Below are 40,523 nucleotides of genomic sequence, written 5' to 3' on the forward strand. Positions count from 1 at the left end.
CTCCCCCAGAGGAGGTGCCGTGACGACGACTACGCCGCTGGACGACGTGACCCTCGTCAGCCGCGCCCGGGACGGCGACGTCCGGGCGTACGAGCAGCTCGTGCTGCGCTACCAGGGCCCGATGTTCCGGCTCGCGGTCAAGATGCTCGCCCACCGCGGCGACGCCGAGGACGTCGTGCAGGAGGTGTTCCTCAACGCCTGGCGCAAGCTCGGCCAGCTCACCGAGGACGCCGCGTTCGTCGGCTGGCTCTACCGGGCCACCACGAACCGCTGCCTCAACGTGATCCGGGCGCGCAAGCCGCAGGCCGACGTCGATCTCGACACCGCCGAGTCGCCGCGGGCCGACCTGCAGCCCGAGCGGGCCGCGCAGGTGAGCGGCCAGCTCGCGGCGTTGAACGCGGCGCTGGCGCAGCTGACGCCCGAACAACGAGCGTGCTGGCTGCTGCGGGAAGTGCACGGCCGGTCCTACGAGGAGATCGGCGAAGTCGTCGGTGCGAACGCGACCGCGGTCCGCGGCCGGATCGCGCGCGCCCGGGCCCAGCTGGCGGAGGTGATGAAGCCATGGCGATGACGGACTACGAGCTGCCCTGCGAACGCGATGTCGAGCAGGTGTGGGAGCGGCTCGACGCGGTCGGCGCCGGGCTGGCCGACGAACACGAGCTGACCTGCCCGCACTGCCGGGCCGCGCGGGAAAGCCTGCTGGCCCTGCGCGAGGCCACGTCCGAGCTGGCGGCCGAGGAGGACACGCCGTCGCCGGACCTGTTCGGGCGGATCATGTCGGCGGTGCGCGCCGAGGTGCGGCGCGGCTCGATGGTGCCGCTGCCGACCCCGGAACCCGGGTTCGTCGAGATCAGCGAGCAGGCGGTGGCGGCGGTGCTGCGGTACGCGGCCGACACGGTCGACGGCGTCCGGGCGCGGCGGTGCCGGGTGCGGGCCGTGCCCGGCGGGGTCGAGGTGGAACTCACCCTCGCGGTGAGCCTGCGGAACCGCGCGGGCGGTGCGGCGTTGGCCCAGGTGCGGGAGCGGGTGACCGCGGCGGCCGCGGCCCGGGTGGGCCTGACGCCGGCCAAGGTCGACCTGCTCGTGGAGGATCTCTTCGAAGAAGACGCTGTCGGGGAAGACGCTGCCGGGGAGCCAGGGGAATGAGCGTGGACTACGTCATCGCCGATCCGGTGATCGCCGGGGTGGCGGCGCGGGCGGCGATCACCACACCGGGCGTGGTGCGGCTCGAACCGGGCCTGCGCGGCCTGGTGACGGCGTGGACGCGCGCGGCCCGCGGGCGCTGGCGGGGGCTCGACCCGGCGCCGTCGGACGGCGTCCGGGTCCGGACCACCGACGGCCGGGTGACGGTCCAGATCGACCTCGTCACGTCGGCGGCCGACCAGGCGGCGGCGGTCGGCCGGGCGGTCCAGCGCTCGGTGACGCGGTTCGTGGCCGAGCAGACCGGCCTGGTGGTCGACGAGGTTTCAGTGTCCATTCTGGACATCGAGCCGGAAGCCCGGTGACCGCCGAAGAAGCCGTCGAGCGGATCGTCGGCGCTCTCGCGGACGTGGCCGGCCTTCGCCCGGCGACCCCGTCGTTCCCGATGGCGCGGGACGGCCTGGCCGTGGACCTGGCCCCGGAGGTGGTCCGGATCCGGCTGATCGCGACCCGGCTGCCGATCCCGCCGTTGCTGGAGCGGGCGGCCGAAGCGGTGCGGCCGGTGCTCACGGGCACGGAGTGGGCGAACGCGCGGCTGCGCTTGGAAGTCACCGATCTCGACGGCGCGGCGTTCGCGAGACCCACGTCACAGTGACGGTCTCCAGTCCTTTGTGTCCTTGGCTACGAACCAGGCGAAAGCCTTGTCCCGCAGGACATCCAGGGAGGACACCATGACCGCGACGGCGGAGAAGACCACCGAGACCGCGCTCGTCACCAAGCAGGGCACCACGACCATCGCCGACACGGTGGTGCAGAAGATCGCCGGCCTCGCCGCGCGCGACGTCCACGGCGTGCACGACCTCGGCGGCGGCGCGGCCCGCGCGTTCGGCGCCCTCCGCGACCGCATCCCGGGCGCGTCGGCGAGTGTCGGCCAGGGCGTCTCGGTCGAGGTCGGCGAGAAGCAGGCGGCGGTGGACCTGCAGGTGCTCGTCGAGTACGGCGTCGCCATCGCGGAGCTGGCCCGCTCGGTGCGCCGCAACGTGGTGACCGCGATCGAGCAGATGACCGGGCTGGAGGTCGTCGAGGTGAACATCAACGTCACCGACGTCCACATCCCGAGCGACGACGAACCGGTGACCAGCGATCGCGTTCAGTGAAATCCGGCTGACCGGGACGTGGTCCGGGCGTACCGTCGGGGCATGGAAGAGCCGCCGGAACCGCAGCGGCCGGCCGACCCGAACCGGAAGAAACCGGACGGTGCGCCCGACCAGTACCCGCACGAGCAGCCGACGAAGTACCCCGCGAAACGCCCGCCGGAGTTTCCACCGGGGGTAACCCCTCCGTCACCGCGCAGGTGAATGGGTTGCTCCGCTGGGTTAAAAATCACCGGCCGGGGCACTCTGGAGGGCAGCTGGATCCCAGCAGCGGAGTAAAGTCGCTGGTAGGGGGATCGGTGGAGGGGGTGCGATGGCGAAGTTCCTGGCCGACGTGACCGTCGTGGTGCACATCTTGGCCTTGCTGCTCATCGGTTTGGGGGGCTTCCTCGCCTGGCGGTGGCCGAAGCTGATCTTCGTCCACTTCTTCGCCGCGGTCTGGGGCGTCCTGGTGAACGTCACGCCGGTGCCGTGCCCGCTCACGGCGTTGGAGAACTACTTCCGCCACCAGCAGGGCCTCGGCGACCTGCCCGGCGGGTTCAACGCCTACTACCTCTACGGCACGGTCTTCCCGCAGTCGTGGCTGCCGGCGATCGGGATCATCGCGATCGTGGCGGTCGCGTACTCCTACGCCGGCGTCTACCACCGCTGGCGCCACCGCCACGACGAGGAAACCCACGTGCGCCCCGTCCACCTGGGCTGAGCGACAATCGGCGGGTGAGCACAGTCCCCGGACCCACCGAGTGGGTGAGCCGCGAAGAGGTCGGCGTCGGCCCGTGGCCGGGTGAGTGGCCCGCGGACGAGCGGTACGACCCCGAGCTGCTGCGCGACGGCGACCGCCGCAACGTCGTCGACGCCTACCGCTACTGGCGCCGCGAGGCCATCGTGTCCGATGTGGACAGCCGACGGCACCCGTTCCACGTCGCCATCGAGAACTTCCAGCACGACCACAACATCGGCACCGTGGTCCGCACGGCCAACGCGTTCGCCGCGGCCGAGGTGCACATCGTCGGCCGCCGCCGCTGGAACCGGCGCGGGGCCATGGTGACCGACCGCTACCAGCACCTGCGCCACCACGACGACGTCGCCACCCTGGTCGCCTTCGCGGGCGAGCAGGGGCTCGCCGTCGTCGCGGTGGACAACACGCCGGGTGCCCGGCCGGTCGAGACGGCCGAGATCCCGCGCGAGTGCGTCCTGCTGTTCGGCCAGGAGGGGCCCGGGCTGTCCGCGCAGGCGCAGGAAGCCGCGTCGCTGGTCGTTTCGATCGCCCAGTTCGGCACCACCCGCTCGATCAACGCCGGGGTCGCGGCCGGGATCGTCATGCACGCCTGGATCCGGCAGCACGCCGACCTCGGCCGCGCCTGGTGACGCCTACAGGCCCCAGCCCCAGCGCAGCTGCACCACGCCCGACGCGTTGTTGGTCTCCAGGCCGCTGCCGCTCTGCCGCGTGATCGAGTACGTGTCGCCGGAGCGCAGGCCGGGCCAGTAGACGACACCGATCTGCCTCGACCGCGCCAAGTCCGTGGTGGCGGCGAAGTAGGCGGTGAAGTTGTTGCCGTCCTGGTGCCCGGCGGAGTAGTCCAGGCCGGTGGTCATCGGGGCGCCGGCTTCGTCGATGATCGTGCGGGAGGAGTACGAGCCGAGCCGGTTGCCGAGGTTCGTGGTCCACGCGGCGCGGGTCGTGTCCGAGGCCCAGAAGCCGTAGAAGTGCAGCGAGAGGAGCGTGCCGGTCAACGCGCTCGCCGCGCCGACGCCCGTCACGTTGTCGTTGTAGCCGGTGCCGCTGATCAGCACCCGGCCGCGCGGGATGTTCGAGTGCCGGGACAGCCAGGTCGAGCAGAGTGACACCCAGTCGTTGAGGCCGTAGCCGAACGGCTCGTTCATCGGCTCGAAGTACACGTCGCCGTTGCCGCCGTAGTCGCTGGTCACCTTGTCCCACATGGTGTTCCAGGCGTTGACGTCGTCGACGAACCCGTCCTTGTTCGCTTCCCAGTAGCCGAAGATGACCTTCATGCCGTGGGACAGCGCCGAGTCGGCGGCGCCCTTGTACCGGCCCCACCAGTCCGAGTTGACGCTTTGCGGGTTGATCGGCAGCCGCACGGTGTTCGCGCCGAGTTTCTGCTGGAAGCCGGTGATGATGCCGTCGGCCTTGCCGCGGACGCTCGCGTAGCTGTCCCCGGCGGTGAGGCCGGTCGGGATCACCCAGCCGTCGACGTAGTTGTCGCGGGCGTCCGCCCAGTTGACGCCGCGGAAGCCGTTCGTGGCCGCGGACGCGCTGGGCGGGAGGGTGAAGAGGGGAACGAGCAGGATGGCGAGCAGGCATCGACGGAAGCGGGCCATGCGAACTCCGATGTTCACGTAAACATGCCGCGTCGAGAATCCTCGACGGTCCCCCGGGACGTCAAGGGTCAGACGGGGGTGACCTCGACGGGAATGCCGTTCAACACCGACGTTCCGGACGGAACGTCCAGCAGCGTCTCGTCGGCGACCAGGTTCGAGTTGACGCCGGGGTGCGCGCTCGCGACCCGCGTCCGCGAGCCGTCGGCGTCGTGGCCCCAGCCGTGCGGGATGCTGACCACGCCGGGCCGGACGTCGTCGGTGACCTCGACCGGGACCTGCAGTTTTCCGGCCCGGGACGTCACCGAGGCCAGGCCGCCGTCGGTCAGGCCGAGGCGGGTCGCGTCCGCGGGGTGGACCTGGACCGTGCAGCGGTTGCCGCCGCGGACCAGCGGCGCCAGGTTGTGCATCCACGAGTTGTTCGAGCTCAGGTGCCGCCGCCCGATCAGCACCAGCCCGTCGTCCGCGGTTTTCGCGAGCTCTTCCCGCAAGCGCGGAACGTCGGCGACGACCGGCCCGGGCGCCAGCTCGATCCGCCCGGACGCGGTGCACAGCACCTCGGGGATCCGCGGCTGCAGCGGCCCGAAGTCCATCCCGTGCGGCGCCGCCTCGAGGTCGGCCAGCGTGACGTCGTACGGCCCGGCGCGCAGCAGCAAGTCGACCAGGCGCGCGGGCCCGGTGCGCTCACCGGCCACCGCGACGTCGAGCCCGTTGCGCCGCGCGGTCTCCCCGGCGACGAAGTCGTCGAGCGCCGCGACGTCGGCCTCGGGGCCCTGACCGGCGACGATGCCGGTCAGCCGCAGCATGGTCTCCCACTCCTGCGGCAGCGCCGACGGCAGCGTCGCGGGCGTCCAGTTGGCGATGTTGCGGATGGACAGCTGGTAGAAGGCCAGGTCGAAGTGCGGCCGCTCGAGCGGCGACGGCCCGGGCAGGATGACGTCGGCGTGGCGGGACGTCTCGTTGAGGTAGACGTCCACGGAGATCATGAAGTCGAGGCTTTCGAGCGCGGCGGCCAGCCGCCCGGCGTTCGGCGTGCTCAGGCACGGGTTGCCGCTGACCGTGATCAGCGCACGGACCTGGCCCTCGCCCGGCGTCTCGATCTCGTCGGCGAGCGTCGCGACCGGCAGCTCGCCGACGACCTCGGGGTAGCCGCGCACGCGGCTGCGCCAGCGTCCGACGGCGAACGGCCGCCGGTTCCCGGTGGGCTGGCACGCGGCGAGCGGGAACATCGCGCCGCCCGGGCTGTCGAGGTGGCCGGTGAGCACGTTGAGGACGTCGACCAGCCAGCTCGCGATGGTGCCGAACGCCTGCGTGGTGGTGCCGATCCGGCCGTAGACCACGGCGTTGTCCGAGGTCAGCTCCCGTGCCATCCGGCGGATCGCCTCGGCGTCGATGCCGGTGCGCGGCGCGACGGCTTCCGGGGTGAACGGCTCGGCCAGCGCGCGGACGTCGTCGAGGCCGTTCAGGTGCTCCGCCAGGCGGCCGGGGTCGACGAGGTTCTCCGCGAACAGGACGTTGACCAGCGCGAACAGCAGCAGCGCGTCGGTGCCGGGCCGGATGGCGTGGTGCTCGTCGGCGAACGCGGCGGTGCGCGTGCGGCGCGGGTCGACGACGACGATCTTGCCGCCGCGGTCGCGGATCCCGCGCAGCCGGCCGCGGATGTCCGGGGCGGTCATCAGGCTGCCGTTGGAGACGAGCGGGTTGGCGCCGAGGATCAGCAGGTGCCGCGTCCGGTCGAGGTCGGGCACCGGGATGGCGAGCGGGTCGCCGAACATGGTGCCTGCCGAGTAGTGCTTCGGCAGCTGGTCGACCGAGGTGGCGCTGTAGAAGTTCTTGGTGCCCAAAGCTTTGTAGAGCACACGGCCGTAGAGCGTGAGCGCGATGTTGTGCACGCCGGGGTTGCCCGCGTACACCGCGACGGCGTCCCGGCCGTGCTCCTCGAGGATCGGCGGGAGGCGGCGGGCGATCTCGTCGTAGGCCTCCTGCCAGCTGACCTCGACGAACTCGCCGTCGCGCTTGAGCAGCGGGGCGGTCAGCCGGTCCGGGTCGTGGTGCAGTGCGCCGAGTGACGCGCCCTTGGGGCAGATGTACCCGCGCGAGAAGACGTCCTGCTCGTCACCTTTGACGCGGGTGACCTGCTGGTTCGCGTCGAGCGTCACTTCCAGGCCGCAGGTGGCTTCGCACAGCGGGCAGGTGACGTTGGCAGTCGTCATGACCACCGAACATACCGAGCGGTATGTGGATGGGCAAGGCACGATTGCGCCATGGACGTCTCGGCCGCGGAACACGCGGTGATCTCGCGGCACCTGCGCCGGGTGTGGGCGCTGCCCGGCACGGTGCTGGGCCGCAGCCGCTGGCCGGCCTCGGTCGACCAGCGGCTGCACTGGCACTGGAACTACTGGTGGCAGGCCCACCTGCTGGACACCCTGGTCGACGCCCAGCTGCGCGCGCCTTCTGCCGGCCGGCTCGCCTTGATCCGGTCCTTCGTACGGTCGGTGCGGCTGCGCAATTTCGGTCGCTGGACGAACGACTACTACGACGACATCGCGTGGCTCGGCCTGGCGCTGCAACGGGTTTCCCCGCTGGGCATCGACGTGGGCCCGGCGGTGGCGGCGATCGACACCCAGCTGCTGTCCGGCTGGACCCCGGCGACCGGCGGCGGCATCTGGTGGCGCCGCGGCGACGACTTCAAGAACGCCCCGGCCAACGGCCCGGCGGCGATCTTCCACGCCCGGTCCGGCAATCTCACCCGGGCCCGCGAGATGACGTCGTGGCTGACGTCCACTTTGGTCGACCCGGCGTCCGGTCTGGTCTGGGACGGGATCCGCGCGGACACCGGCGAGCTGGTGAAGCACATTTACACGTACTGCCAAGGGGTGTACCTCGGCGCCTGCCTCGAATTGTCCTCAATGGACAATGCGGCTCGCACGGTCCGCGCGGTGGCGGAGCACTGCACGCCGGGAGGCGTGATCCGCGGCCAAGGAGGCGGCGACGGCGGGCTGTTCGCGGCCATCCTGGCCCGCTACCTGGCCCTGGCGGCGCGCGCCCTTCCCGGCCCGGAGGCTTCGACGGCCCGGTCACTGGTGCTGACGTCGGCGGAGGCGTGCTGGTCGGGTGCCGCGGAAGCACCGGAGGGGCCGCTGTTCAGCGCGTACTGGGACCGCCCGGCACCGTGGCCGTTGCCGGAGGACGCCCCGGAGCGCGACCTGTCGGTGCAGGTTGGCGGCTGGATGCTCCTGGAAGCCGCGGCGACGCTGTCACCAGAGGTCGCCGGCCCGCCAGTCGGCGGTTAGGCCGCCGTCGAGGTCGAGGGGTGTCCGGCCCGGGAACACGTACACCCCGCCGTCCTCGTCTTCGGTGCGGCGGACGCCGTCCGGTGTCAACGCGGACGTCGGGCCGCGCCACTGCTGCCAGCCCCGGCCCATGTACAAGGGGGCCCCGGCCCGGCTCGCACTCAGCGCCCCGACCTCGTACCCGGGCAGCAGTTCCTCGACCGCCGCCATCAACGCGCTCGCCACCCCGCGCCGCCGGTGGTCCGGGCGCACCGCGACGCCCTCGACGTAACCAGTGTTGAGCACAACATCGCCGTGCAGGAGCCGGCGCTGCACGAGGGAGGCGTGGCCGATCAGCTCGGCGCCGTTGAAGGTGAGCGCGTGCATGCCGCCCAGGGTGTTCTCCCAGCCGGGGAGGTCGAAGTCGCGGAACGCGCCTTCGAGCAGAGCCCGCACGGCGAGCAGGTCAGCGGCCGACAGCTGGGCGGTGTGCGCGAGTCGGATCGCCCCGCCATTCTCCGGCCTCATGGCAGGCCGGCGCGCTGCCGGTCGTGCTTCGTGAGGGCCTGGACGACCCCAGCCTTTGCGATGAGTTCCTGTGCGTCCTCGGGCAGCGACCAATCGTAGATCACATTGGTCACCATGCTCGCGGCGCTCAATTGCTTGCCATCTTCGGACCACGTTATCTGTGGTTTACGCCCCGGCCCGTCCAGGGCGACGAGGCACTCGCCGGTCGAGCCGTTCCACAGTCTTATTTCGCCCTCACTGTCCGCGCTTGTCAAGTATCGGCCATCCGGTGACCAGTCGAGTTGCTCGACTTCGCTTCCGTGGCCGATGCAGGTGCACACAGTATCGCCCGATTTCCAGTCGAGAACACGGATCTGAAAGTCTCCTCTCGACGCAGCTATGACATGAGGAGCCGCTGCTGACCAGCACATGGCCGTAGCCTTGCCGGTCCAGTGGATCGTAGACCTCGTCTCGCCGGAGTTGATCGACCAGATGGCGATCGAGTCGGCTTGTTCGATGATTCCGGCCAGTAGTGTCCCATCCGGCGACCACGCCAGGGGCCCGCTCTGCCCGCCTTCGCCCTTCATCGCCTTTGTGGTCTTGTCTCGCCAGTCCCAGACGATTACGCGATTTTCTTCTCGTTGCCAGAAGTCGTGACTGGCGATTGCCAGGTATTTTCCGTCGGGTGACCACGTGGCGTGATCCGCCCAGTCCGGCCTTACCTCCAGAGTGGCTAGTGGCTCCGCGGCGCCTGGTTTCCAGATGCTCACCTTGCCGCTACTTTCGGTGGCAATATGAGAACCGCCAGGCGAGTATGAAAGTACACTTCGAGCCGTCATTTGTGGCCATTTGGTGAGGTCTTTCGTTTCTGGGCCGCAGACATACCAGTGCTTCGGATTGAGAAACCTGACTGTTGATCTACCGGTCCTCGGCTGCCAGGCGGAATTGAACACGGGGCCGCCGACGGTGTAGTGAGCCTGATCGTTTTCAAGATCCCACAGTAAAATCCGGCGCTCGCAGTAAAAGGCCAGGTACCGACCATGACTGGACCATCTCAATGTGGCGTCAACTTCGGTGCTCGTTTCGCGGCTTCTGATTGTGGAGAGCCTGTCGGTGTCCCAGATCTCGACTCTCCTTCCTTTGGGGTGTGCACCTGAAAGTACGGCTAGTTGATGCCCGTCAGGTGACCATTCGATCGATTTGACGCCAGTTGCCTCTCGTCTGACGATCAATTCTCCTTCGGATGTATATATCTCTACTATCTGTTTCTTCGGTTCCAGTGTACTTTGCGACTCGCTTATATTGATTATGACACACAGTCGTTGGCCGTCCGGGGCCCAGTGGGCCCCTTCCAGATCTGCGCGGGTGCTGAATTCGTAAAGTATCTCACCATCGTGGTCGTCGACGATGGTAACCTTGCCTTTGTCGACGAAGGCAAGACTCTTTCCGTCTGGTGACCACGAGGGCGGTGTGGCGGCCGGCATGGAGATGTCGTGTTGCCTGATTTTGCCTTCCTCGCGATCCCTGACCTTCCAAATGGTCGTGGTCCTTCCGGCCTGCTTAAGTAGTTTGGATCCATCGTCAGACCATCGGAAACTTGGAAGGTAGTCCGAAGCTCCCTTGGAGCGGGCGATGAACCGAAATCCTTCGACTTGCCAGAGAGAGGTGCGACCGTTTTCTTCTTTCAAGAGAAGACTTTCGCCGTTCGGCGATAGTTCCGCTTCGGTGAAGCCGACGGGGATGTTGACGAATTTCAGCAACTTCCCGCTCGGGTCCCAAGTGCAACCAGTGCCGTCTTTCGCGATGCTCAGCAACGTTTCCCCGTCTGCGTGCCAAGCCATTGTGCACAGGGAACCCACGTGGCCCATTGCCAGCCGGGTGATCCTGGGATCTTCGACCATGCCCCAGAGAGTCAACAAGGCTGAAGATCCGGGGACGGTTTCCGTTACGGTTGCTACTGCGACCGCGAGAGCGAGGTCTGCGTCATGGTTGCGAAGTTGCTGGGCGTACGCGGCAGCGCGGGCGGAACGCTGTTCCAGCTCCAATTGCTCCATCGCGCGAGATGCGCTGACGAATTCTGCAATCGACTCCGAGACTTCTTCAAGTTCTTCGGCTTCTTTCAGAGCTTGCCCACGTAGAAGGTCATCCGATCCTGCGCCGGGTGTCCAGTCGTGGGCGCGTTGCTCGAGCACTGCGTACCAGCGCAGCTCGCGTTCGTTGGCCTCCACCAGATCCCGCAGTTTGTGCCACTGTCGAATCAACGCGTCGTGGGCCAGTTCGAAAGCGGATCCGCTCTGCACGTCGATGATCAGGCGTGCAGCCCGAAACTCTTCCACGACCCGACGCCCTGTCTCGCCGAGCCGGTCGGCGGATATCGGGCGCCGGATTGCTTCCCGGCCGTTCCACTGGACGAACTTGAGCAGAGTCCGGTCGATTTCATCGGTGCGATGAACGGTCGCCAGTTCGCGATAGATTTCATCGGCGTGAGCGGCGATAGCGCCCGCGACACGACCCGAACTTTCGTACGACTCGAAAGTGATCACGTTCTCGTTGTCTCGGCCCTCGTAGAGTCGTTCCAGGAGATAGCCGAGGAGGGGTAGTGCGTCGCCGATGGTGGCCTCGGCGACCATCTGATCGACCAAGCCGGGCTCGAAGTCCGCGCCTGCCGCCCTAGCAGGGCCCTCGATCGCTTGCCGTATCAGCCGAGGCTCTAGGCCTGCGATCGGGTACGGGGCCCCGAACAGCCCTGAAAGCTCAGGGTTCGACAAATCGGCGAGCACTTCAGGTCGCATGGCGGCGATGACATGCACCGCCGGGTGCTTGGCGAGGACGCAGTGCATCAATCGTCCGAACAGTTCGCGGTCGCCGGCTGTGGTGAGCCCGTTCAGCTCCTCCCACTGGTCGATCACGATCAGCACGCGACTCCTGCTGCCCTGTGCGGCCAGCAAGTGTGAACTGAGCTCACTGTGGCCAGGTGCTTCTCCCCGGAATACCGCCCTTGCTTCATCGCGCAACAACCGAGCTGCCCGGCTGATTCGTTGTTGTCGATGTGGGTCTTCCGAATCGGCGGTCAGCGCGTTCATGAAGGCGAGAAACGGGTCTGCCCCCGGAGAAAACGGTCCGACTACTCGCCAGTTTCTCGGTAGCCTGGGCACGATTCCCGCCTGAATCAGTGATGTCTTGCCGCTTCCCGAGGGACCGACGAGCGGGATGAAGCGGCTCCGCGGGTCACTGCCACCCTGCTTCAGGCGGTTGGCTAGCTCGCGAACATCTCCGTCTCGTCCGAAGAACACCATCGCTCGCTCGTCCGTGAACGACGCGAGGCCGGGATACGGGTTTTCCGCCTTGCGCCAGATCACCAGTCGACTTCGACGTCGGCGGCTCAGAAGTTCGAACGCCACGACCACGATGATCGTGAACGGCAACCAGAACTTCGCATAGTCGGCGACGAGTCTCAACGGCGGCCACCAGTTTTCTGGCGACGACGTGATGAGATTCGTGCCGAAGCCGAAAACGATGCCGAGGATAAGCGCGCTCAGGTCGAGAACGTGTCTTGAGGGTCTGTTCGAAGTCAGTTGCCCACCCCCGCCTGCCGTCCGAGCGAACCGCAGCTCCAGGCGGGATTCTACCGTTTCAACAGCCACACGAAGCGCCGTGCAGGAACTTCGGTGTCAGCCACACCGACTCCGGCGGCCGGTCCGGGTCCGCCATGCGGGACATCAGTAGCTGCACCGCCCGCCGGCCCAGGTCGGCGATCGGCTGGACCAGGGTGGTCACCGCCGGGCTCACGCGGCGGGCCCAGTCCATGTCGCCGTAGCCCACCACCGCCAGCTCGGAGCCGATCCGGATGCCGCGGCGGTGGGCCTCGTACTGGACGCCCACCAGCATCGACTCGTCCGCCACCACCAAGGCCGTCGGGGACGGCCAGCCGTCCAGGAGCTTGGCCGTCGCGCGGGCGGCGCCGCCCGACGTCGACAGCCCGCACTCCACCAGCTCGCGGTTGAAGCGCAGACCCGCCTGCTCCAGCCCGAGCCGGTAGCCGCGGACGCGCTCCCGGCTGACCTCCATGCTGTCGTCGCCCGAGATCAGGCCGATCTTCCGGTGGCGGCGGTCGGTCAGGTGCCGGACCAGCGACGCCACCGCGTGCACGTTCTCCGTGCCGACCTGGTCGACGTCGTTGCGCGCGGCCACCCGGTCCACCAGCACCGTCGGCACGCCCATCCGCACCAGGCCGTTGATCACCGCTTCGTCGCCGGCCGAAGGCACCAGCAGCACGCCGTCCACCAGGTCCGCGCGCAACGCGCGCACCACTTCGGCTTCTTCGTCCGCGGTGTTCGCGGTGTCCGCCAGCACGACGTCGCAGCCCGCCTGCGCCGCGGCCGCCCTGATCGCGCGCAGCAGCTCGCCGGAGTACGGGTGCGCGTGCACACCCATCGCGACGCCGATCCGGTAGGTGACCGGGGGGTCCCACAACCGGAGGTCCGGCGATAGTGCGGTCATAAAGCCCTCGCAGACGCTCAGCCGAAAGGTATCCGCTGAACGGCCGGGCGGAGGTATCAGGAACCCAGATTCACTGAAGTGAGTGAACCGGTGGGCAGCCGCACGACTCGCGGTGACGCAGAGTGGGTGCCAGCCGCACCGTTTCGGCCTTGCGGGACGGGTCGTTGATCCGGGCCAGCAGCAGCCGCACCGCCTGCCGGCCGATCTCCTCGATCGGCTGCGCCATCGTGGTCAGCGGCGGGTCGACCAGGTCCGCCCACTCGACGTCGTCGTAGACCACCACCGGCAGGTCGCGCCCGATCCGCAGCCCGCGCCGCCGCGCCTCGTGCAGCACGCCGACTATCATGCTGTCGTTCCCGACCACCAGCGCGGTCGGCGGATCGGGCAGCGCGAGCAGGGTGCTCAACGCCAGCACGCCGCCCTCGCGCGAGGAGTTTCCGCAGGCCACGAGGTCGGACGCCCAGGTCAGCCCGGACCGGCCGAGCCCCAGCCGGTACCCGAGCACGCGCTCTTCGCTGGTCGACAGGCCGGGCACGCCGCTGATCATCCCGATCCGCCGGTGCCCGAGCGTGGCCAGGTGCGCGGTGAGCGCCGACGTCGCCTGGATGTTCTCCGACCCGACCTGGTCGACGTCGGTGCGGGTGGCCAGCCGGTCGATCAGCACTGTCGGCACGTCGAGGGACACCAGCTCGCTGATCACCGGGCCGTCGCCCGGTGCCGGGGTGATGAGCAGGCCGTCGACGCGACGGGAGCGCAGCGCCCGCACGGTGTCACGCTCCGTGTCCGCCGCGTCGTGCGTGTCGGCCAGCAGGACGGTGTAGCCGTGCGCGGAGGCCTCCCGCTCGATCGCCTGCATCAGCGTCGCGAAGTACGGGTTCGCCACCAGCGAGATCGCCATCCCGATCGACCGCGTGCCGCCGGTGACCAGCGAACGCGCGATGGCGTCACCGGTGTAGCCGGTCGTCTCGATCGCCCGCAGCACCGCCGCCTTGGTGTCCTCGGCGACCGCGCGCGTCCCGTTCACGACGTGCGAAACGGTCGTGATCGACACGCCCGCGAGCTCGGCGATGTCCCGCTGGGTCGGCCGCGAAGACTTCGATTGGGGCATACCCATCCTTTCCGGCAAGCGTTTGCGCAAACGCTTGCGCGTAGGGAGCAGTCTGTCTACCTTCCCGACCATCGGCAAGCCCTCGATCACAAAGGGTGGAATCCATGAGACACCGAAGTCTCACCGCAGTCGTGCTGGCCGCCGTCCTCGCCGGGACGACCGGGTGCACGGTCGAGCGCCACTGGGGCGGCAACACCAACACGGCCGGGAGCGGCAAGGCGAAGGTCGGCCTGGTCACCAAGACCGACACCAACCCGTACTTCGTGGAGCTCCGCAACGCCGCCAGAGCGGCCGCGCAGGCCAACGGCGCCGACTTCAGCGCGCTCGCCGGCCAGTTCGACGGCGACAACGACGGCCAGGTCCGCGCCATCGAGAACCTCCGCCAGCAGGGCGCGAACACGATCCTGATCACGCCCAGCTCGTCCACCGGCGTGCTCAAGGCGATCAAGGACGCCCGCGACGCCGGGGTGCTGGTGATCGCCCTCGACACCGCCACCGAGCCGGCCGACGCCGTCGACGCCACCTTCGCCACCGACAACTTCGCGGCCGGCGAGCAGCAGGGCGCCTACGTCAAGGCCGCGCTGGCCGGCACCCCGCCCAAGCTGCTCATGGTCGACGGCACCGCGGGCAGCACGGTCGACACCCAGCGCCACGGCGGCTTCCTCAAGGGCATCGGGCTGACCGACGGCTCGCCGGAGATCAAGGGCCACACCGCGGCCAACGGCGACCAGAGCCTCGCCCAGCAGGGCATGGAGAACCTGCTGCAGCGCAGCACCGACATCAACGCGGTCTACTCGATGAACGAGCCGATGGGCCGCGGCGCGTACGCGGCGCTGAAGGCGCGTGGGCTCACCGGGCAGATCGTCATGGGCTCGATCGACGGCGGCTGCGAAGGCGTCCAGAACGTCAAGGACGGCCAGTTCGCCGCCACCGTCATGCAGTTCCCGAAGAAGATGGCCGAGCAGGGGGTGCTCGCCGCCGTCGAGTACGCCAAGACCGGCAAGAAGCCGTCCGGGTTCGTGAACACCGGGTCCGCCGTGATCACCGACAAGCCACTGCCCGGCATCGAGAGCCACGACTCGGCCTGGGGCCTGCAGAACTGCTGGGGAGGCAAGAAATGACGACCGCCACGGCAGTCTCCACCAAGGAACGCGAGTCCCTCGGCGAGTTCCTCCTCCGCGCCCCCGCGGTCGGCCCGGCGCTCGCGCTGGTCGTCGCGATCGTGGTGTTCTCGCTGGCCACCGACACCTTCTTCGACCTCGACAACCTGTCGACGGTGGTCCAGCAGTCGCTGGTTGTCGGGACGCTCGCGCTGGGCCAGACGCTCGTCATCCTCATCGCGGGCATCGACCTGTCCAACGCGGCCTCGATGGTCGTCGCGACGCTGATCATGGCGAAGCTCGCCGCGGCCGGGACCAACGGCTTCGTCGCGCTGCTCGCCGGGGTGGTGCTGACGATCATCGTCGGCATCTTCATCGGCGGCCTCGCGACCCGGATCAAGCTGCCGGCGTTCATCATCACGCTCGGCACGTTCACCATGCTCACCGCGGTGTCGAAGCTGATCGCCGGCGGCCAGGCCGTGCCGGTGACCGACGGGCTGCTGCAGTGGCTCGGCACCAAGCGCTACCTCTTCGGCGGCATCCCGATCACCTACGGCATGACGCTGGCGCTGCTGATGTACCTCGGCGTCTGGTACGCCCTCACGAAAACCGCGTGGGGCAAGCACGTCTACGCGGTCGGCAACGCGCCGGAGTCCGCGCGGCTGTCCGGCATCAAGGTCAACCGCACGGTGCTGTCGGTCTACATCGTGGCCGGGCTGACCTTCGGCATCGCGGCCTGGCAGGCGCTGGGCCGGACGCCGAACGCCGACCCGAACCAGTTCCAGCTCGGCAACCTCGACTCGATCACCGCGGTCGTCCTCGGCGGGACGAGCCTCTTCGGCGGCCGCGGCTCGGTGCTCGGCACGCTGATGGGCGCGCTGGTCGTGGCGGTGCTGCGGTCGGGCCTGACGCAGATGAACGTCGACGGCAACTACCAGGACCTCGCCACCGGCGCCCTGCTGATCGCCGCCGTCGTGGTGGACCGGATCGCGAGGAGGCAGCAGCAGTCATGACCGAACCGATCCTCCAGGCCCGTGGCCTGGTCAAGCGCTACGGCCGGGTGACCGCCATCGACGGCGCCGACTTCGACCTGCTGCCCGGCGAAGTGCTCGCCGTGGTCGGCGACAACGGCGCCGGGAAGTCCTCGCTCATCAAAGCTCTTTCGGGCGCGGTGATCCCCGACGAAGGTGAGATCAAAGTGGACGGTCGGACCGTCCACTTCAAGTCCCCTTTGGACGCCCGACACTACGGGATCGAGACGGTGTACCAGGACCTCGCCGTCGCCCCCGCGCTCGACATCGCGTCGAACATGTTCCTCGGGCGCGAGAAGCGCTTGAAGGGGCCGTTCGGGCTGTTCCGCAAACTGGACACCGCCACCATGCGGTCGGAGGCGCAGCGGATCCTCGACGAGCTGGGCATCAACATCAAGTCGATTACCCAGCCCGTCGAGACGCTTTCCGGTGGTCAGCGCCAGGGTGTGGCGGTGGCCAGGGCGGCCGCGTTCGGCACCAAGGCCGTGATCATGGACGAGCCCACCGCCGCCCTCGGCGTCGCGGAGTCGGGCAAGGTGCTCGACCTCATCGGCCGGATCCGCGACCGCGGCCTGCCGGTGGTCCTGATCAGCCACAACATGCCGCACGTCTTCGACATCGCCGACCGCATCCACGTGCACCGCCTCGGCAAGCGCGTCGCGGTCGTCTCGCCGAAGACGCACACGATGAACCAGGTCGTCGGCCTGCTCACGGGTGCGCTGCGGCTCAACGAGAACGGCGAAGTGGAAGAAGCGGCCGCGGCGACCCACGTGGCCGGCTTGAAATGAAGGTGCTGCTGGCGGGCTTGTGCACCGTGGACGTCGTCCAGCGGGTCGAGGAGCTTCCGGCGCCGGGCGAGAAGGTGCAGTCGCTGCGGGTGGACGTCGCGGCCGGCGGGCCCGCGGCGAACGCCGCGGTGACGGCGGCCGCGCTCGGCGCCGAGGCGACCCTGCTGACCGTCCTCGGTGCGCACCCGCTGGCGGCGCTCGCCCGCGCCGACCTCGAAGCCCACGGCGTCCGGCTGATCGACCTCGACCCGGGCCGGAGCGATCCGCCGCCGGTCAGCGCGGCCGCGGTCCGCGACCGCGACGGCGAGCGCACGGTCGTCTCGCGCAACGCGGCCGGCTCCGAAGCCACCTGGACCGGCACGGTCGACGCGGACGTGGTGCTCGTCGACGGCCACTACCCGAACCTCGCGCTGGCGGTCGCCCGCGCGGCCGGGGACGTCCCGGTCGTGCTCGACGCCGGCAGCTGGAAACCGGTGCTCGACGAACTGCTGCCCCTGGTCGACGTGGCCGCCTGCTCCGCCCACTTCACCGCCCCGGGACCCGGCCTGCACGAGCGCGGCGTCCCCACCGTGATCACCACCGCGGGACCGCACCCGGTGCGCTGGTCCACTGCGGACGGCGGCTCGGGTGAGGTGCCTGTTCCCCCGGTGGAAGCGCGAGACACACTAGGGGCGGGCGACGTCTGGCACGGCGCGCTCGCCGTGGCCGTGGCGCGCGAACGGACGGTGACGGACCGGATCCGCTTCGCCAACGAGGTGGCCGCCGAACGGGTGCGGCAGGTGGGACCGCGGTCGTGGACGACCGCGATCGCAGGAAGGAACAGGACATGACGGCGTTCGACGACCTGCTGGCCAGGGCCGAGGGGCTGACCGTGCGCGGGAAGCGCAACGTGCTCGGCATCATCGGCTCGCCCGCGTCCGGCAAGACCACGCTCGCCTGGGCGCTGGCCAACGCCCTCGGCTCGCGCGCGGCGGTGGTCGGCATGGACGGTTTCCACCTCGCGCAGGTCGAGCTGCGCCGGCTGGGCCGCACCGAGCGCAAGGGCGCCCCGGACACGTTCGACGCCGCGGGCTACTACCACCTGATCCGCCGCTTGGCCGAAGGCCGCGAAACGGTGTACGCGCCGGAGTTCCGCCGCGAGATCGAGGAGCCGATCGCCGGGGCGGTGGCGGTGCCGCCGGAGGTCCAGCTGGTCATCACCGAGGGCAACTATCTGCTGCTCCCGGACGACCCGTGGAGCGCGATCCGCCCGCTGCTCACCGAAGCCTGGTTCCTGGCACCGGACGAGCCGGAGCGCATCGAGCGGCTCGTGTCCCGCCACCGCCGCTACGGCCGTTCGCTGGTCGAGGCCCGGCAGCGCGCGCTCGGCTCGGACCAGCGCAACGCCGACCTGATCTCGCAGACCCGTGACCGCGCGGACCTGGTGCTGGAGAACCTGCCGCTGGCGAACTTCGCGATTTGACCCTCATCGTCACCGGCGGCAGCCGGGGGATCGGGGCGGCGATCTGCACGCTGGCCGCCGCGCGCGGGTACGACGTCGTCGTCAACTACTCCGGTGATCCCGCCCCCGCCGAAGCCGTTGCTTCGCAGGTGCGCGCCGCGGGACAGCAGGCGCTGGCCTTCCGCGCGGACGTCTCCCGCGAGGACGACGTCCGTGCGCTGTTCGACGCGGCGGCGGCGCTGGGGCCGGTCACCGGCCTGGTCAACAACGCCGCGATCGTCGGCAACACGCCGGGGCGGCTCGAGGACTACGCGGTCGACGTCGTCCGGCGCACCCTCGACGTGAACGTCACCGGGGTGTTCCTGTGCTGCCGCGAGGCGGTCCGGCGGATGTCCACCCGGCACGGCGGCGACGGCGGCGCGATCGTCAACATCTCTTCGACGGCCGCGCGCACCGGCTCGGCCGGGGAGTGGGTGCACTACGCCGCGTCGAAGGCCGCCGTCGACACGCTGACCTTCGGGCTCGCCCAGGAGGTGGCGGCGGAGGGGATCCGCGTCAACGCCGTGCGGCCGGGCATGGTCCACACCGGCCTGCACGCGGCCGCGGGCCTGCCGGACCGGATGGCCAAGTACGCACCGCAGATTCCGCTGCGCCGGGCCGGGCAGCCCGCGGAAATCGCGGAATCGGTGTTGTTCCTGCTTTCGGAGGCGTCTTCGTTCACGACCGGCGCGGTGCTCGACGTCGGCGGCGGCCGCTGATCCTTGTGAACCGGCATTTCCCGGCTTTCGTGTGGTGAGCGTTCAATACCGCGCGAAAGGTGAACAACAATGCGTACGTTCGAGCTGCCCGATTCCGTGAGCGGGGCGACAGTCGACCGGATACTCGGCAGACAGCTGGTCCGGAGCTGGGAGGACGACGGGATCTTCCAGGTCGCCGCCACGCCCGAGCAGGCCCGCGTCACCGGCGAAGCGCTCGCCGAAAGCCGGCGGTTCTTCGCGAGATCCCTGCCGGAGAAAGCGAAGTTCGTCAGCGACCTGACCTACAGCGGCTACATCGCATCCGGCGAAGAAATGACCGCGGGCGAAGCCGACTACTCCGAAATCTTCACGGTTTGCCCGGACATCCCGCTCACCGACACCCGCGTGGCTGAGGGCTGGCCTTGCCACGGCCCGGTCCCGTGGCCGGACGAGGCGTACCGGACGGCGATGGAAGCCCACCTCCGTGAGGTCGGCGGGATCGGCGAGAAGCTCCTGCAGCTCGTCGCGCTCGGGCTCGGGGTGGAGATCGACCGGCTGACCCGGCTCACCCGGGACGGCTGGCACCACATGCGCGTGCTGCGGTTCCCGGCCCGTTCGGCGACGACCGAACGGGGGATCGGGGCGCACACCGACTACGGCCTGCTCGTGATCGCCGCGCAGGACGACGTCGGCGGGCTCTTCATCCGGCCGCCGGTGCCCGGTGAGCCGCGGCGCCGGAACTGGCTGCCGGAGGAGAGCACGGCCGGGATGTACCAGGACGACGAGCCGTGGCACTTCGTCGAACCCGAGCCTGCGGTGTTCACCGTGTTCCCCGGGGACATCCTGCAGTTCCTCACCGGCGGCCGTCTCCTGTCGACGCCGCACAAGGTCCGGCTCGCGGACCGGGAGCGGTACACGCTGGCGTACTTCCACGAGCCGTCCTTCGGCACCACCGTCCGCCCGCTGGCCGGCGGCGACGAGCGCATCCACTACGGGACGCACTTCACCAACATGTTCACCCGGTGCTATCCCGACCGGGTGACGACGAAGCGCATCCTCGCGGAGGGCCGGCTGCGGCTGCTCGAGCGGTGACCATCACCGGCGGTCACCAACCGTAAGACGGGCGTGACCGCCGGTAGGTTCCGTCCGCCTGCTGGGACGGCCGGAGACGGCGAGATCACGATCGGACGCGGACTTGGTCACTCGCGTTTCACCGATCGAACGCTGTGCAACTCTGGGGAGCCGCCACGAGAAAGGACGGCTTCGGAAGCCATGGCCAAACTCATGTCCGTGCACCACCTGGCGCTCACCGTGACCGACGTGGACCGCAGCGTGCCGTGGTACGTGCGCGTCCTCGACCTCGAGGAGGTCATCCGGCGCGAAGAGCCGGACACGGGGCTGCGCAAGGTCGTGCTGCGGTCCGCCGGGGACGAGTTCTCCGTGGTCCTGGTGCAGCACGCGGACACCGGGCGGCGCGGGTTCGACGAACGCCGGACCGGCCTGGACCACGTCGCCTTCCGGGTGCACACCGCCGCCGAGCTGGCCGAATGGGAGAGCCGGCTCCGGGAGTTCGGCGTCCACTACCAGGACGCGGCGCCGTCGCGCACGTTCGAAGGATCGCGGGTCGTCGTGTTCCGCGATCCGGACGGCATCCAGCTGGAGATCTGGGCGGACCCGGAGCTCTGAGGCTCAGGCCCGCGCGTCGTCCCGGTCGTCCACCGGGCGGCGCATCTCCTGGCGGTACCGCAGCACGCCGTAGCCGGTGCCGACCACGAAGAACGCGATGCTGGCCCACAGCGCCACCGTCTTGAGCCACGGCAGGGCGTCCAGCAGGCCCGCGCCGTAGTACCCCAGCAGCACCAGCGTCGGCACCCACAGCAGCCCGCCCAGCGCGGTCGCCGCCAGGAAGCGGCGCGGGTCCATCCGGGCCGCGCCCGCGATCAGCGGGGCCAGCGTGCGGATCCACGGGATCCAGCGGGCCGCCACGATCGCGAAGAAGCCCTTGCGGTCCAAGAACCGCTGCGCGCGCTCCAGGGCCTGCCGGTTCAGGACCTTGCCGTCGCGGCGGGCGATCAGCTTCGTCCCGCTCGTCCGGCCGATGTAGTAGCCGATCTGGTTGCCCAGGACCGCGACGATCAGCGCGGCCCCCGACAGGAACCACGCGTTGGCGTCCGAACCGTGCTGGGCCAGCACCACGCCCGCCCCGAACAGGAGCGAGTCACCGGGCAGGAACAGCCCGATGATCAGCGCGCACTCGACCAGCACGAAGCTCAGCACGATCACCCAGACGAGCAGCGGGCCGGCGGTGTCCAGCCAGCTCACGCCGACGCCCGCGGCCTCGATGCTCACGACGTTCACCCCGCGAGCCTACGTGGCCCGGGTGAACGGGCCGCGGCTAACGGTCAAATCGAGCTCCCCGGAAGTTTCACCTTTCACCAACGGTGAAGGCCCCCTCACCCAGCGGTGAGAGGGCCTTCCCGCGAAGCACTCAGAACTGCGGCAGGGTCTCGCCCTGCACCGCCTCGACGTCCAGCTCGATCTTGACCGTCGTGCCGACCGCCGCGACCCCGGCGCGGACCATCGCGCTGTAGTTGATCGCGAAGTCGTTCCGGTGCAGCGTCGTCTCGGCGTGGAACGCGACGCGCACGCCGCCCCACGGGTCCGGGCCCCAGCCGCCGTAGGTCAGCTCGAGCTCGACCTCGCGGCGCTCGCCGTGCAGCGTCAGCTCGCCCAGCAGCGTCCAGGAGTCCGCCCCGCGCTGCCGCAGCCCGGTGCTGGTGAACGTGATCACCGGGTGCACGTCGACGTCGAGGAAGTCCGGCGAGCGCAGGTGGTCGTCGCGCATCTTGATGCCGGTTTCGATGCTCGCCGCCTTGATCTCGGCGTGCACCGAGGACCGCTCGGCCGGGCGGCCGATCTCGATCCGGCCGGACACGTCCGGGAACCGCGCCTTGATGCTCGCGATGCCCAGGTGCCGCGCGGTCGCGACCACCGACGTGTGCATCGGGTCGATCACCCACGGCCCGGCGGGCGGCAGCTCGATCGCCTCGGCGACCGGGGCCAGCACGACGTCGCCGAGCACGCCACTGCCGTCCGAGGCGATCTGCGCCGTCCGCGCCACCGGGGTGTACCCGGCCGCCGTGACGACGGCGGTGTACACACCCGGTGCGAGCGCGTCGGTGACGACTTCCCCGCGGACGTCGGCCGCCTGGCGGGCGACCTGCCGCCCGGCCGGGTCGGTGACGGTGAGCACCGCGTGCTCCACCGCCCAGCCCTCGGCCGTGCGGAAGGTCGCGCGCAGACCGGTCATGACCGGTCGACCAGCTCGTCGAGGGCCTGGTCGTAGCTCAGCCGGACGTCGTGGCCCGCCTCGCCACCGGTCAGCTCCACCTGGCTGGTCGCCGGCGGGTAGCCGCTCGCGACCACGGTGTACGCGCCCGCGGGCAGGTCGCTGACCACGTACCGGCCTTCGCCGTCGGTCCGCGCGACCGCGGCCACGTTGCCTTCGGCGTCGAGCACAGTGATCCGCGCGTCCGGCACCACCCGGTCGCCCTCGGTCCGCGCGGTGCCGGACAGCAGCACCGAGCTGGCGAGTTCGACGTCGTGGCGCAGCACGCCGCTGTCGGGCACGGTCAGCGTCACCGCGAAGGGCCGGTAGCCCGCGCCGCTGGCGACCAGGGTGTACGCCCCGGCGCCGACCCCGACGAAGGCGTAGGTGCCGTCCGTGGTGGTGATGAACGCGCCGTTCACCTCACCGCGGCTGTCGGTCAGCGTCACCGTCACGTTCGGCAGCGGGTCCCCGGTCGCGGCCCGCACGGTGCCGGTCAGCTCGCCGGACCCGGTGAGCGTGACGTCGACCGTGGCCGGGCCGTTGCTGATCACGACGCTGGACGCCTGCGGCTGGTGGCCGTGCGCGGACACGATCAGCACGTACGCGCCCGGGCCCTGGCTCGGCACCGAGTAGCTGCCGTCGGCGGCCCCGGTGGCCCGCGCGACCTGGCGGCCGCGCTGGTCGATCAGGGTCAGCGCGGCGCCCGGCACGTGGCTGCCGTCCTGACGCCGGACGTGGCCGGTCACCGGCACGCCGCCCGCGCTCACCGGGGTGTCGAGCTCGCCCTGGCCGACGGAGTTCGTGATCGGCAGCGCACCGGAAACGGCCTGGTAGTCGCCGTGCCCGTTGGTGCTCAGCGCGTGCTTGCCGCCGCCGACCAGTGCCGGCTCGCGGTCCACCGGGCGGACCGGCTCGACGATCTCGGTGGGCTCGTCGGAGTGGTCTTCGAGCAGCGCTTCGCCGCCCTCCATGGCCGCCGCGGCCGGGGCCGCGTTGGTCAGCGGGATCTCCTTCATGAACAGCAGCACCAGCGTGGCCAGCAGGGCCACCGCGCCCGCGATGTAGAACACCGTGGTGATCGACTCGGTGAAGCCGATCAGCACCGGCGTCCGGATCGCCTCGGGCAGGCTCTGGATGCCGCTGGTGTTCTCCGACAGGTTGCCGATGCCCGCGCCGGCGCCGGGCGGCAGCTGCCCGCCGAACGCCTTCGTGATGTTGGGCAGCAGGGTGTTGAACAGGACGGTCAGGAAGATCGCGACACCCGCGGTACCACCGATCTGGCGGAAGAAGGTCGCCGACGCGGTCGAGACGCCCATGTCGCTGCGCGGGCCCGCGTTCTGCACCGCGATGATCAGCGTCTGCATGCACTGGCCGAGGCCGAGACCGATGATGGCGGCTGCCACCAGCGGGTGCCACAGCGCCGAGTCGTACTCGACCTGGGCGAAGAAGAACGCGCCGCCGGCGATCATGACGGTGCCGACGATCGGGAACACCTTGTAGCGTCCGGTCTTCCCGGTGATCCGGCCGGACACGATCGAGCTGAGCATGATGCCCGCCATCAGCGGCAGCATCAGCAGACCCGATTCGGTCGGGGTGTAGCCCTGCACGACCTGCATGAACTGCGGGATCATGGTGATCGCACCGAACATCGCGACACCGACGATGACACCGCCGATGATCGCCACGGTGAACGTCGAGTTCTTGAACAGCCGCAGCGGGATCAGCGCGGCGTCCTGCATCCACCGTTCGATCGCGATGAAGGCGATCACGCCGACGCCGCCGACGACGTAGCACCAGATGGCCTTCTGGTCGCCCCAGCCCCACTTCTGGCCCTGCTCGGCGACGATCAGGAACGGCACCACGGCGATGACCATGGCGAGCGCGCCCCACCAGTCGATCTTGTGGTCGTGCCGTTCGTGCGGCACGTTCAGCACCCTCGCCACCACGAACAGGGCGATGATGCCGATCGGGACGTTGATCAGGAAGACCCAGCGCCAGCCGTGGATCTCGTAGCCGAAGATGCTGCCCGCGTTGTCGATGCCCGCGAAGAAGCCGCCCAGCACCGGGCCGAGCACCGTGGACAGGCCGAACACGGCCAGGATGTAGCCCTGGTACTTGGCGCGCTCCCGCGGCGGCACGATGTCGCCGAGGATGGTCATGGCCAGCGACATCAGACCGCCGGCGCCGAGGCCCTGCACCGCGCGGAACGCGGCGAGCTGGTACATCGACTGCGCGAAGCTGGACGCCAGCGAGCCGATCACGAAGATGCTGATCGCGGCCAGGTAGAACGGCTTGCGGCCGTAGATGTCGGACAGCTTGCCGTAGATCGGCGTGACGATCGTCGAGGTGATCAGGTACGCCGTGGTCGCCCAGGCCTGCAGGTCGAACCCGTGCAGGTCGTTGGCGATCTTGACGATCGAGGTACCCACGATCGTCTGGTCGAGGGCGGCGAGGAACATGCCGCACATCAGGCCGCTCAGGATCGTGACGATCTGGCGGTGGCTCAGCCGTGGTGGTTCCTTCGCCACGGGTTGTTCGACGGTGGTGGTGCTCATGCGTTGGCCCCCTTGGCCGGTGCACCGGCGGACGCGTGCGCGTCGGCCAGCTGCGGAGAGTGGTTCTCGATACCCGTGTTGAGCCGGCCGAAGAGGCGGTTCAGGGTCTGGATGTCCCCGTCCGTCCAGTCCCCGAGCACCTCGGCCAGCCACTGGTTGCGCTGCTTGCGGTTCTCTTCGAACACCCGCATGCCCTCGGTCGTCGGCGCGAGCAGGCAGGCGCGCCCGTCTTCCGGGTCGGCCTGGCGCTCGACCAGGCCGTGCTGCACGAGCGAGCTCGACTGCCTGCTGATCGTGGAGATCTCGGAGTGGAGCGACTCGGCCAGCTTGCTGGTGCGCTGCGGGCCTTCGTGGATGAGGGTGAAGAGGATCGCGTACGCCGCCCGCTCGATGCCGTCCGGACCCTGCTTGGAGACCTGCGACTTCGCCTTGTTGATCAGGCGGACCAGGCGGACGAGCTCGTGTCCGAGCTGGTCGGCGAGGTCCAGCTCGGCCTTGGGCCGGGTGGCGGAGTTGTTCGGTGCCATGGTCATCCTTCACGGCGTTGGTTGGCGGCTGCAACTAGTTGCCTCAGGCAAGGATGTGCCTTCATCAGCGGTTGTGCAAGCGGAGTACCTCGGGTTGTGGCACAACACACTTTAGTTGTCGTATGCAAGCAGATTTGTCCGGGGTTGCGGCGGAACAAAGCGGCCGCGTGGTGGTTGGAACCGGGTATGACCGACGACACAGCGCTCAAGGACTTCCTGGCCGCCCGCCGCCACGGCGTCCTCGCCACGATCCGCCGCGACGGACGGCCGCAGCTGTCCACGATCACCTACCTGTACGACCCGGCGTCGGCGAAGTTCATCGCGTCGATCACCGAGACGAGGGCGAAGACGAAGAACATGCGCCGGGACCCGCGGGTGACGTTCCACGTGGGCAGCGAGGACGGCTGGAGCTACGTCGTCGCCGAGGGGCGCGCTTCGCTCACGGCGCCGGCCGCGGCGCCGGACGACGACACGGTGGAAGCGCTGGTCGGCTACTACCGCCGCGCGTCGGGCGAGCACCCGGACTGGGCCGAGTACCGCGAGGCCATGGTCAACGACCAGCGGGTGCTGCTGACGGTGCACGTCGAGAAGCTGCTGGGGCTGGTCCGCTGACGCACTGCTCCGTTACGGCTGGTTTCGAAAGAAGATTTCCGCACTGCGGACTCTCCGGGCTTACGATGAGGCCATGAGCAACGAAGCTTTGGTCACCCGGCTCCGGGACCTGCTCGGCAAGGGCGCCGTGCTCACCGACTCCGACGTCACGGCTTCCTACGCGCGCGACATGATGCCGCTGGCGCCGTCGGGCACGCCGCTCGCCGTGGTGCTGCCCGCGAACACCGAGCAGGTGCAGGCCGTCGTCAAGGCGTGCGCCGAGGCCAAGGTGCCGATCGTGCCGCGCGGGGCGGGCAGCGGCCTGTCCGGCGCCGCGAACGCCATCGACGGCTGCGTCACGCTGTCACTGACCAAGCTCAACGAGATCGTCGAGATCGACGCCGGCAACCGGCTGGCCGTGGTCCAGCCGGGCGTGGTCAACCTGGACTTCCGCAACGCGGTGGAGAAGCACGGGCTGTTCTACCCACCGGACCCGTCGAGCTACGACTGGTGCACGATCGGCGGGAACCTCTCCACCAACGCCGGCGGCCTCTGCTGCGTGAAGTACGGCGTGACCACGGACTCGGTGCTCGGCCTGGAGGTCGTCCTGGCCGACGGGTCGTTGCTGAAGACCGGTCGGCGCACGGTGAAGGGTGTCGCGGGCTACGACCTCGCGAGGCTGTTCGTCGGCAGCGAGGGCACCCTCGGCGTGATCACCCAGGCCACGGTCCAGCTCAAGCCGCTGCCCCAGGCCCCGGCGACGCTCGTCGCGGGCTTCAGCACCACCGAAGCGGCCGGGGAGGCCGTGGCCCGGGTGGTGCGCGAAGGTCTCGTGCCGTCGCTGCTGGAGATCATGGACGCTTCGTCGATCAAGGCGTCCGAGGCGTACCTGAAGACGGATCTCGGCGCGGGCTCGGACTGTCAGGCGCTGCTGCTGGGCCAGTCGGACGCGGGCGGCGAGGTCGCCCGCCGCGAGCTGGCGGCGCTGGAGCGGATCTGCGTCGACTGCGGGGCGGACCTGGCGTACACGACCGAGGACCTCGAGGAGGGCCGGATGCTCCTGCAGGCCCGCCGGGTCGTGCTGACGGCGCTGGAGACGTACGGGCTGTGGTTGACCGACGACGTGTGCGTGCCGCGGACGCGCATCGCCGAGCTGATCCGGGGCTGCGAAAAGATCAGTTCGGAGGTGGGCCTGCGGATCGCGGTGGTCGGCCACGCCGGCGACGGCAACATGCACCCGACGATCGTCTACCAGCCGGACGACCCGTCGGAGTTCGAGCGGGCGCAGCGGGCGTTCGACGAGATCCTCGAGGTGGGGCTGTCGTTGGGCGGGACGGTGACCGGGGAGCACGGGGTCGGGAAGATCAAGCGCGAGTGGCTGGCCCGGGAGATCGGGCCGGTGGGGCTGCGGGTGCACCAGCAGATCAAGCGGGCGCTGGACCCGGAGAACCTCTTCAACCCGGGCTCGATGTTCTCGATGACCTGAGCGCGCCCGCAGGGGTCCCCGCCCGGGGGACCCCTGCTTTCACGTTACCGCGAGGGTCCGACAGTTTTGGCCGGCCCGCTCAGTCCCTGATGCGCGGGATCCGCTGCGTGACATCCGGATCCGCGTCGGCGAGGGCCTTCTTCTCGCGCCGCGACTTCAAGTACTCCAGCCCGATCGGCACCACCGACACCAGGACGATCAGCACGAAGATCGCGTCCACGTTGTTCCGGATGAACGAGATGTTGCCCAGCAGCGAGCCGAGGATCGTGATGCCCGCGGCCCAGAGGATGCCGCCGATCACCGTGTACGTGAAGTAGCGCTTCGGGTCCATGCGGCCGATGCCCGCGATCCACGTGATGAACGTGCGGACGAACGGGACGAACCGGGCCAGCACGACCGCCTTCGGGCCGTGCTTCTCCAGGAATTCGTGCGTCTTGTCCACGTACTCGCGCTTGAAGAACTTCGAGTCCGGGCGGTTGAACAGCTTGGGCCCGACGAAGTAGCCGATGTAGTAGCCGACCACGTTGCCGAGCAGGGCCGCCGCCGTCACCAGGACGCAGACCAGCCACAACGGGGCGTTCAGGGTGCCGTTCGCGATGAACAGGCCCGCCGTGAACAGCAGGGAGTCACCGGGCAGCACCGGGAAGATGCTGCTCTCGATGAAGATGATCAGGCACAGCACCGCGATGACCGGTGTCGTCAGACCGCTCAGCAGGTGCTGCGGGTCCAGCCATGACGGCAGCAGGGACATCGTGTTGACCGTGCTCTGGGCGAGAATCACCCCAAAAACGGTACAGGGTCACCCTGAGTCGTTACTGAGACCCGCCTCAGACCAGCGTCAGCAGGCCCACCACGGACCCCGCGGCGAGCCCCAGCAGCACCGCCAGCATCAGGATCCAGTACGCCGGCAACTGCGCCGACGTCCGCACCGGTTCCGGGGGACGCGGGGCGAACGTCGTCGGCGCCTCCGCGTCCAGGGCCGCGCGCTCGCGCTCCAGCGAGTCCGCGCCGGCACCCGACAGCAGCCCGTACGCCGACGGCAGCTCGTTGATCGCGCTGGTCGGGACCGCATCGGTGACCGGCTCGGCCGGCGGGGCCGGCGAGACCGGGACCGAAGCCGCAGACGCCGTGGACGACGGCGAGACCTGCGGTGCGAAGACGGCTTGCGCGCGAAGGGCGTCCGCCAGCAGCTGCTCGGGGTCCTTCGGCTCGCTCATCTCCGCCCGTCCGCTCGCAGAAAACCTATGTACTCAAGGTAGCCGTTCCCACCTCGGCGACCCATTCTCCCCGGCGCAGCACCTTCGCCGGCCGCAGGTCCTGGTCGAGGACCACGATGTCGGCCTGGTACCCGGAGCACAGCATGCCGGTCCGGTCCGCGATGCCCAGCAGCTCCGCCGGCCGCTGCGACGTCGCGTGGACCGCGTCGAGGATGCCGAGTTTCGCACCCCGGACCAGATTGCGGAAGGCGGTGTCCATCGTCAGGGTGCTGCCGGCCAGCGAGCCGTTGTCGGCGAGGGTGGCGACGCCGTCGTGGACGTCGACCTCGAGACGGCCCAGCGTGTAGCGGCCGTCCGCCGCGTCGGTGGCCGACATCGCGTCGGTGATCAGGACCGTCCGGTTGCGGCCCGCGTGCTTCGCCGCCAGCCGGACGACCGTCGGGTGCAGGTGGACCAGGTCGCAGATGAGCTCGATCGTGATGCGCTCGTCGTCCAGCAGCGCGCCGATCGGGCCGGGCTCGCGGTGGTGCAGCGGCCGCATGCCGTTGAACAGGTGGGTCGCCACCGTCGCGCCCGCGTCGATCGCCGGCAGCAGCTGCTCCTCGACGCCGTCGGTGTGCCCGATGGCCGCGATGACGCCGGACTCGGCCAGCTGGCGGACGGCCTTCACCCCGCCGTGCAGCTCGGGGGCGATGGTGACCATCCGGATCGCGCCCTGGCCCGCGCGCAGCAGCTTCTCGACCGTGCCGGTGTCCGGTTCGAGCAGCGTCTCCGGGTCGTGCGCGCCGCAGCGGGCCTTCGAGATGAACGGCCCTTCCAGGTGGATGCCCGCGACCTCGCCGTCCTGGACGAGCTCGCGCAGCGCCGCGACCTGCTCACGCAGGATGTCCACCGGGTCCGAGACCAGGCTGGCGAGCATGGTCGTGGTGCCGTGACGGCGGTGCGCTCGCACCGCCGTCAGGAGCTCCTCGGGATCGAGGGAGGTGAACGAAGCACCTCCCCCGCCGTGGCAGTGGGTGTCGACGAAACCTGGGACGACCAGTGCCCCGCCGACGTCCACGTGCTCGCCGGACGGCGGGGTCCCGGAACCCACGCCGGCGATCCGCCCGTCGGTGACGGCCACCCAGCCGTCTTCGAGTAAACGGTCCGGGGCGGCGACCCGGCCGCCCATGATCACGAAATCTCCGGCGCCTCTCACGCACCCCAGCATATATTGGTCTGGACCAAGCATGGTGATACGACTCAGTGATCGGAATGGTCCACCCGGGTCACTGTGGGGCTTGCATGGCCTTCTGGAGTGCCTCGAGCGCCCGGCTGGCGGTCGATTTAACGGTACCCTTGGAGATACCTGCGGCCTCAGAGATCTCGGCCTCGCTCAGCCCGCCGTAGTACCGCAGCACCAGCACTTCACGCTGGCGGGGCGGCAGCTTCGACAGCGCGCTGACCACGGCCTGGTGCTCGCTGGAGAGCATCGCGAGGCTCTCCGCGGAGCGCGCGTTCACCGCGTGCGGCGGCACGTACTCGCGGGCGGTCTTGCGGCGGCGCAGCACGCTGCGCGACCCGTTGACCACCGCGGTGCGCAGGTAGCCGACCGCGGCCGCGGCGTCCCGGAGCCTGCCCCAGTTGCGGTGCAGGCCGGTGAAGGCCTCCTGGACCACGTCTTCCGCCGTCGCGGGCTCGTCGACCAGCAGAATCGCCAGCCGGACCAGCCGCATGCGGTGCTGGCGGTAGAGGTCTTCGAGGGTCAGCGGTGCGGCGGTCTGCGCCGGAGCCGGACCGTCCATGACCCGCAGGTGGCCGAGGGTCGCCTCGACACTGCGCTCCGCATTGCCCTCGAGCATGAACCCCTGCCTGTTCTCGACCCCGGCTTGCACGGTGTGCCGCGTCAGCAGGTTCACGGTATTCACAGCGCTCACACAGGTACTGACGCGTCCCCAGCCTATCGGGTTCAGATGCCGGTGCCACAGATCGGATGCTGGTACAGAACCGTGACACGGGTAGCGTCGGATCCGTCCCGCCCGCGTCCGACCCCGGAGATCCACATGGCCTGGTTCCTCGTCGAAATCACCTACGTCCAGGAGAAGATGCCGGACGTCCGGCCGCGCCACCGCGAGTTCCTGAGCAAGCTGGCCGAGCAGGGCCGCGTCGCGGTCGCCGGGCCGCTCGGCGACGGCACCGGCGGCCTCACGCTCTACCAGGCCGACGACGAGGCGCACCTGAAGGAGACGATCGACCAGGACCCGTACTTCCTGGAAGGGGTCGTCGCCGAGCGCAGCGTCCGCGAGTTCAAGCCGGTGATCGGCGCCTGGCTGCCCGAGCGGTCATAGGTCCAGCACGGTGGTGCCGCGGTCGACGCAGATCCGCATGGACCCGCCGTCGGCCGTCGGCACCGCGCAGGTCCCGCAGAAGCCCTGGCGGCACGAGTACGGCGTCCCGGGGCGCGCGTCGCGCAGCACGTCGAGGGCGCTCCGGTCGCCCGGCACCGCCAGGGTGCGGCCTGACCTGCGCAAAGTCAGCCGGAACGGCTCGCCGTCGACGATCGGCGGCGGCGCGAACCGCTCGAAGTGGACAGCCTTGGCCGCGGTCAGCGCCAGGTCGGCGCGGACGCCGGTGATCATCGGCACCGGGCCGCAGCAGTAGACCGACGCGCCGTCCGGCAGGCCCTCGAGCAGCTCGGCGCCGGAGGCCGGGATGCCGTACTCGGTGTCCGGCCGGATCCACACGCGGTCGTCGTCCGGCAGCTCGCCGAGGAACGGCATCGACGCGCGGCTGCGGCCGGTGTAGACCAGCCGCCAGTCCGCGCCGCGCGCGATCGCCTGGTGGACCATCGGCAGGATCGGCGTGATCCCGATGCCGCCGGCGACGAAGAGGAACGGCCCGTCGCCGACGAAGGGGAACGCGGTCCGCGGGCCGCGCACGGTGACCCGGGTGCCCGGCACCAGCGCGTGGACCTCGCCGGACGCGGCCCCGATCCGCCGGACGGCGATCCGGTAGCCCGAGCGGTCGGCGGGATCGCCGCAGAGCGAGTACTGCCTGGTCAGGCCGGACGGCAGCCCCAGGTCGACGTGCGCGCCCGGGCGCCACGACGGCAGCGGGGCGCCGCCGGCGAGCCGCAGGCTCACGACGCCTTCGGCCTCGGCCCGGATCGTTTCGACCACCAGCGAAAGGTTGCGGTCCACGGTGCGCACCGGCGGCCGCCGCCGGCCGCTGAATCGCGACAACCGGCGGTAAACGCCCACGACCCCGACCAAAGTGGACATCAGGTGGTCGGTGCGTGCGCTGCCGTCGAGCCGGGTCGGGCGGCCGAGGGTCACCCCGCCGCCCGGGCCGCGGGTGACCTCGCCAGGTAGGCCACCGCCTGCTCGGTGTTCCCGGTCTCGGACGGGTGATACGACTTCCGGAAGTACGGCCGGATCTCCCGCAGCAGCCGGCGGCCGGACGGCAGCAACCCCCGCTTCGCCGCCCGGCGGTAGGCCCGCAGCGACGCGCGGCCGGGGTGGGCCGGGTCGTTGCGCAGCAGGTACCGCGTACCGCGGGCGAAGACCCAGGCCAGCACCGGCGTCACCGCCGCCATGCTGCGGACCCGGCGGGTGTACCGCCCGTCGAGGTGCACGAACAGGTCGAACGCCACCGACCGGTGCTCGACCTCCTCGGCGCCGTGCCAGCGCAGCAGGTCCAGCATCACCGGGTCGGCGCCCGCGGCCTCCAGCGGCGCGTCGAGCACCCACTGGCCGAGGAACGCCGTGTAGTGCTCGATCGCGGCGATGATCCCGAGCCGCTCGACCAGCCACTCTTCGGCGGCCTGCCCGGTCAGGTCGCGGTCGCCCAGCAGCTTCCGGAACAGCCACTCCATCTGCGCCACGAACGGCCGGACCCGGACGCCGGCCGCTTCGAGGTGGGCCGCCGCGCCGTCGTGGGCCTCGGCGTGCACCGCCTCCTGGCCGATGAAGCCGAGGACGTCCTCCTTGAGCCGCTCGTCGCGGATCAGCGGCACGGCCTGCTTGAACACCTCGACGAACCAGCGCTCGCCCTCGGGCAGGGCCAGGTGCAGCACGTTGATGGTGTGCGTGGCCTGCGGTTCGCCGGGGATCCAGTGCACCGGCAGCGCCGCCCAGTCGAACTTCACGTCCCGCGCGTGCAGGACGAGCTGCTCGTCCGGCGAGGTCACGACGCCCGGCCGGACAGCTCGTAGTCGGCCGGGTCGACCTTGCGCGTCTCCAGCCAGTACCGCCAGGTGAAGCCCGGCCAGATCGTCCGGTTCACGCCCTGGGCGTCGAGGTACCAGCTCTTGCAGCCGCCCTGCGTCCAGACGCCCTTGACCAGCTTGTCCTGGATCTCGCGCTGGAACTCGTCCTGCACGCCCGGCCGGACGTCGAGCGCGGCGGCGCCCCGCGAGTCGGCGAGCTTGATGGCGTCGACGACGTACCGCGACTGCGACTCGATCATGAACACCACCGAGTTGTGGCCGAGCGCGGTGTTCGGGCCGAGCAGGAAGAACAGGTTCGGGAAGCCGGAGACGGTGATGCCCTTGTGCGTCCGCATGCCCGCGGTCGCCCACTCCTTGGCGAGGTCGCGGCCGTCGACGCCGGTGATGTCGAGGTACTCCAGCGCGTCGGTCACCTTGAAGCCGGTGCCGTAGACGATCGCGTCGACCTCGTGCTCGACACCCGCGGAGTCGACGATCGAGTGCGCTTTGACCTCCTTGATCCCGGCCGTGTTCACCTCGACGTTCGGCCGGGCCAGCGCCGGGTAGTAGTCGTTGGAGATCAGGACGCGCTTGCAGCCCATCGTGTAGTCCGGCGTGACCTTCCTGCGCAGCGCCGGGTCCTTGATGCCCTTCGCGATGTTCCGCTTCGCGATCAGCTCGCCGGCCTTCATGATCGCCGGGTGGCCGTTGAAGCCGATGGCGCGGGCTTCGAGCAGCCAGTACAGCGCGTTGCGGTAGAGGCGCTGGGTGCCGGGCACGCGCTTGAACAGCGTCTGCGCCCACGACGGCATCGCGTGGTCGGGCTTGGGCATGATCCACGGCGGCGTGCGCTGGAAGAGCGTCAGCTCGGCGACCTCGGCGGCGATCTTCGGGACGAACTGGACGGCGCTGGCGCCGGTGCCGACCACGGCGACCTTCTTGCCACGCAGGTCGTACTCGTGGTTCCACCGCGCGGAGTGCCAGGTCTGGCCCTTGAAGTTCGTGATCCCGGGCAGCTCGGGCACCTGCGGGATGTGCAGGCCGCCGACGCCGGAGACGAGGAACTGCGCGACGAACTCGCGGCCGTCCCTGGTCGTCGCCGTCCAGCGGCGCTCGCGCTCGTCCCAGTGGGCGCCGGTCAGTTCGACGCCGAAGCGGATATTCTCGCGGAGCCGGTACTTGTCGGCGACACCCTTGAGGTATTCGAAGATCTCCGGCTGCGGCGAGAACGACCGCGACCAGCCCGGGTTCTGCTCGTACGAGAACGAGTACATGTGCGACTGCACGTCGCACGCGCACCCGGGGTAAGAGTTGTCGCGCCAGGTGCCGCCCACCTCGGTGGCCTTCTCCAGGATCACGTAGTCCCGGATGCCGGCCTTCTCGAGCTGGATCGCCTGGCCGAGCCCGGAGAACCCGGTGCCCACGATCACGACCTTGAACCGCTCGGTCATCTGTCGGCCTCCGCTGCGTCGGGGATGCTGCCCAGATGACGTTACCTCAGGTAACAGTTACTTGGAAGTACCGGCTACCGATCAGTAGTACCGCCGTACGCCCAGGTCACGACGGGACGGCGTCACCCCTTGGTGGCGGCCCGCCCGCCATGACCGGTGACCGCCGACTCGAACGCCCCGCGCGCCTCGATGTCGGCCAGCGCGGCCTTGTCCGCCGACGGCACCCGGCTGCGCGAGCCGATCTCGATCACCGGCGGCAGGAAGGCGCGCAGCAGCTTGAGGCCGCCGACCCACCGCGGCACGTGGATGGTCCGGGCGCGCTTGAGGATGCCCGCCTCGAGGTCGTCGAGGGCGACGTCCAGCGGGTACGTCTTGCCGATCAGGCCGGGCATCGACGCGCGGAGCTTGCCGAACACCGGGTGCGCGTCGGCGCTTTCGACCAGGTCGGTGCGGATCCACGTCGGGTGCGCGACGCCGACCTTGACGCCCAGGTGGGCGACCTCGGCGCGCAGGCTGTTCGAGAAGGCTTCGACGCCGGCCTTCGCGGCGGCGTAGTTGGCCATGCCCGGCGCGTGCGTGATGGCGGCGAGGCTGGAGATGGCGAGCAGGTAGCCCTTGCGCTCGATGACGTGCGGGAGCGTGACGCGGAACGTCCGCCAGACGCCGAGCAGGTCGACCTCGATGACCTTCTCGAACGCGGCCCGGTCGACCGAGCGGACGAAGCCCGCGGTCGCGATCCCGGCGTTCGCGATCACGATGTCGATCCCGCCGAAGTGCTCGACGACGCCCGCCGTCGCTTTTTCGAGGGCGTCCCAGCTCGTGACGTCGGCTTCCCAGGCCTTCGCGTTCGGCCCGATCCGGTCGGCGACCTTCTGCTGCTCTTCGGCTTCGAGGCCGACGAGGGCGACCTTGGCGCCGCGGGCGGCCAGCCGCTCGGCCAGCCCGGCGCCGATGCCACGGGCCGCGCCGGTGATCAGCACGACCTTGCCGTCGACCTTCTTGGTGCCGCTCAGCAGCGAAAACGGGTTGGCCACGGTGCCCTCCTAGTGTCACTTGAGGGCACCGTACCTCAACTTACCCGCAGTAAGCTACCCATGAGTATGTTCAGCTCGACGCCGCACCCAGTGCGGTGAGCTCGGGTTCGGTGAGCTCGAGCGAGACCGACGCGACCAGGTCCGTCAGCTGTTCGGGGGTCCGGGCGCTGGCGATCGGGGCGGCGACCGTCGGCTGCTGCCGCAGCCACGCGAGCGACACCGCGGCGACCGAAACCCCGTGCGCCTGGGCGGTTTCGTCGAGTGCGGCGAGCACGCGCTCACCCCGCGCGTCCAAATAGGACAGGGCGCCCGCCGCGCGCGGGCTGTCGCCGGTTTCGTCCTTCGAGCGGTACTTGCCGGTGAGGAAGCCCCTCGCCAGGGAGAAGTACGGCAGCGTCGCGAGGCCTTCGCGCTCGACGAGGGGCGCCAGGTCGTGCTCGTAGTCCCGCTCGACGAGGTTGTAGTGCGGCTGCAGCACGGCGAACCGCGCGAGGCCGTTCTTGTCCGAAATGGACAGTGCGTCGGCGAGCCGGCCCGCGGTGTAGTTGGACGCGCCGAGGTAGCGGACCTTGCCCGCGCGGACCAGGGCGTCGAACGCCTCCAGAGTCTCTTCGAGCGGGGTGTCCGGGTCGTCGCGGTGGGCGTAGTAGAGGTCGAGGTGATCGGTCCGCAGGCGGCGCAGCGAGTCCTCCGCCGCGGCCTGGATGTTCTTCGCGGACAGGCCCGGCCTGCCGTCCCACATGCCGACCTTGGTGGCCACGACGACGTCGTCGCGGTGGCCGCGCGCGGCCAGCCAGTTGCCGATGATCGTCTCGGAACCACCGCCGCCGCCGCCGTAGAGGTCCGCGCTGTCGAGGAAGTTGCCGCCGGCCGCGGTGTAGGCGTCGAGGACGGCGAAGGACTGCCGTTCGTCGGCCGTCCAGCCGAAGACGTTGCAGCCCAGGTTGAGGCCGTAGACGTCGAGTTCGGTGTTGCCCAGCTTGCTCATGGGTTCGAGATTAGTTGCCGGACCCGGGAGGAAAACCCGCGTCCCACGCGTTGGAGTGTTCCATGGCAATCGAACTCGGCAAGCTCGGTATCTGGCGGCACTACTCGGGCGTAGACGCGCGGTTCGCGGCGGAGGCGGAGCAGCTCGGCTACGGCGCGATCTGGCTGGGGGCGTCCCCGAGCGGAGACCTTTCGTACGTCGACGACCTGCTCGCGGCGACGGACCACCTGGTCATCGCGACCGGCATCGTGAACATCTGGCAGGACGAGCCCGCGGACATCGCCCGCGTGTACGAGCGCATCGTGAGCAAGTACCCGGACCGCTTCCTCCTCGGCGTCGGCGCGGGGCACCCCGAACACACGCAGGAGTTCAAGAAGCCGTACACGGCGCTGGTCGAGTACCTGGACGGTCTCGACGCGGCGGGCGTGCCGGTTTCCGGGCGGGCGCTGGCCGCGCTCGGTCCGAAGGTCATCCAGCTGGCCGGCGACCGCACGGCGGGCGCGCACCCGTACCTGACCACGCCCGAGCACACCCGGAGCAGCCGGGAGCTCCTCGGTGCGGGCAAGCTGCTGGCCCCGGAGCAGAAGGTGGTCCTCGGCACCGACCCCGCCGAGGCGCGCGCGATCGGCCGCAAGACCGTGGAGTTCTACCTGGGGCTGTCGAACTACGTCGCCAACCTGCGGAAACTCGGCTTCACCGACGAAGACCTCGCGGGCCAGGGCAGCGACCGCCTGGTCGACGCACTGGTGCTGCACGGGGACGCCGGGACGATCGCCGGCGGACTCCGGGCCCACCTCGAGGCGGGCGCCGACCACGTCAACATCCAGGTGCTGAACGAAGACCCCTGGCCGGCGTACCGCGCGCTGGCGTCCGAGCTGCTGTGATCCTCGTCCGGCCGCCGGTTCGCCCGGCGGCCGGACGCACTCCTTCTGAACCGATCCGACGTGCGAAGAAGTTTCTGTGCGGGGACCGGTGTGCGGCGGCGGCCGACCTCGTACGATGCGGTCGGGACCACCCTGTGCCAAGGAGGAGTCAACGATGCCCATCGCCACCCCCGAGGTCTACGCGGAGATGCTCGACCGGGCCAAGGCGAACGAGTTCGCCTACCCGGCCATCAACGTGACCTCGTCCGAGACCGTGAACGCCGCCATCCGCGGGTTCGCCGAGGCGGAGAGCGACGGGATCATCCAGTTCTCCACCGGCGGCGCGGAGTTCGCGTCCGGCCAGAAGGTCAAGGACATGGTGACCGGCGCGACCGCGCTGGCGGAGTTCGCCCAGGTCGTGGCGGCCAAGTACGGCGTGAACGTGGCGCTGCACACCGACCACTGCCCGAAGGACAAGCTGGACGGCTTCGTCCGCCCGCTGATCGAGATCTCGGCCGAGCGCGTCAAGAACGGCCAGAACCCGCTGTTCCAGTCCCACATGTGGGACGGCTCGGCGATCGACCTCGACGAGAACCTGGAGATCGCCCAGGAACTGCTGGCCAAGACGGCGGCGGCGAAGATCATCCTCGAGGTCGAGATCGGCGTGGTCGGCGGCGAGGAGGACGGCGTCGAGGCGGAGATCAACGAGAAGCTGTACACCGCCGAAGGCGACTTCCTGAAGACGATCGACGCGCTGGGCGCGGGCGACCGCGGCCGCTACCTGCTGGCGGCGACGTTCGGAAACGTCCACGGCGTGTACAAGCCGGGCAACGTGAAGCTCCGCCCGGACGTGCTGAAGGGCGGCCAGGAGGCGGCGGCGAAGAAGCTCGGCCTCCCCGAGGGCTCGAAGCCGTTCGAGCTGGTCTTCCACGGCGGCTCGGGCTCGCTCCCGGAGGAGATCCGCGAGGCGGTCTCCTACGGCGTGGTGAAGATGAACGTGGACACGGACACGCAGTACGCGTTCACCCGGCCGATCGTGGACCACTTCTTCAAGAACTACGACGGGGTGCTGAAGATCGACGGCGAGGTCGGGAACAAGAAGGTGTACGACCCGCGGTCGTACCTGAAGGCCGCGGAGGCCGGCATGGCGGCTCGGGTTGTCGAGGCTTGCCAGGCGCTGGGTTCGGCGGGGACGAAGCTGAAGTAGTCACGAACGAAGGGGCCGCCACGGGCAGTGGCGGCCCCTTCGTCGTGTTCAGACGGTTTCGGGAACCTTCCGCTTCGCGGACCACCGTCGCGAAGCCGGGCCGGCCGCCGCCCACAGCGCGAAGACCCCGACCAGCACCACCAAAGCCGTCCAGTACGCCGCCGGGGGAGCTGACTCCGTGTGGGCGTCCCCGAGTACCCACGGCCGGAACTGGGACTGCACCCAGAACGCCCCGTACCCGAACGCCGTCACCAGCAACGCCCCCGCGCCGGCCCGCACGACACCCGAGCCGAGCGAAAAAGCCAAGTCCACCGCCAGCCCCACGAACAGCAGGTAGAACGGCACCGTCGACACCGGGAACCCCAGCCCCAGCAGCAGCGGCCACATCACCGACCGGTAGGCCACATACGCCAGCGCCACCGAAGTGGCCGCCCAGCGGAAGCCCAGCGTCCGGCGAGCCACGACCAAGATCAGCGCCATCACCCCGATGCCCCACAGCGGGTACACCCACGAAGGAATCGGCATCGTGAAGTGCAGCACCGCCGTCCGGTCGACCGGGTGGCCGATCTGGTTGGCCGCGAAGTCCAGCAGCGACTTCTCCGCCTCCGGCTCCCCGCGCTCCCACGCGCGCAGGCCGAGGATCCCGTACTCCTGCTGGCCGTTCGGGAAGAACGTGTTCTCCAGGAAGAACGCCCACAGCGCGAGCAGCACGCCCGTCCGGAAGCGGCCGGGCGGCGCGAACCGCAGCCAGCCCAGCAGGACGCCCGCCTGCATGATGCCCGTGCCCAGGTACAGCATCATGTGCGACGGGCTCCACGCGGTCAGGTCCAGGCCGTTGACGCGGTGGTTGATGACGTCCAGCGGCGCCGCCACCAGGAACGTCAGCAGGCCGATCTGCATCAGGCGCAGTGACCGCTTGTCACACCCCAGGCCGGTGTAGCTGTGGATCGCCACCAGCACCACGATGATCACCGTGCCGACGGTGTTGATCAGGTGCGGCGGGGCCAGGTCGTCGCGCAGCCACATGAAGTGCCACGACATGTCCCACGACGAGCCGAGCAGCTTGAACGCGAACGCCGCCAGCCACATGCCGTAGCAGAACCGGAGCACCCAGTCCGGGGTCGGCTGCCCGGGGGCGCCGCGGTGCCAGTGCCGCGTGAAGAACAGCCGCGTCTTGGCGACGGGGCTGCGCGGGATCACGTCCACCGGGACGTCGACTGCCTTGGCCATGCCGGACATCATGGCCGGTCATGGTCACGAGTGGGCCAAGACCGTGGCAAACGACGCCAAAATCGGGATTCCCCCGACCTTCTTCCCCGCCACCACCCTCAACGGAGGCGCTTCGCGCCCAGGGTTCACCCCTAAGGGTGGACGACTTGCTTCCCACGGCCCCGGCTTGGCAGGGTGTCCCGCCATGATGCCGAAACGAGTTGTCGCGGGTGTGCTCGTCGCCGCACTGGTGCTGGCCGGAGCCGGGGTGCTGGGGACCCTCTTCCTGTAGGGGCAGAATGGCCCCATGACGCACAACCTGCTCGGCCCCGAGCCGACGCTGCTGCCCGAGCACACCGCCGCCCAGGCCGCGCTCGACGCCGGGACCGACCCGGCCACCGTCGCCGCCGAACACCCCGACTACAGCGAGGCGTGGGCCTCGCTCGCCGAGAAGGCCCTGGACGCCGGCGAGACCGTCGCCGCGTACGCCTACGCCCGCACCGGCTACCACCGGGGGCTCGACCAGCTGCGCCGCGCGGGCTGGAAGGGCTTCGGCCCGGTGCCGTGGTCGCACCGCCCCAACCAGGGCTTCCTGCGTGCCCTCGCCGTACTGGGCAAGGCCGCCGGGAAGATCGGCGAGACCGAGGAGTTCGACCGCTGCAAGACGTTCCTCGCCGACTCCGACCCGGCCGCCGCGGAAGCCACCGGCCTCAAGTAGCCCACCCGTCGTGAGTGGTAAGGCGGGTTCTAACCCGCCTTACCA

At 69.8% G+C, this 40,523-nt stretch carries 42 protein-coding genes; 22 read left to right on the forward strand and 20 right to left on the reverse strand.

Features of this window, described 5'->3' with window-relative positions:
• Window positions 1–19: 19 nt before the first annotated feature.
• From ACWEGE_RS12755 to ACWEGE_RS12785, 7 genes are all read left to right on the forward strand, one after another.
• A complete protein-coding gene (locus ACWEGE_RS12755) occupies window positions 20–571 on the forward strand; it encodes an RNA polymerase sigma factor (RefSeq protein ID WP_449660559.1) in 552 nt (183 codons plus the stop codon).
• Window positions 562–1,146 (forward strand): Asp23/Gls24 family envelope stress response protein, encoded by a 585-nt coding sequence (locus ACWEGE_RS12760; RefSeq protein ID WP_449660560.1) that lies wholly within the window; start codon window positions 562–564, stop codon window positions 1,144–1,146. Before ACWEGE_RS12755 ends, ACWEGE_RS12760 begins: the two co-directional genes overlap by 10 nt.
• Window positions 1,143–1,505: an Asp23/Gls24 family envelope stress response protein gene (locus tag ACWEGE_RS12765; RefSeq protein WP_449660561.1), complete on the forward strand. Its 363-nt coding sequence runs from the start codon at window positions 1,143–1,145 to the stop codon at window positions 1,503–1,505. Before ACWEGE_RS12760 ends, ACWEGE_RS12765 begins: the two co-directional genes overlap by 4 nt.
• Complete coding sequence (locus ACWEGE_RS12770) at window positions 1,502–1,795, forward strand: hypothetical protein (protein WP_449660562.1); 294 nt, start codon at window positions 1,502–1,504, stop codon at window positions 1,793–1,795. The genes ACWEGE_RS12765 and ACWEGE_RS12770 overlap by 4 nt, the downstream gene beginning before the upstream one ends.
• Window positions 1,796–1,871: 76 nt before the next feature.
• Window positions 1,872–2,297, forward strand: a complete 426-nt coding sequence (locus ACWEGE_RS12775) for an Asp23/Gls24 family envelope stress response protein (RefSeq protein WP_449660563.1) — start codon at window positions 1,872–1,874, stop codon at window positions 2,295–2,297.
• Between the two features lie 310 nt (window positions 2,298–2,607).
• The gene (locus tag ACWEGE_RS12780) at window positions 2,608–2,997 is read left to right on the forward strand and encodes a DUF2784 domain-containing protein (protein WP_449660564.1); all 390 of its coding nucleotides are present in this window, start codon (window positions 2,608–2,610) and stop codon (window positions 2,995–2,997) included.
• A 14-nt stretch (window positions 2,998–3,011) separates the two neighbouring features.
• Window positions 3,012–3,662 carry a TrmH family RNA methyltransferase gene (locus tag ACWEGE_RS12785; RefSeq protein ID WP_449660565.1) on the forward strand — a complete coding sequence of 217 codons (651 nt, stop codon included), beginning with the start codon at window positions 3,012–3,014 and terminating at the stop codon, window positions 3,660–3,662.
• A gap of 3 nt (window positions 3,663–3,665) precedes the next feature.
• On the opposite strand, the gene ACWEGE_RS12790 is transcribed toward ACWEGE_RS12785, so the two are convergent.
• Complete coding sequence (locus ACWEGE_RS12790) at window positions 3,666–4,634, reverse strand: cellulase family glycosylhydrolase (protein WP_449660566.1); 969 nt, start codon at window positions 4,632–4,634, stop codon at window positions 3,666–3,668.
• A gap of 68 nt (window positions 4,635–4,702) precedes the next feature.
• Window positions 4,703–6,844, reverse strand: coding sequence for a molybdopterin-dependent oxidoreductase (locus tag ACWEGE_RS12795; RefSeq protein WP_449660567.1), 2,142 nt, complete (start codon window positions 6,842–6,844; stop codon window positions 4,703–4,705).
• 51 nt (window positions 6,845–6,895) lie between these two features.
• Between ACWEGE_RS12795 and ACWEGE_RS12800 the strand changes: the two genes are divergently transcribed.
• A complete protein-coding gene (locus tag ACWEGE_RS12800) occupies window positions 6,896–7,924 on the forward strand; it encodes a glycoside hydrolase family 76 protein (RefSeq protein ID WP_449660568.1) in 1,029 nt (342 codons plus the stop codon).
• Here ACWEGE_RS12800 and ACWEGE_RS12805 read toward each other — a convergent pair.
• The 4 genes from ACWEGE_RS12805 to ACWEGE_RS12820 form a co-directional block, all read right to left on the reverse strand.
• Window positions 7,889–8,431, reverse strand: a complete 543-nt coding sequence (locus ACWEGE_RS12805) for a GNAT family N-acetyltransferase (protein WP_449660569.1) — start codon at window positions 8,429–8,431, stop codon at window positions 7,889–7,891. The two genes, ACWEGE_RS12800 and ACWEGE_RS12805, sit on opposite strands and share 36 nt — an antisense overlap.
• Entirely contained in the window at window positions 8,428–12,054 is a 3,627-nt protein-coding gene (locus tag ACWEGE_RS12810) for an NACHT and WD repeat domain-containing protein (protein ID WP_449660570.1), read from the reverse strand. Before ACWEGE_RS12810 ends, ACWEGE_RS12805 begins: the two co-directional genes overlap by 4 nt.
• Complete coding sequence (locus ACWEGE_RS12815; RefSeq protein ID WP_449660571.1) at window positions 12,044–12,910, reverse strand: LacI family DNA-binding transcriptional regulator; 867 nt, start codon at window positions 12,908–12,910, stop codon at window positions 12,044–12,046. The genes ACWEGE_RS12810 and ACWEGE_RS12815 overlap by 11 nt, the downstream gene beginning before the upstream one ends.
• A 70-nt stretch (window positions 12,911–12,980) precedes the next feature.
• A complete protein-coding gene (locus ACWEGE_RS12820) occupies window positions 12,981–14,018 on the reverse strand; it encodes a LacI family DNA-binding transcriptional regulator (RefSeq protein WP_449660572.1) in 1,038 nt (345 codons plus the stop codon).
• A gap of 104 nt (window positions 14,019–14,122) precedes the next feature.
• Here ACWEGE_RS12820 and ACWEGE_RS12825 point away from each other — a divergent pair, with 104 nt between their 5' ends.
• The 8 genes from ACWEGE_RS12825 to ACWEGE_RS12860 all read left to right on the forward strand — a co-directional run bounded on the left by ACWEGE_RS12825 (window position 14,123) and on the right by ACWEGE_RS12860 (window position 20,801).
• Window positions 14,123–15,139, forward strand: coding sequence for a substrate-binding domain-containing protein (locus ACWEGE_RS12825; protein WP_449660573.1), 1,017 nt, complete (start codon window positions 14,123–14,125; stop codon window positions 15,137–15,139).
• The gene (locus tag ACWEGE_RS12830; RefSeq protein WP_449660574.1) at window positions 15,136–16,131 is read left to right on the forward strand and encodes an ABC transporter permease; all 996 of its coding nucleotides are present in this window, start codon (window positions 15,136–15,138) and stop codon (window positions 16,129–16,131) included. Before ACWEGE_RS12825 ends, ACWEGE_RS12830 begins: the two co-directional genes overlap by 4 nt.
• Window positions 16,128–16,937, forward strand: coding sequence for an ATP-binding cassette domain-containing protein (locus ACWEGE_RS12835; RefSeq protein WP_449660575.1), 810 nt, complete (start codon window positions 16,128–16,130; stop codon window positions 16,935–16,937). The genes ACWEGE_RS12830 and ACWEGE_RS12835 overlap by 4 nt, the downstream gene beginning before the upstream one ends.
• Entirely contained in the window at window positions 16,934–17,767 is an 834-nt protein-coding gene (locus ACWEGE_RS12840) for a PfkB family carbohydrate kinase (protein WP_449660576.1), read from the forward strand. Before ACWEGE_RS12835 ends, ACWEGE_RS12840 begins: the two co-directional genes overlap by 4 nt.
• The gene (locus ACWEGE_RS12845; RefSeq protein WP_003091744.1) at window positions 17,764–18,399 is read left to right on the forward strand and encodes a nucleoside/nucleotide kinase family protein; all 636 of its coding nucleotides are present in this window, start codon (window positions 17,764–17,766) and stop codon (window positions 18,397–18,399) included. Before ACWEGE_RS12840 ends, ACWEGE_RS12845 begins: the two co-directional genes overlap by 4 nt.
• Window positions 18,396–19,136, forward strand: a complete 741-nt coding sequence (locus ACWEGE_RS12850; protein WP_449660577.1) for an SDR family oxidoreductase — start codon at window positions 18,396–18,398, stop codon at window positions 19,134–19,136. The genes ACWEGE_RS12845 and ACWEGE_RS12850 overlap by 4 nt, the downstream gene beginning before the upstream one ends.
• 69 nt (window positions 19,137–19,205) lie before the next feature.
• On the forward strand, window positions 19,206–20,207 hold the full coding sequence (locus ACWEGE_RS12855) for an isopenicillin N synthase family dioxygenase (protein ID WP_449660578.1): 1,002 nt from the start codon (window positions 19,206–19,208) through the stop codon (window positions 20,205–20,207).
• A 180-nt stretch (window positions 20,208–20,387) separates the two neighbouring features.
• Window positions 20,388–20,801: a VOC family protein gene (locus tag ACWEGE_RS12860; RefSeq protein ID WP_449660579.1), complete on the forward strand. Its 414-nt coding sequence runs from the start codon at window positions 20,388–20,390 to the stop codon at window positions 20,799–20,801.
• A gap of 3 nt (window positions 20,802–20,804) precedes the next feature.
• On the opposite strand, the gene ACWEGE_RS12865 is transcribed toward ACWEGE_RS12860, so the two are convergent.
• From ACWEGE_RS12865 to ACWEGE_RS12880, 4 genes are all read right to left on the reverse strand, one after another.
• Window positions 20,805–21,473, reverse strand: coding sequence for a DedA family protein (locus ACWEGE_RS12865; protein WP_449660580.1), 669 nt, complete (start codon window positions 21,471–21,473; stop codon window positions 20,805–20,807).
• Window positions 21,474–21,603: 130 nt separating this feature from the next.
• Complete coding sequence (locus ACWEGE_RS12870) at window positions 21,604–22,425, reverse strand: YceI family protein (RefSeq protein WP_449660581.1); 822 nt, start codon at window positions 22,423–22,425, stop codon at window positions 21,604–21,606.
• Entirely contained in the window at window positions 22,422–25,001 is a 2,580-nt protein-coding gene (locus ACWEGE_RS12875) for an MFS transporter (RefSeq protein ID WP_449660582.1), read from the reverse strand. The genes ACWEGE_RS12870 and ACWEGE_RS12875 overlap by 4 nt, the downstream gene beginning before the upstream one ends.
• Window positions 24,998–25,528: a MarR family winged helix-turn-helix transcriptional regulator gene (locus ACWEGE_RS12880; protein ID WP_449660583.1), complete on the reverse strand. Its 531-nt coding sequence runs from the start codon at window positions 25,526–25,528 to the stop codon at window positions 24,998–25,000. The genes ACWEGE_RS12875 and ACWEGE_RS12880 overlap by 4 nt, the downstream gene beginning before the upstream one ends.
• 186 nt (window positions 25,529–25,714) lie before the next feature.
• Here ACWEGE_RS12880 and ACWEGE_RS12885 point away from each other — a divergent pair, with 186 nt between their 5' ends.
• A complete protein-coding gene (locus ACWEGE_RS12885; RefSeq protein WP_449660584.1) occupies window positions 25,715–26,140 on the forward strand; it encodes a PPOX class F420-dependent oxidoreductase in 426 nt (141 codons plus the stop codon).
• A gap of 73 nt (window positions 26,141–26,213) precedes the next feature.
• Entirely contained in the window at window positions 26,214–27,605 is a 1,392-nt protein-coding gene (locus ACWEGE_RS12890; protein WP_449660585.1) for an FAD-binding oxidoreductase, read from the forward strand.
• A 79-nt stretch (window positions 27,606–27,684) separates the two neighbouring features.
• Here ACWEGE_RS12890 and ACWEGE_RS12895 read toward each other — a convergent pair whose 3' ends face one another.
• The 4 genes from ACWEGE_RS12895 to ACWEGE_RS12910 form a co-directional block, all read right to left on the reverse strand.
• Window positions 27,685–28,386, reverse strand: a complete 702-nt coding sequence (locus tag ACWEGE_RS12895; protein WP_449660586.1) for a DedA family protein — start codon at window positions 28,384–28,386, stop codon at window positions 27,685–27,687.
• Between the two features lie 46 nt (window positions 28,387–28,432).
• Window positions 28,433–28,822, reverse strand: coding sequence for a hypothetical protein (locus ACWEGE_RS12900; protein WP_449660587.1), 390 nt, complete (start codon window positions 28,820–28,822; stop codon window positions 28,433–28,435).
• 25 nt (window positions 28,823–28,847) lie between these two features.
• Entirely contained in the window at window positions 28,848–29,999 is a 1,152-nt protein-coding gene (nagA, locus tag ACWEGE_RS12905) for an N-acetylglucosamine-6-phosphate deacetylase (protein WP_449660614.1), read from the reverse strand.
• A gap of 91 nt (window positions 30,000–30,090) precedes the next feature.
• On the reverse strand, window positions 30,091–30,663 hold the full coding sequence (locus ACWEGE_RS12910; protein ID WP_163046624.1) for an RNA polymerase sigma factor: 573 nt from the start codon (window positions 30,661–30,663) through the stop codon (window positions 30,091–30,093).
• Window positions 30,664–30,864: 201 nt separating this feature from the next.
• Here ACWEGE_RS12910 and ACWEGE_RS12915 point away from each other — a divergent pair, with 201 nt between their 5' ends.
• On the forward strand, window positions 30,865–31,149 hold the full coding sequence (locus ACWEGE_RS12915) for a YciI family protein (RefSeq protein WP_449660588.1): 285 nt from the start codon (window positions 30,865–30,867) through the stop codon (window positions 31,147–31,149).
• Here ACWEGE_RS12915 and ACWEGE_RS12920 read toward each other — a convergent pair.
• The 5 genes from ACWEGE_RS12920 to ACWEGE_RS12940 all read right to left on the reverse strand — a co-directional run bounded on the left by ACWEGE_RS12920 (window position 31,144) and on the right by ACWEGE_RS12940 (window position 36,481).
• Entirely contained in the window at window positions 31,144–32,082 is a 939-nt protein-coding gene (locus ACWEGE_RS12920; RefSeq protein ID WP_449660615.1) for a PDR/VanB family oxidoreductase, read from the reverse strand. The two genes, ACWEGE_RS12915 and ACWEGE_RS12920, sit on opposite strands and share 6 nt — an antisense overlap.
• Window positions 32,083–32,132: 50 nt before the next feature.
• Entirely contained in the window at window positions 32,133–32,990 is an 858-nt protein-coding gene (locus ACWEGE_RS12925) for a metal-dependent hydrolase (RefSeq protein ID WP_449660589.1), read from the reverse strand.
• On the reverse strand, window positions 32,987–34,459 hold the full coding sequence (locus tag ACWEGE_RS12930) for a flavin-containing monooxygenase (protein WP_449660590.1): 1,473 nt from the start codon (window positions 34,457–34,459) through the stop codon (window positions 32,987–32,989). Before ACWEGE_RS12930 ends, ACWEGE_RS12925 begins: the two co-directional genes overlap by 4 nt.
• A gap of 122 nt (window positions 34,460–34,581) precedes the next feature.
• Window positions 34,582–35,493 (reverse strand): SDR family oxidoreductase, encoded by a 912-nt coding sequence (locus ACWEGE_RS12935; protein ID WP_449660591.1) that lies wholly within the window; start codon window positions 35,491–35,493, stop codon window positions 34,582–34,584.
• Window positions 35,494–35,563: 70 nt separating this feature from the next.
• Entirely contained in the window at window positions 35,564–36,481 is a 918-nt protein-coding gene (locus tag ACWEGE_RS12940; RefSeq protein WP_449660592.1) for an aldo/keto reductase, read from the reverse strand.
• Window positions 36,482–36,543: 62 nt separating this feature from the next.
• Here ACWEGE_RS12940 and ACWEGE_RS12945 point away from each other — a divergent pair, with 62 nt between their 5' ends.
• Window positions 36,544–37,365: an LLM class F420-dependent oxidoreductase gene (locus ACWEGE_RS12945; protein ID WP_449660593.1), complete on the forward strand. Its 822-nt coding sequence runs from the start codon at window positions 36,544–36,546 to the stop codon at window positions 37,363–37,365.
• Window positions 37,366–37,519: 154 nt separating this feature from the next.
• Window positions 37,520–38,551 carry a class II fructose-bisphosphate aldolase gene (fbaA, locus tag ACWEGE_RS12950; RefSeq protein WP_449660594.1) on the forward strand — a complete coding sequence of 344 codons (1,032 nt, stop codon included), beginning with the start codon at window positions 37,520–37,522 and terminating at the stop codon, window positions 38,549–38,551.
• 48 nt (window positions 38,552–38,599) lie between these two features.
• Here fbaA and ACWEGE_RS12955 read toward each other — a convergent pair whose 3' ends face one another.
• Window positions 38,600–39,781 (reverse strand): hypothetical protein, encoded by a 1,182-nt coding sequence (locus tag ACWEGE_RS12955; protein ID WP_449660595.1) that lies wholly within the window; start codon window positions 39,779–39,781, stop codon window positions 38,600–38,602.
• A gap of 286 nt (window positions 39,782–40,067) precedes the next feature.
• Here ACWEGE_RS12955 and ACWEGE_RS12960 point away from each other — a divergent pair, with 286 nt between their 5' ends.
• Entirely contained in the window at window positions 40,068–40,478 is a 411-nt protein-coding gene (locus tag ACWEGE_RS12960; RefSeq protein ID WP_449660596.1) for a DUF3151 domain-containing protein, read from the forward strand.
• The last annotated feature ends 45 nt before the right edge of the window (window positions 40,479–40,523 follow it).

Source organism: Amycolatopsis sp. NPDC004747, assembly GCF_053601335.1.

Bases quoted from the DNA above. Each gene is read 5' to 3' on its own strand.
- ACWEGE_RS12760 (WP_449660560.1), top strand. From the start codon at position 562: ATGGCGATGACGGACTACGAGCTGCCCTGCGAACGCGATGTCGAGCAG.
- ACWEGE_RS12765 (WP_449660561.1), top strand. From the start codon at position 1,143: ATGAGCGTGGACTACGTCATCGCCGATCCGGTGATCGCCGGGGTGGCG.
- ACWEGE_RS12775 (WP_449660563.1), top strand. From the start codon at position 1,872: ATGACCGCGACGGCGGAGAAGACCACCGAGACCGCGCTCGTCACCAAG.
- ACWEGE_RS12780 (WP_449660564.1), top strand. From the start codon at position 2,608: ATGGCGAAGTTCCTGGCCGACGTGACCGTCGTGGTGCACATCTTGGCC.
- ACWEGE_RS12790 (WP_449660566.1), bottom strand. From the start codon at position 4,634: ATGGCCCGCTTCCGTCGATGCCTGCTCGCCATCCTGCTCGTTCCCCTC.
- ACWEGE_RS12795 (WP_449660567.1), bottom strand. From the start codon at position 6,844: ATGACGACTGCCAACGTCACCTGCCCGCTGTGCGAAGCCACCTGCGGC.
- ACWEGE_RS12800 (WP_449660568.1), top strand. From the start codon at position 6,896: ATGGACGTCTCGGCCGCGGAACACGCGGTGATCTCGCGGCACCTGCGC.
- ACWEGE_RS12805 (WP_449660569.1), bottom strand. From the start codon at position 8,431: ATGAGGCCGGAGAATGGCGGGGCGATCCGACTCGCGCACACCGCCCAG.
- ACWEGE_RS12815 (WP_449660571.1), bottom strand. From the start codon at position 12,910: ATGACCGCACTATCGCCGGACCTCCGGTTGTGGGACCCCCCGGTCACC.
- ACWEGE_RS12820 (WP_449660572.1), bottom strand. From the start codon at position 14,018: ATGCCCCAATCGAAGTCTTCGCGGCCGACCCAGCGGGACATCGCCGAG.
- ACWEGE_RS12825 (WP_449660573.1), top strand. From the start codon at position 14,123: ATGAGACACCGAAGTCTCACCGCAGTCGTGCTGGCCGCCGTCCTCGCC.
- ACWEGE_RS12830 (WP_449660574.1), top strand. From the start codon at position 15,136: ATGACGACCGCCACGGCAGTCTCCACCAAGGAACGCGAGTCCCTCGGC.
- ACWEGE_RS12835 (WP_449660575.1), top strand. From the start codon at position 16,128: ATGACCGAACCGATCCTCCAGGCCCGTGGCCTGGTCAAGCGCTACGGC.
- ACWEGE_RS12840 (WP_449660576.1), top strand. From the start codon at position 16,934: ATGAAGGTGCTGCTGGCGGGCTTGTGCACCGTGGACGTCGTCCAGCGG.
- ACWEGE_RS12845 (WP_003091744.1), top strand. From the start codon at position 17,764: ATGACGGCGTTCGACGACCTGCTGGCCAGGGCCGAGGGGCTGACCGTG.
- ACWEGE_RS12855 (WP_449660578.1), top strand. From the start codon at position 19,206: ATGCGTACGTTCGAGCTGCCCGATTCCGTGAGCGGGGCGACAGTCGAC.
- ACWEGE_RS12860 (WP_449660579.1), top strand. From the start codon at position 20,388: ATGGCCAAACTCATGTCCGTGCACCACCTGGCGCTCACCGTGACCGAC.
- ACWEGE_RS12870 (WP_449660581.1), bottom strand. From the start codon at position 22,425: ATGACCGGTCTGCGCGCGACCTTCCGCACGGCCGAGGGCTGGGCGGTG.
- ACWEGE_RS12875 (WP_449660582.1), bottom strand. From the start codon at position 25,001: ATGAGCACCACCACCGTCGAACAACCCGTGGCGAAGGAACCACCACGG.
- ACWEGE_RS12880 (WP_449660583.1), bottom strand. From the start codon at position 25,528: ATGGCACCGAACAACTCCGCCACCCGGCCCAAGGCCGAGCTGGACCTC.
- ACWEGE_RS12885 (WP_449660584.1), top strand. From the start codon at position 25,715: ATGACCGACGACACAGCGCTCAAGGACTTCCTGGCCGCCCGCCGCCAC.
- ACWEGE_RS12890 (WP_449660585.1), top strand. From the start codon at position 26,214: ATGAGCAACGAAGCTTTGGTCACCCGGCTCCGGGACCTGCTCGGCAAG.
- ACWEGE_RS12900 (WP_449660587.1), bottom strand. From the start codon at position 28,822: ATGAGCGAGCCGAAGGACCCCGAGCAGCTGCTGGCGGACGCCCTTCGC.
- ACWEGE_RS12910 (WP_163046624.1), bottom strand. From the start codon at position 30,663: ATGCTCGAGGGCAATGCGGAGCGCAGTGTCGAGGCGACCCTCGGCCAC.
- ACWEGE_RS12915 (WP_449660588.1), top strand. From the start codon at position 30,865: ATGGCCTGGTTCCTCGTCGAAATCACCTACGTCCAGGAGAAGATGCCG.
- ACWEGE_RS12920 (WP_449660615.1), bottom strand. From the start codon at position 32,082: ATGTCCACTTTGGTCGGGGTCGTGGGCGTTTACCGCCGGTTGTCGCGA.
- ACWEGE_RS12930 (WP_449660590.1), bottom strand. From the start codon at position 34,459: ATGACCGAGCGGTTCAAGGTCGTGATCGTGGGCACCGGGTTCTCCGGG.
- ACWEGE_RS12940 (WP_449660592.1), bottom strand. From the start codon at position 36,481: ATGAGCAAGCTGGGCAACACCGAACTCGACGTCTACGGCCTCAACCTG.
- ACWEGE_RS12945 (WP_449660593.1), top strand. From the start codon at position 36,544: ATGGCAATCGAACTCGGCAAGCTCGGTATCTGGCGGCACTACTCGGGC.
- fbaA (WP_449660594.1), top strand. From the start codon at position 37,520: ATGCCCATCGCCACCCCCGAGGTCTACGCGGAGATGCTCGACCGGGCC.
- ACWEGE_RS12955 (WP_449660595.1), bottom strand. From the start codon at position 39,781: ATGGCCAAGGCAGTCGACGTCCCGGTGGACGTGATCCCGCGCAGCCCC.
- ACWEGE_RS12960 (WP_449660596.1), top strand. From the start codon at position 40,068: ATGACGCACAACCTGCTCGGCCCCGAGCCGACGCTGCTGCCCGAGCAC.